Source organism: Streptomyces sp. VTCC 41912 (assembly GCF_045799175.1).
In the GTDB taxonomy this organism is placed as follows: domain Bacteria; phylum Actinomycetota; class Actinomycetes; order Streptomycetales; family Streptomycetaceae; genus Streptomyces; species Streptomyces albulus_C.
On record NZ_JBJMAB010000017.1, the window covers coordinates 1 to 57179 of the forward strand.

49 protein-coding genes and 2 pseudogenes (1 of these 51 running past the window's edge) are annotated in these 57179 nt (G+C 71.1%); 19 read left to right on the forward strand and 32 right to left on the reverse strand.

Translation table 11 applies throughout. The features are described from left to right. Positions 1 to 148: 148 nt before the first annotated feature. The 4 genes from ACJ6WD_RS22895 to ACJ6WD_RS22910 form a co-directional block, all read right to left on the reverse strand. Complete coding sequence (locus ACJ6WD_RS22895; RefSeq protein WP_317623460.1) at positions 149 to 1219, reverse strand: low specificity L-threonine aldolase; 1071 nt, start codon at positions 1217 to 1219, stop codon at positions 149 to 151. Continuing rightward, positions 1216 to 1977 (reverse strand): SDR family NAD(P)-dependent oxidoreductase, encoded by a 762-nt coding sequence (locus ACJ6WD_RS22900; RefSeq protein ID WP_233659801.1) that lies wholly within the window; start codon positions 1975 to 1977, stop codon positions 1216 to 1218. Before ACJ6WD_RS22900 ends, ACJ6WD_RS22895 begins: the two co-directional genes overlap by 4 nt. A gap of 104 nt (positions 1978 to 2081) precedes the next feature. Then, positions 2082 to 3479, reverse strand: a complete 1398-nt coding sequence (locus tag ACJ6WD_RS22905; protein ID WP_233659793.1) for a DUF6421 family protein — start codon at positions 3477 to 3479, stop codon at positions 2082 to 2084. A 207-nt stretch (positions 3480 to 3686) separates the two neighbouring features. Next, entirely contained in the window at positions 3687 to 4847 is a 1161-nt protein-coding gene (locus ACJ6WD_RS22910) for an LLM class flavin-dependent oxidoreductase (RefSeq protein WP_016571551.1), read from the reverse strand. 112 nt (positions 4848 to 4959) lie between these two features. Between ACJ6WD_RS22910 and ACJ6WD_RS22915 the strand changes: the two genes are divergently transcribed. The 5 genes from ACJ6WD_RS22915 to ACJ6WD_RS22935 all read left to right on the forward strand — a co-directional run bounded on the left by ACJ6WD_RS22915 (position 4960) and on the right by ACJ6WD_RS22935 (position 9103). Further along, complete coding sequence (locus ACJ6WD_RS22915) at positions 4960 to 5502, forward strand: PadR family transcriptional regulator (RefSeq protein ID WP_376556761.1); 543 nt, start codon at positions 4960 to 4962, stop codon at positions 5500 to 5502. 163 nt (positions 5503 to 5665) lie between these two features. Beyond that, positions 5666 to 6349, forward strand: coding sequence for a glycerophosphodiester phosphodiesterase family protein (locus tag ACJ6WD_RS22920; protein ID WP_016571549.1), 684 nt, complete (start codon positions 5666 to 5668; stop codon positions 6347 to 6349). A 152-nt stretch (positions 6350 to 6501) separates the two neighbouring features. Further along, a complete protein-coding gene (locus ACJ6WD_RS22925; RefSeq protein WP_331247185.1) occupies positions 6502 to 7383 on the forward strand; it encodes an ABC transporter substrate-binding protein in 882 nt (293 codons plus the stop codon). Positions 7384 to 7400: 17 nt separating this feature from the next. Further along, complete coding sequence (locus ACJ6WD_RS22930) at positions 7401 to 8303, forward strand: amino acid ABC transporter permease (protein WP_407616415.1); 903 nt, start codon at positions 7401 to 7403, stop codon at positions 8301 to 8303. Next, positions 8300 to 9103, forward strand: a complete 804-nt coding sequence (locus tag ACJ6WD_RS22935) for an amino acid ABC transporter ATP-binding protein (RefSeq protein WP_331247187.1) — start codon at positions 8300 to 8302, stop codon at positions 9101 to 9103. Before ACJ6WD_RS22930 ends, ACJ6WD_RS22935 begins: the two co-directional genes overlap by 4 nt. Before the next feature lie 54 nt (positions 9104 to 9157). On the opposite strand, the gene ACJ6WD_RS22940 is transcribed toward ACJ6WD_RS22935, so the two are convergent. Then, on the reverse strand, positions 9158 to 9691 hold the full coding sequence (locus ACJ6WD_RS22940; protein ID WP_376445265.1) for a GNAT family N-acetyltransferase: 534 nt from the start codon (positions 9689 to 9691) through the stop codon (positions 9158 to 9160). A 172-nt stretch (positions 9692 to 9863) separates the two neighbouring features. Between ACJ6WD_RS22940 and ACJ6WD_RS22945 the strand changes: the two genes are divergently transcribed. From ACJ6WD_RS22945 to ACJ6WD_RS22970, 6 genes are all read left to right on the forward strand, one after another. Continuing rightward, complete coding sequence (locus ACJ6WD_RS22945; protein WP_233659788.1) at positions 9864 to 10250, forward strand: VOC family protein; 387 nt, start codon at positions 9864 to 9866, stop codon at positions 10248 to 10250. 151 nt (positions 10251 to 10401) lie between these two features. After that, positions 10402 to 11973 (forward strand): FAD-dependent monooxygenase, encoded by a 1572-nt coding sequence (locus ACJ6WD_RS22950; protein ID WP_407616416.1) that lies wholly within the window; start codon positions 10402 to 10404, stop codon positions 11971 to 11973. A 132-nt stretch (positions 11974 to 12105) separates the two neighbouring features. Beyond that, positions 12106 to 12711, forward strand: coding sequence for a DUF5134 domain-containing protein (locus ACJ6WD_RS22955; protein WP_407616417.1), 606 nt, complete (start codon positions 12106 to 12108; stop codon positions 12709 to 12711). Between the two features lie 118 nt (positions 12712 to 12829). After that, a complete protein-coding gene (locus ACJ6WD_RS22960) occupies positions 12830 to 13765 on the forward strand; it encodes a M56 family metallopeptidase (protein WP_016576210.1) in 936 nt (311 codons plus the stop codon). 23 nt (positions 13766 to 13788) lie between these two features. After that, positions 13789 to 14583, forward strand: a complete 795-nt coding sequence (locus ACJ6WD_RS22965) for an HAD family hydrolase (protein WP_407616418.1) — start codon at positions 13789 to 13791, stop codon at positions 14581 to 14583. Between the two features lie 115 nt (positions 14584 to 14698). After that, positions 14699 to 15475: an SDR family NAD(P)-dependent oxidoreductase gene (locus tag ACJ6WD_RS22970; protein WP_376445254.1), complete on the forward strand. Its 777-nt coding sequence runs from the start codon at positions 14699 to 14701 to the stop codon at positions 15473 to 15475. Positions 15476 to 15533: 58 nt separating this feature from the next. Here the strand turns inward: ACJ6WD_RS22970 and ACJ6WD_RS22975 are convergent, their stop codons facing one another. Together ACJ6WD_RS22975 and ACJ6WD_RS22980 are read right to left on the reverse strand one after the other, a co-directional pair. Beyond that, the gene (locus ACJ6WD_RS22975) at positions 15534 to 16910 is read right to left on the reverse strand and encodes an aspartate aminotransferase family protein (protein WP_233659782.1); all 1377 of its coding nucleotides are present in this window, start codon (positions 16908 to 16910) and stop codon (positions 15534 to 15536) included. A 234-nt stretch (positions 16911 to 17144) separates the two neighbouring features. Then, positions 17145 to 17939, reverse strand: coding sequence for a FadR/GntR family transcriptional regulator (locus ACJ6WD_RS22980; protein ID WP_275465597.1), 795 nt, complete (start codon positions 17937 to 17939; stop codon positions 17145 to 17147). Positions 17940 to 18121: 182 nt separating this feature from the next. On the opposite strand from ACJ6WD_RS22980, the gene ACJ6WD_RS22985 reads away from it, so the two are divergent. Next, positions 18122 to 19519, forward strand: coding sequence for an MFS transporter (locus ACJ6WD_RS22985; RefSeq protein WP_407616419.1), 1398 nt, complete (start codon positions 18122 to 18124; stop codon positions 19517 to 19519). Between the two features lie 73 nt (positions 19520 to 19592). Here ACJ6WD_RS22985 and ACJ6WD_RS22990 read toward each other — a convergent pair whose 3' ends face one another. The 5 genes and pseudogenes from ACJ6WD_RS22990 to ACJ6WD_RS23010 form a co-directional block, all read right to left on the reverse strand. Next, complete coding sequence (locus ACJ6WD_RS22990; protein WP_407616420.1) at positions 19593 to 21248, reverse strand: amidase; 1656 nt, start codon at positions 21246 to 21248, stop codon at positions 19593 to 19595. A 423-nt stretch (positions 21249 to 21671) separates the two neighbouring features. Further along, a complete protein-coding gene (locus ACJ6WD_RS22995) occupies positions 21672 to 22382 on the reverse strand; it encodes a TetR family transcriptional regulator (protein WP_407616442.1) in 711 nt (236 codons plus the stop codon). Between the two features lie 112 nt (positions 22383 to 22494). After that, a pseudogene (locus ACJ6WD_RS23000) lies at positions 22495 to 22938 on the reverse strand (thiol-disulfide oxidoreductase DCC family protein); the annotation flags it as partial. Then, a pseudogene (locus ACJ6WD_RS23005) lies at positions 22935 to 23282 on the reverse strand (hypothetical protein); the annotation flags it as partial. The pseudogenes ACJ6WD_RS23000 and ACJ6WD_RS23005, both read right to left, overlap by 4 nt. A gap of 31 nt (positions 23283 to 23313) precedes the next feature. Then, the gene (locus tag ACJ6WD_RS23010) at positions 23314 to 24177 is read right to left on the reverse strand and encodes a helix-turn-helix transcriptional regulator (RefSeq protein WP_331247195.1); all 864 of its coding nucleotides are present in this window, start codon (positions 24175 to 24177) and stop codon (positions 23314 to 23316) included. A gap of 149 nt (positions 24178 to 24326) precedes the next feature. Here ACJ6WD_RS23010 and ACJ6WD_RS23015 point away from each other — a divergent pair, with 149 nt between their 5' ends. Both ACJ6WD_RS23015 and ACJ6WD_RS23020 read left to right on the forward strand, forming a co-directional pair. Further along, positions 24327 to 25088, forward strand: a complete 762-nt coding sequence (locus ACJ6WD_RS23015; RefSeq protein ID WP_233659778.1) for an SDR family oxidoreductase — start codon at positions 24327 to 24329, stop codon at positions 25086 to 25088. Continuing rightward, positions 25085 to 25447 (forward strand): hypothetical protein, encoded by a 363-nt coding sequence (locus ACJ6WD_RS23020; RefSeq protein WP_233659777.1) that lies wholly within the window; start codon positions 25085 to 25087, stop codon positions 25445 to 25447. Before ACJ6WD_RS23015 ends, ACJ6WD_RS23020 begins: the two co-directional genes overlap by 4 nt. Before the next feature lie 258 nt (positions 25448 to 25705). Here the strand turns inward: ACJ6WD_RS23020 and ACJ6WD_RS23025 are convergent, their stop codons facing one another. Further along, positions 25706 to 26128 (reverse strand): RDD family protein, encoded by a 423-nt coding sequence (locus tag ACJ6WD_RS23025; protein ID WP_233659776.1) that lies wholly within the window; start codon positions 26126 to 26128, stop codon positions 25706 to 25708. A 690-nt stretch (positions 26129 to 26818) separates the two neighbouring features. On the opposite strand from ACJ6WD_RS23025, the gene ACJ6WD_RS23030 reads away from it, so the two are divergent. After that, positions 26819 to 28084, forward strand: coding sequence for an MFS transporter (locus ACJ6WD_RS23030; RefSeq protein WP_407616421.1), 1266 nt, complete (start codon positions 26819 to 26821; stop codon positions 28082 to 28084). A gap of 263 nt (positions 28085 to 28347) precedes the next feature. On the opposite strand, the gene ACJ6WD_RS23035 is transcribed toward ACJ6WD_RS23030, so the two are convergent. After that, positions 28348 to 28908: a hypothetical protein gene (locus ACJ6WD_RS23035; RefSeq protein ID WP_020929683.1), complete on the reverse strand. Its 561-nt coding sequence runs from the start codon at positions 28906 to 28908 to the stop codon at positions 28348 to 28350. A gap of 356 nt (positions 28909 to 29264) precedes the next feature. On the opposite strand from ACJ6WD_RS23035, the gene ACJ6WD_RS23040 reads away from it, so the two are divergent. Continuing rightward, on the forward strand, positions 29265 to 29528 hold the full coding sequence (locus ACJ6WD_RS23040) for a hypothetical protein (protein ID WP_233659774.1): 264 nt from the start codon (positions 29265 to 29267) through the stop codon (positions 29526 to 29528). Positions 29529 to 29763: 235 nt separating this feature from the next. Here the strand turns inward: ACJ6WD_RS23040 and ACJ6WD_RS23045 are convergent, their stop codons facing one another. The 17 genes from ACJ6WD_RS23045 to eno form a co-directional block, all read right to left on the reverse strand. Next, a complete protein-coding gene (locus tag ACJ6WD_RS23045) occupies positions 29764 to 30930 on the reverse strand; it encodes an oxygenase MpaB family protein (RefSeq protein ID WP_331247197.1) in 1167 nt (388 codons plus the stop codon). A 617-nt stretch (positions 30931 to 31547) separates the two neighbouring features. Continuing rightward, a complete protein-coding gene (locus tag ACJ6WD_RS23050) occupies positions 31548 to 32897 on the reverse strand; it encodes an aminotransferase class I/II-fold pyridoxal phosphate-dependent enzyme (RefSeq protein ID WP_407616422.1) in 1350 nt (449 codons plus the stop codon). Positions 32898 to 33333: 436 nt separating this feature from the next. Continuing rightward, positions 33334 to 34113, reverse strand: a complete 780-nt coding sequence (locus ACJ6WD_RS23055) for an HAD family hydrolase (RefSeq protein WP_376556730.1) — start codon at positions 34111 to 34113, stop codon at positions 33334 to 33336. A gap of 72 nt (positions 34114 to 34185) precedes the next feature. Continuing rightward, on the reverse strand, positions 34186 to 34971 hold the full coding sequence (locus tag ACJ6WD_RS23060; RefSeq protein WP_233659770.1) for a fumarylacetoacetate hydrolase family protein: 786 nt from the start codon (positions 34969 to 34971) through the stop codon (positions 34186 to 34188). A gap of 412 nt (positions 34972 to 35383) precedes the next feature. After that, complete coding sequence (locus ACJ6WD_RS23065) at positions 35384 to 36643, reverse strand: ATP-grasp domain-containing protein (protein WP_233659769.1); 1260 nt, start codon at positions 36641 to 36643, stop codon at positions 35384 to 35386. Between the two features lie 178 nt (positions 36644 to 36821). Further along, positions 36822 to 37814 (reverse strand): asparaginase, encoded by a 993-nt coding sequence (locus tag ACJ6WD_RS23070; RefSeq protein WP_407616423.1) that lies wholly within the window; start codon positions 37812 to 37814, stop codon positions 36822 to 36824. A 62-nt stretch (positions 37815 to 37876) separates the two neighbouring features. After that, entirely contained in the window at positions 37877 to 39133 is a 1257-nt protein-coding gene (locus ACJ6WD_RS23075) for an MFS transporter (RefSeq protein WP_233659767.1), read from the reverse strand. 27 nt (positions 39134 to 39160) lie between these two features. Beyond that, positions 39161 to 40414 (reverse strand): ATP-grasp domain-containing protein, encoded by a 1254-nt coding sequence (locus ACJ6WD_RS23080; RefSeq protein ID WP_233659766.1) that lies wholly within the window; start codon positions 40412 to 40414, stop codon positions 39161 to 39163. A gap of 10 nt (positions 40415 to 40424) precedes the next feature. Continuing rightward, the gene (locus ACJ6WD_RS23085) at positions 40425 to 42059 is read right to left on the reverse strand and encodes a thiamine pyrophosphate-dependent enzyme (RefSeq protein ID WP_331247202.1); all 1635 of its coding nucleotides are present in this window, start codon (positions 42057 to 42059) and stop codon (positions 40425 to 40427) included. Further along, entirely contained in the window at positions 42056 to 43264 is a 1209-nt protein-coding gene (locus ACJ6WD_RS23090; RefSeq protein WP_016571750.1) for a pyridoxal-phosphate dependent enzyme, read from the reverse strand. Before ACJ6WD_RS23090 ends, ACJ6WD_RS23085 begins: the two co-directional genes overlap by 4 nt. Continuing rightward, on the reverse strand, positions 43264 to 43674 hold the full coding sequence (locus tag ACJ6WD_RS23095) for a DUF6917 domain-containing protein (RefSeq protein WP_376189392.1): 411 nt from the start codon (positions 43672 to 43674) through the stop codon (positions 43264 to 43266). The genes ACJ6WD_RS23090 and ACJ6WD_RS23095 overlap by 1 nt, the downstream gene beginning before the upstream one ends. 49 nt (positions 43675 to 43723) lie before the next feature. Continuing rightward, positions 43724 to 43870, reverse strand: coding sequence for a hypothetical protein (locus ACJ6WD_RS23100; protein WP_165479636.1), 147 nt, complete (start codon positions 43868 to 43870; stop codon positions 43724 to 43726). A 15-nt stretch (positions 43871 to 43885) separates the two neighbouring features. Next, complete coding sequence (locus tag ACJ6WD_RS23105) at positions 43886 to 45724, reverse strand: carbamoyltransferase (protein WP_331247203.1); 1839 nt, start codon at positions 45722 to 45724, stop codon at positions 43886 to 43888. Beyond that, the gene (locus ACJ6WD_RS23110) at positions 45724 to 47805 is read right to left on the reverse strand and encodes an iron-containing redox enzyme family protein (protein ID WP_331247204.1); all 2082 of its coding nucleotides are present in this window, start codon (positions 47803 to 47805) and stop codon (positions 45724 to 45726) included. Before ACJ6WD_RS23110 ends, ACJ6WD_RS23105 begins: the two co-directional genes overlap by 1 nt. Positions 47806 to 48007: 202 nt before the next feature. Then, positions 48008 to 49003 carry an SGNH/GDSL hydrolase family protein gene (locus ACJ6WD_RS23115; protein ID WP_044373751.1) on the reverse strand — a complete coding sequence of 332 codons (996 nt, stop codon included), beginning with the start codon at positions 49001 to 49003 and terminating at the stop codon, positions 48008 to 48010. A 43-nt stretch (positions 49004 to 49046) separates the two neighbouring features. Then, positions 49047 to 50309 carry an ATP-grasp domain-containing protein gene (locus ACJ6WD_RS23120; protein WP_407616424.1) on the reverse strand — a complete coding sequence of 421 codons (1263 nt, stop codon included), beginning with the start codon at positions 50307 to 50309 and terminating at the stop codon, positions 49047 to 49049. A gap of 49 nt (positions 50310 to 50358) precedes the next feature. Further along, positions 50359 to 51645 (reverse strand): phosphopyruvate hydratase, encoded by a 1287-nt coding sequence (eno, locus tag ACJ6WD_RS23125; protein WP_407616425.1) that lies wholly within the window; start codon positions 51643 to 51645, stop codon positions 50359 to 50361. A 1975-nt stretch (positions 51646 to 53620) separates the two neighbouring features. On the opposite strand from eno, the gene ACJ6WD_RS23130 reads away from it, so the two are divergent. After that, positions 53621 to 53773: a hypothetical protein gene (locus ACJ6WD_RS23130; protein WP_407616426.1), complete on the forward strand. Its 153-nt coding sequence runs from the start codon at positions 53621 to 53623 to the stop codon at positions 53771 to 53773. Positions 53774 to 53777: 4 nt separating this feature from the next. On the opposite strand, the gene ACJ6WD_RS23135 is transcribed toward ACJ6WD_RS23130, so the two are convergent. Next, positions 53778 to 55163, reverse strand: a complete 1386-nt coding sequence (locus ACJ6WD_RS23135; protein ID WP_407616427.1) for a peptidase C39 family protein — start codon at positions 55161 to 55163, stop codon at positions 53778 to 53780. Positions 55164 to 55311: 148 nt separating this feature from the next. Between ACJ6WD_RS23135 and ACJ6WD_RS23140 the strand changes: the two genes are divergently transcribed. Together ACJ6WD_RS23140 and ACJ6WD_RS23145 are read left to right on the forward strand one after the other, a co-directional pair. After that, positions 55312 to 55908 carry a uridine kinase gene (locus ACJ6WD_RS23140; RefSeq protein WP_233659758.1) on the forward strand — a complete coding sequence of 199 codons (597 nt, stop codon included), beginning with the start codon at positions 55312 to 55314 and terminating at the stop codon, positions 55906 to 55908. Between the two features lie 496 nt (positions 55909 to 56404). Next, positions 56405 to 57179, forward strand: the beginning of a protein-coding gene (locus tag ACJ6WD_RS23145; RefSeq protein ID WP_233659757.1) for an AAA family ATPase. Its footprint extends 1127 nt past the window's final position; 775 of the gene's 1902 nt are visible here — the first part of the coding sequence; it begins with the start codon at positions 56405 to 56407; its stop codon lies beyond the right edge, outside the window.

Here is a 57179-nt window from a genome sequence, read left to right on the forward strand (position 1 = left end):
CGCACCCAACAGCCCCGCGCAGCGGACAACGCGCCGCAGGCGCAAACAGCACCCCCACGGCGGGAAAGCCGACAACGCCCGCGCCGCCAGGCGCAAACGCCAACCACCACGGCGGGAAAGCCAAAAACGTGGGAAGCAAAAACGGTGGTCAGCGGCGGATCTCGTCCGCAATCGCTTTCAGGAAGCCGTCGATGTCGTCTTCGGTGGTGTCGAAGGCGCACATCCAGCGGACGACGCCGGCCGGTTCGTCCCAGAAGTAGAAGCGGAAGCGCTTCTGGAGGCGTTCGCTGACGTCGTGCGGGAGGCGGGCGAAGACGGCGTTGGACTGGACGGGGTAGAGGATCTCGATGCCGGGGATCTCGCGGACGCCGGTGGCCAGGCGCTGGGCCATGGCGTTGGCGTGGCGGGCGTTGCGGAGCCAGAGGTCCTTGGCGAGGAGCGCCTCCAGTTGGACGGAGACGAATCGCATCTTGGACGCCAGCTGCATGGAGAGCTTGCGCAGGTGTTTCATGGCGCGGACCGCGTCGGGGTTGAGGACGACCACGGCCTCGCCGAAGACCGCGCCGTTCTTGGTCCCGCCGTACGAGAGGATGTCGACGCCCACTGCGTTGGTGAAGGCCCGCATGGGGACGTCGAGGGTGGCGGCGGCGTTGGCTATCCGGGAGCCGTCGAGGTGGACGAGCATGTTGCGTTCGTGGGCGTGGTCGCAGATGGCGCGGACCTCGTCCGGGGTGTAGACGGTGCCGAGTTCGGTGCTCTGGGTGATCGAGACGACCTGCGGCATGGCGCGGTGCTCGTCGTCCCAGCCCCACGCCTGGCGGTCGATCAGCTCGGGGGTGAGTTTGCCGTCGGGGGTGGCGACGGTGAGCAGTTTGAGGCCGCCGATCCGCTCCGGGGCGCCGCATTCGTCGACGTTGATGTGGGCGGTGTCGGCGGAGATCACCGCGCCCCAGCGGTCGGTGACGGCTTGCAGCGCGACGACGTTGGCGCCGGTGCCGTTGAACACCGGGAACGCCTGGGCCCGCTGCCCGAAGTGGCTGCGGAAGACGCGTTGGAGGTGCTCGGTGTAGTCGTCCTCGCCGTAGGCGACCTGGTGGCCGCCGTTGGCGAGGGCGAGCGCGGCGAGCACTTCCGGGTGGGCGCCGGCGTAGTTGTCGCTGGCGAAGCCGCGGAGCTGCGGGTCGTGGTGCTGCCGGGCGTCGGTCTTCGCCCGGTTCACGGCTTGGGGGTCAGCCACAGACGCTGTCCATTCACTTCCTGGGCGGGCCGGTTCCAGACCCCGGCGATGGCTTCGGCCAGCTCCGTGACGTCGGTGAAGCCCGCGAACTTGGCGTTCGGTCGCTCGGCGCGCATCTGGTCGTTGACGAGCGCCTTGACGACCAGGATGGCAGCCGCGGCGCGCGGTCCGTCCTCGCCCCCGGCCTTGCGGAAGCCGTCCGCCATGGCGAGCGTCCACGCCTCGGCGGCCGCCTTCGACGCGGCGTAGGCGGCGTTGCCGGCGGTGGGCTTGCTGGCGCCGGCCGCGCTGATCAGCAGGTAGCGGCCGTTGCCGCTGCGGTCGAGCGCGTCGTAGAAGGCGAGGGAGGTGTGCTGGACGGTGCGGACCAGGAGCCGGTGGAGGGTGTCCCAGTCCGCGAGGTCGGTCTCGGTGAACGTGGAGCAGCCGCGCCAGCCGCCGACGAGGTGGACGACGCCGTCGACGCGCCCGAACTCCTTCTCCGTGCGGGCGGCCCATTCGCGGGTCTGGTCGAGGTCGAGGAGGTCGACGGTCTCGCCGATGACGGTGGCGCCGCCGTGGGCGTACCGGGCCGCGTCGACGGCCTCCGCCAGGCGTTCGGGGTTGGAGTCCGAGCCGACCACCACCGCGCCGGCCTCGGCCAGCCGCAGCAGGGTGGCCCGGCCGGCGGGGCCGGCCGCTCCGGCCACCGCGATGACCGCACCGTCCAGCGGCCCCTGGCCGCCCGTCGAAGTAACCATCTCCGTCGCCTCCTCGTCCTGCCCCTGGACGGCCGTTGCCCGGGTGTTCTGGTCGTTGCGCACGCTGCGCTGTCCGTTCTGGTCCTGTTCGGTCCGTACGTTCCTCACGCTGCCGCCGGGGTGTCGCTGTGGGCGGTGATGCCCTTGGTCGAGGCGATCACGGAACGGAGCTTCTTGGCGAGCGCCTCGTAGAACATGCTCAGCGGGAACTCGTCGGGAAGCACGTCGTCCACGAGCTTGCGCGGCGGCTGGTCGAGGTTGAGGGCGTCCGGGCCCTTGGCCCAGGCCGAGCCGGGGTGCGGGGCGAGGTAGGTCGAGACGAGGTCGTAGGCGGCGAACCAGTGGACCAGCTTCGGTCGGTCGATGCCGTCGCGGTAGAGCCGTTCGATCTCGCCGCACAGCTGCTGGGTGACCTTGGGCGCCCGCTCCCAGTCGATGTGCAGTGTGTTGTCCGTCCAGCGTACGACGTCGTGCTTGTGGAGGTACGCGAAGAGCAGCTGGCCGCCGAGGCCGTCATAATTGCGCACCCGGTCGCCGGTGACCGGGAAGCGGAACATCCGGTCGAAGATCACCGCGAACTGCACGTCGCGGGCCTGTGCGTACCCCTCGGCCTCCAGCTTCACGGCCTCCTTGAAGGCGGTGAGGTCGCAGCGCAGCTCCTCCAGGCCGTACATCCAGAACGGCTGGCGCTGCTTGATCATGAACGGGTCGAACGGCAGGTCGCCGTGGCTGTGGGTGCGGTCGTGGATCATGTCCCAGAGGACGAACGCCTGCTGGCAGCGCTGCTGGTCGTCGAGCATGGCCGCGACGTCCGCGGGGAGTTCGACGCCGAGGATGTCCACGGCGGCCTCGCTGACCCGGCGGAAGCGGGCGGCCTCGCGGTCGCAGAAGATGCCGCCCCAGCTGAACCGCTCGGGGGCCTGGCGGACCGCGATGGTCTCGGGGAAGAGGACGGCCGAGTTGGTGTCGTAGCCGGCGGTGAAGTCCTCGAAGGTGATCCCGCAGAAGAGCGGGTTGTCGTAGCGGGTGCGCTCCAGGTCGGCGAGCCACTCGGGCCAGACCATGCGCAGGACGACGGCCTCGAAGTTGCGGTTCGGGTTGCCGTTCTGGGTGTACATGGGGAACACGACGAGGTGCTGGAGGCCGTCGGCGCGCTGTTGGGCGGGCTGGAAGGCGAGCAGCGAGTCGAGGAAGTCGGGGACGCCGAAGCCCTGGTCGGCCCAGCGCCGCAGGTCGGCGTCGAGGGCCTGGTGGTAGGCGGCGTTGTGCGGGAGCAGCGGGGCGAGTTCCCGGATGGCGGCTATGGCGCGGTCGACCTCGTGGCGGACGGCCGTGGCGGTGGGCGCACCGTCCGCGGCGAGGTCGATCGAACCGTCCTTGGACTGCCAGGGGCGGATGGCCTCGATGGCGTCCTTCAGCACGGGCCAGGCGGGGTGCGCGACCACGGACTCGTGGGACGGGGTGCCACCCCGGACACCCACAGGCGAAAGAATTTCCGTCATGACTGCCCTCCGGCGGTAGATCGTCCTGTGAGACCACCGTAACCAGCCAAGGATCGCCCATTCAAGTGGGGCTGCTGAAAATTATTCTGCTGACACCCCATGGTCACGACTGTTTTTCCTGTGAGGTACGGATTCGATCTCACTTCCTGGCGCGGGTGGCGCCTGATTCCGCGTTTTCTCCGGCCGACGGCGGGGTAGGCGAGGGGATCACGACCCGTCCGGGCGGGTGACGGACGCGGGGGCGGCACGCCCCTCGGCGAAGTACGGGATGACCTTTTCACCCCATTGGCGGATGGTCTCCAGACAGGCTTCCTGCGGCACCGTGCCCATCTGGATCAGGCACATCACCTCGTCGGCGCCGGCCGCCCGGAGCCGCTCCACGTAGGCGATGGCGTCCTCGGCCGTCCCGTAGGCGTGGTCGGCCCGGAAGGTCGCGGTGGCGTTCGGGCGGACCGGGATGCGCTGCTCGTGGAGGTGGGCGACGACCGTCTCGGCGGCCCGCCGCAGCTCGACGGCCTCGTCCGTGCCCTCCACCACCGCCTCGTCGGGGACCCCGGCGCCGCCGTACCAGTGCGCGATGGCCTGGGCGAAGAAGCGCTGACCGCGCAGGCCGACGGCGCGGGCCCGGTCCCGGTCGGCGAGCACGATGGTGGGGCAGAGCACCGCGAAGTGGTCGTTGATCTGGGTGGAGACCAGCCGGTCGCCGGTGCGGGCCGCCCGTGCGGCGTCGTACGCGGTGCGCAGTTCGGCGACCGCTTCCGGGCCGGCGAAGCCCATGACGAGGGCGCCCACGCCCAGTTCGGCGGCCTGCCGCAGGGTCTCGGTGCGGCTACAGGCAAGGAAGAGCGGCGGGTGCGGCGTCTGGTGCGGCCGGGGCAGGATCGGGTGCGGCGGGATGTCGATCAACTCGCCGTGGTAGGCGAGCTGTTCGCCCTGCCAGGCGCGGCCGATGATGCGCAGCGCCTCCTCCACCTCCCGGGTCGTGCGGTCGCGGTCGACGCCGCACAGCGAGGTCTCCTGTGCGGTGCCGCCACGACCGGCGCCGAGGTCGAGGCGGCCGCCGGAGAGCAGGTCGAGGGTGGCGGCCCGCTCGGCGACCCGGGCCGGGTGGTTGAAGGCGAACGGCATGCAGACCACGCCGTGGCCGACGCGGATCGTCCGGGTGCGGGCGGCGACCCAGGTCAGGAAGACCTCCGGGGCGCTCATGTGCGCGTACCACGTCAGGGAGTGGTGCTCGACCGCCCAGATCCGGTCGAATCCCATCTGCTCGGCGAGGACGGCCTGTTCGACGCAGTCGTGGAACAACTGGTGCTCGCGGGCGACGGTCGGATCGGCGAGCTGGGCCTCGAAGATGATCGAGAACTTCACGGTGCCTCCCGGCTTGTCCTGCGGCCAACTCACTATTTCAATCAGTCATATGACTAATCGTCAGAAGTGGGAAGGGGCGGGGCCGCCGGACCTGCCGGCGACCGCGTGGGCGGTGCTCGGACTGCTCTCGTTCCGCGGTGCACGCACCGGCTACGAGCTGAAGAAGTGGGCCGACGCCTCGTTGCGGTTCTTCTCCTGGTCGCCCGCGATCAGCCAGATCTACGCGGAGCTGCGCCGGTTGGAGCGGATGGGGTTGGCGACGTCGCGGACGTCCGCGCCCCAGGAGCCCCGGGCCGCCCGGCGGTACACGCTCACCGACGCGGGCCGCGCCGCGCTCGCCGCTTGGGCGGACGGCGTCGACGAGCCGGGGCCGCCGGTCCTCAAGCACCCGCTGGTGCTGCGGCTCTGGCTCGGCCACGCCGCCACGCCGGAGACCCTGCGCGCCCTGGTGGAACGCCACCTCGCCCGGACCCGGGACGAACTGGCCGAGGTCCGCGGGGCGCTGCGGCGCGCCGAGCGGGTCCCGCAGTGGGCGTTCCCGCGCGTCGCACTGGCCTGGAGCGAGCGCCGGCACCTCGCGGAGTTGGCGCCGGCCGAGGAGATGTTGGCGGATCTGGCGCGGTTGGCGGCGGCCGGACCGGCCACCGGTGCGTAGCCGGCGGAACACGCGGGCACTCGTACGGGCTAGAGGGCACTTGTCCCTACGGCGCTGCCGCTGTCGGGCGGATTAGGCTGTGGGCCATTTCGGGCAGCAGTGCGCCGGCGGCCGACACGTGCGCGGAGCCGACAGCAACCGAGCCGACAGAAGCGAGGCAGCCTTGTCCTTTCTCACCATCGGGCACCGCGGAATGATGGGTGTGGAGCCGGAGAACACCCTGCGCTCCTTCGAACGGGCCGAACGCGAGGGCGTCGACGTCATCGAACTCGACCTGCACCTGAGCAAGGACGGCGCGCTGGTGGTGATGCACGACCCGGACGTCGACCGGACCACCGACGGCACCGGCCCGATCGCCGAACGCACCCTCGCCGAACTGCGGGAGCTCGACGCCGGGCAGGGCGAGCGGATCCCGGTGTTCGAGGACGTGGTGGACGCGGTGCAGCTGCCGCTCCAGGCGGAGATCAAGGACGTCGCGGCGGCCCGGGCGCTGGCCGAGGTGGTGCGCGCCCGGGACCTGACCGGCCGGGTGGAGGTCATCTCGTTCCACGACGAGGCGCTCGCGGCGGTCCGTGCGCTGCTGCCGGGGGTGCGGACCGGGTTGGTGGGCGAGCGGTACGGCGCCGACGTCGTCGACCGGGCCACGGCGGTAGGCGCGGGACTGGTGTCGCTCTACCTCCCGCGGCTCACCCTGGAGCTCGTCGAGCGGGCGCACGCCGCCCGGTTGAGGGTGCTGGGCTGGACGGTGAACACCCACGACGAACTGCGGCTGGCGCGCGGGCTGAGGCTGGACGGCGTGGTCACCGACCAGCCGGAGATCCGACGGGCGGTGCGCTTCACCGCGTAGCCGGCGGGCGGCGGGCGGGCCGACCGGGCCCGCCACACGGGGGCCGCCCGACGGGAAACGCGCAGTTCACAGCGGCGCAACGGGTTTCCAGCATGTGGACGTTCGGCCCGCTGATCTCGACAGGGCGGCCGGAGCACTGTCACCCTCCCCGCATGTACCTGTCCCCACGCCCCGTGCGTCTCGCCGTCTGCGCCACCACCGTGTTGCTCGTCGCCGCGGTCGGCTGCGCCCCGCAGGACGCCTCCCCCGGCGGCTCGCAGGCCGCCGGACAGGGCAAGCAGAGCTGTGCACCCGGCAAGTTGGCCACCGTGACGCCCGGGAAACTCACCGTCGGCACCGACAAGCCCGCCTACGCACCCTGGTTCGTCGACGACGACCCGGCCAACGGCAAGGGCTACGAATCGGCGGTGACCTACGCCGTGGCCGAGGAACTGGGCTACCGCAAGGACGCGGTGCACTGGCAGACCGTGCCGTTCAACAGCGCCTTCGCGCCCGGTGCGAAGAACTTCGACTTCGACGTGAACCAGGTGTCGATCAGCGACTCCCGCAAGCAGGCGGCGGCCTTCTCCGCCGGCTACTACGACGTGCGGCAGGCGGTGGTGGCGCTCAAGGGCTCCAAGGCGGCCGGCGCCAAGAGCATCGCCGACCTCGCGGACGTCAAGCTCGGCGCGCAGGTCGGCAGCACCAGCCTCGACCTGGTCGACGACACCGTCCGACCCCACCGCACCGCCGCGGTCTTCCAGAAGAACGACCTGGCCAAGTCCGCCCTGAAGAACGGCCAGGTGGACGCGATCGTGGTCGACCTGCCGACCGCCTTCTACATCACCTCCGCCGAACTCAAGGACGCCGTGGTGGTCGGGCAGTTCAGCCAACAGGGCCCGGCCAAGGAGCAGTTCGGGCTGGTGCTGGACAAGGAGAGCAAGCTCACCGGCTGCGTCACGGCGGCGGTGGACGCGCTGCGCCGCAAGGGCACCCTGGCCGCGTTGGAGAAGCGGTGGCTGGCCGACGCGGTCAACGTTCCGGTGCTGAAGTGACCTCCGGGACGGCGAGGATGAAGGGAACGGAGCACGGGGCCGCGCCGGACGCCGCGGTCGGGAGCGCCGACGACGGGTACGTGCCGTCCGCGCGGCGGCGCGAACGGGAGCGGTACAGGCGGGCCCGGGCCCGCCGGGCGACCGCCCTCGCCGCGACGAGCACGCTGGTCACCGGCGCGGTGCTGTACTTCGTGATCACGGCGGCGCCCGGCTGGCCGCGTACCAGGGAGACGTTCTTCAGCGCCGCCTACGCGCGCCTCGCGCTGCCGAAGGTGCTGGACGGGCTGCTGCTCAACCTGCGGTTGTTGGTGGTCTGCGGGGCCGCGGTGCTGGTGTTGGGTTTGCTGCTGGCGGTGGCGCGTACGCTGCGGGGGCCGGTGTTCTTCCCGGTGCGGGCGCTGGCCACCGCCTACACCGACTTCTTCCGCGGGATGCCGCTGATCATCTGTCTGTTGATGGTGGTCTTCGGGGTGCCCGCGCTGCGGCTCCAGGGCGTCACCACCGACCCGGTGGTCCTCGGGGGCGCGGCGCTGGTGCTGACGTACTCGGCGTACGTCGCGGAGGTCTTCCGGGCCGGCATCGAGTCGGTGCACCCCTCGCAGCGGGCCGCGGCCCGCTCGCTGGGGCTCTCCAGCGGGCAGACGCTGCGCTTCGTGGTGCTGCCGCAGGCGGTGCGCCGGGTGGTGCCGCCCCTGCTCAACGACCTGGTGTCGCTCCAGAAGGACACCGGGCTGGTGTCGATCGCCGGCGCGGTGGACGCCGTCTACGCGGCGCAGATCATCGCCAGCAAGGACTTCAACTACACCCCGTACGTGGTGGCCGGGCTGGTCTTCGTGGCGCTGACGATCCCGATGACCCGCCTCACGGACTGGGTCACGGCCCGGATGGACCGCCGGCGCGCCCAGGGAGGGACGGTATGAGCAGGACGGACGACACCCCGGTGGCGTCGCCGGCACCGGCGCCGGCCGGCGGGCCGGTGCTGCGGATGGAGTCGGTGCGCAAGACCTACGGGCGCGGCGGCACCGTCGTGCTGCGGGACGTGGACCTGGAGGTCGCCCCGCACACCGTGACCGCGCTGATCGGGGCCTCCGGGTCCGGCAAGTCCACGCTGCTGCGCTGCGCCAACCTGCTGGAGGAGATCGACGACGGGGCGATCTTCCTGGACGGCGAGGAGATCACCGATCCGCGGGCCGACCCGGACGCGGTGCGCCGCCGGATCGGGGTGGTCTTCCAGGCGTACAACCTCTTCCCGCACATGAGCGTGCTGGACAACATCACGCTGGCGCCGCGCCGGGTGCACGGGGTGCCGCGCGCCGAGGCGCGGGAGCGCGCCCGCGAGCTGCTGGCGCGACTGGGGCTGGAGGGGCGGGCCGACGAGTATCCGGACCGGCTCAGCGGGGGCCAGCAGCAGCGGGTGGCGATCGCCCGGGCGCTGGCCGGGCGGCCGCGGCTGTTGCTGCTCGACGAGATCACCGCGGCGCTCGATCCGGAGCTGGTCGGCGAGGTGCTGCGGGTCGTCCGGGACCTCAAGGAGGACGGGATGACGATGGTCATCGCCACCCACGAGATGGGCTTCGCCCGGGAGGTCGCCGACCAGGTGTGCTTCCTGGAGGACGGGGTCGTCCTGGAGCGCGGCACGCCCGGTCGGGTCTTCGGCGAGCCCGAGCACCCCCGGACCCGGCAGTTCCTCCAGCGGATCATCGAGGCCGGGCGGCTGTGAGGGACCGGGCGGCTGTGCGGGGCCGGGCGGCTGTGCGGGGCGGCCGCCCCGGCGTCAGCCCAGCGGCTTGACCATCAGCTCGAACTCCAGGTCGGCGCGCTGCGGGATGCCGAACCGCTCGTCGCCGTAGGGGAACGGGCTGAACTGGCCGGTGCGCCGGTAGCCCCGGCGCTCGTACCAGGCGATCAGTTCCTCACGCTGGCGGATGACGGTCATCCGCATCTCCCGGGTGCCCCAGGCGGCCAGCGCGGTCCGCTCGGCCTCGGCGATGATGACCTTGCCCAGGCCGCCGCCCTGGAGGTCCGGGCGGACCGCGAACATCCCGAAGTAGGCGTGGTCCTCGCGGTGCTCCAGCTGGCAGCAGGCGATCAGCTCGCCGTCCCGCTCGGCGACCAGCAGCCGGCCCCGGTCGTTGCGCACCACGTCGGCGACGCCGTCCGGGTCCGTCCGCTGGCCCTCCAGGAGGTCCGCCTCCGTCGTCCACCCGGCGCGGCTGGCGTCCCCTCGGTAGGCCGATTCCACCAGGGCGACGAGCGCGGGCACGTCGGCCTCGGTGGCGGAGCGGAAGGTCAGCGCGGTGGTGGTCATGGTGAGCGGGGTCCTCTCGGCCGTACAGGTGGCTGCCCGCGAGGCTAACAAGCGGCGGCGGCCGGCGGCAGGGCCCATGGTCCCGGTGCCCCGCCGCGGGCCGGCCGTCCCGGTGGCCGAGCTGCGCCGTGTCCGCCCGGGCGGGGCGGTCCGGCGGCGTAGGGTCCGTGCCATGGTGCAGGTACTGAGCAGCAGGGTGCTGGTGCGGCCGGCCGATCCGGACCGGTCGCGGACGTTCTACGGCGAGGCGCTGGGACTGGCGGTCTACCGGGAGTTCGGCACGGGGCCGGAGCGCGGCACCGTGTACTTCCTCGGAGGCGGGTTCCTGGAGGTCTCCGGGCGGGCCACGGACGCCCCGACGCCCACCGTCCAGTTGTGGCTCCAGGTGGCCGACGCGGCGCGGGCGCACGAGGAACTGGTGGAGCGCGGGGTGACCGTGCTGCGCCCGCCGGTGCGGGAGCCCTGGGGGCTGATCGAGATGTGGATCGCGGACCCGGACGGGCACCAGATCGTGGTGACCGAGGTCCCCGCCGACCATCCGCTGCGCTACCGGCCCTGAGCCGACGGGCCGGTCCGCGGCGGGTCACGGGCCGGCCGGTTGCGGGGCCGTCCGCGGGCGTCGCCGGGACCGGGCGGCCGTGCGTGCGGTGCAACTCCGGCCTGCACGACGGTAACTGGTGGTGAGGTGCCACGCTCGCTAGCGTCACGCCATGACCACTACGGAATTACCCTCCGTCGGGGAGCACTTCGACGTCGTCGTCGCGGGCGGCGGGCCGGTCGGCCTGGCGCTCGCCGCGGAGTTGCGGCTGCACGGCGTCGCCACCCTCGTCCTGGAACGGGGGCCGCGCGGGGTGGGCGAACCGCGCGTGCTGGCACTGCACGCCCGGACCCTGGAGACGCTGGACCGGCGCGGCCTGCTGGCGGAGTTCACCCGCGCCCAGGAGACCCTGCCGGACCTGGATGCGTGGCGGGGGCAGCTCGACGACCACGGCGCCCGCGGCCACTTCGCCGGGCTGTACCAGCTGGGCCGGCACACCTCGGAGCCGGCCGAGCAGCCCCACGGCCTGACCCTGCCGCACCAGGTCCTCAAGGACCTCCTCGCGGGGCGGGCCGAGGAGCTCGGCGCGGTGGTCCGCCACGACCACGAGGTGGTCGGCCTGGAGCAGGACGCGGACGGCGTCACCGTCCGCGTGCGGACCGCGGACGGCGAGGGCGCGGTCCGCGCGGACTTCCTCGTCGGGTGCGACGGCGGGCGCAGCGTGGTCCGCAAGGACGCCGGGATCGCCTTCCCGGGCACCGGGCCGTCGCTGGTGTCCCGGATGGGGCGCGGCACCGTGGAGGTCCTCGGGGGCGGGGAGCTGCCGGGCGGCTGGCGGCGGAGCGACGGCGGCTGGTTCATGCGGATGGCCGACGGGCGGATATCCGTCATCGAGTGGGACCGGCCGACGGACCAGGAGGACGCGGCGACGGGGGACGAACTGGCGGCGGCCATCGAGCGGGTGACCGGGCAGCGCGTCGCCCTGACCGACGTGGACTTCGTGACCCGCTTCACCGACAGCGCCCGCCAGGCGGGCCGGTACCGGGCGGGCCGGGTGCTGTTGGCCGGGGACGCCGCGCACATCCACTTCCCGGCCGGTGGGCAGGGCGTCAACCTCGGCCTCCAGGACGCCTTCAACCTCGGGTGGAAGCTGGCCGCCGAGTGTCGGGGCTGGGCTCCGGAGGGGCTGTTGGACAGCTATCACGCGGAGCGGCATCCGGTCGCCGCGGAGGTGCTGGACAACACCCGGGCCCAGGTCGCGCTGATGCGGCCGGGACCACAAGTGGACGCGCTGCGGGCGCTGTTCAGCCGGCTGCTGGAGATGGAGGAGGTCAACAAGTACCTCAGCGACGTCATCTACGCCACCGGCATCCGCTACGACATCCTCCCCGCTGCCGGCGGCGGTCCGTCGGGGCCGGGCGGGCACCCGCGGATCGGGACGTTCGCCCGCGACCTGCCGTTGACGACGGCGGACGGGCCGACCCGCCTGGCGGAACTGCTGCGCCCGGGGCGGCCGTTGCTGCTGGGCTTCGACGGTTCCGGCGCGGGCGACGCGCTCGACGCAGCGGCGGGCTGGGCCGACCGCGTCACGATCGTCGCGGCCACCGCCCGGGATCCCCTGGCGGCGGCGCTGCTGGTGCGCCCCGACGGCTATCTGGCCTGGGCGAGCGACGGGCCGGTGACCGGGGAGGGGCTGCGCGCGGCGTTGACCGCGTGGTGCGGGGCGGAGCGGGCGGCGGGCTGACGGGTCCGCCACCGGCCGCCCGACCCGCCGCCGGCGCCCTGCGCTCCCGGATTGCGCCCGTGCGCTCCCGTGTGCCGCGCCGCGGCCGGGCATTCTGCCGGTGCTCACCGTCCCCGGTCCGGGAGGTGTCCCGTGCACACACCGTCGCTGGTCGGCTGGTTGCTGGTGCTGCTGTGCGCCGCCACCGGCGGCTACTGCCTGACGCGGAGCCGCGGCGGCTCCCCGGCGCAGCGGGTGACGGCCCGCTGCGAGGCCCTGATGGCGGTGGGCATGGCGGTGATGGCGCTGCCGGCGTCCGTGGTGCCGCCGCCCGCGTGGTCGCCCTGGGTCTTCACCGCGGTGTTCGGGGCGACGGCGCTGTGGGCGCTGGTGCGGCGCCATCCGCACCATGCGGTGGGCGCCTTGGCGATGGTCTACATGGCGCTCGCCATGGTCGGCATGCCGGACATGGCCGGACACCCTGCGGCGGGGATGAACGGGATGGCTGGGATGGCTGGGATGGCAGGGATGACGCACTCCGCCCCGGCCGGCGTCCCGCTGCTGACCGGGTTGCTGCTCGCCTACTACGCGGTCTACGTGCTCGCCGCCGGGGTCCGGTTGGTGCCGGGGGACGCCGGGGCCGGGCCCCGTGGGGTGGTCGGCGCGGAGCGGGGTGCGTGCGCCGGGCCGCCCGTGGTCCTGCGGGCCTGCCAGGTGGCCATGGGGTTGGGGATGCTCGCCATGCTGCTGGCGCTGTGACGCGGCGGGCGGCCCGGCCGCACCGTCCCGGAGCCGTACACCTGGGGCGGGCGTGGTGTACGTCACTTCCGTCGCAGGACCGTACCAACCGGTAGTCGGCCGCTCATAGGCTGACGCCATGATGGTCCCCCTCACGCTGATGATTCTCGGCGTGCTGGCCGCGGCGATGGCGCCGCGCCTGATGGCCCGTTCGGACTGGCCCGACCGTGAGCCCGTACTGGCCCTGTGGGTGTGGCAGTGCGTGGTGGCCGCCGTCCTGCTGTGCTGCGGCCTGGCCATGTCGCTGAGCGCGGCCGCCGCCTGGGACGCGATCCGCAGCCCGGTCTTCGGCTTCGCCCCGCGGGTGGTCGTCGAGGCGTACGCGCTCAACACCTACGGTCCGTGGGCCGGCGTGCTGGCCATGCTGCTGGCCGGCGGCGGCGCGTGGACGGTGGTGGCGCTGACCCGCGAGGTGCGGGCGGCGCGGGTTCGCCGCCGGCGGCGCCGGGCCGAACTGCGCCGGCGCTCCCCCCTGATGCCGGGCGAGGACCCGCGCGAGGGTCGCCTGGTGGTCCTGGAGGGCGAGCGGCCGGAGGCGTCCTGGCAGCACCACCCCGCGCCGCAACTGGTCATCACCACCGCGGCGTTGCGACGACTGAAGGGCCGCCAGCTCGATGCGCTGATCGCGCACGAGCAGGGCCACCTGCGGGCCCGGCACGACGTCCTGCTGCACTGCGCGTCGGCGCTGGCCGCCGGATTCCCGCAGATCCCGGTCTTCGCGGCGTTCCGCGCCCAGGTCCACCGACTGGTCGAGATGGCCGCCGACGACGTCGCCTCGCGCCGTTTCGGCCGACTGACCATCGCCCTGGCCCTGGTCGAACTCAACGAGGACCGCGGGGTGTTCGGGCCCTGCCCGCCCCAGCTCGCGCAGGTCCCGCAGCGGGTCGACCGGCTGCTCGCCCCGGCGGCCCGGTTCACCCCGGGGCGCCGACTGCGGATGACCGCCTACGCGCTGCTGCTCCCGGCCGTCCCGCTCCTGGTGGCCTTCGGGCCCGGACTCTCCGCACTCACCTGAGCTTCCGCCGCCCGACCGGCACCATGGTCACCATGACCCTCACCAACGGCGCACCCGACGGCACGGTCGGCGGCGCGATCGACGGCGTCCTGTTCGACTTCTCCGGGACGCTGCTGCGCATCGAGCCGGCCGAACGCTGGCTGCGCGCGGCCCTCGCCGCCTTCCACGCCGTGCCCGGCACGGCGCCCTGTCCGCTCACCGACGACGAGATCGCCCGGCTGGCCGGCGCACTGGAACGGGCCGGCGCGCTCCCCGGCGGCGGGTCACCGACCACGGTGCCCGAGGCGCTGCGGCCGCTCTGGGACCTCCGGGACCGCGACGCCCGCAGCCACCGCGCCCTCTACACCGGCCTGGCCCGTCAAGTACCCCTGCCACACGCGGAGTTGTACGTTCCGACGGACACCGCCCCCTCCCTCTACGACGCCCTCTACGAACGCCACCGGCTGCCGGACGCCTGGCTGCCCTACCCCGACGCGGCCGAGGTGCTGGCCGCGCTCCACGACCGCGGCATCCGCGTCGGCCTGCTCAGCAACATCGGCTGGGACCTCCGCCCGGTCCTGCGCGCCCACGGCCTCGACCGCCACCTCAGCGCCTGCGTGCTGTCCTACGAGCACGGCCTGCAGAAGCCGGACCCGCGCCTGTTCACGCTCGCCTGCAAGGAGTTGGCAGTGGCTCCGGCGCGGGTCCTGATGGTCGGCGACGACCGGACGGCCGACGGCGGCGCCACCGCGATCGGCTGCGGCTACTTCCCGGTCGACCACGTCCCCGTCCACCGCCGTCCCGACGGACTGCGGCCGGTGCTGAAGCTGGTCGGCTGAGCGACCGGGCCGGCGGGAAGGGGGTGGCGCGGGGCGGGGCGGTGTGTGATCGTCGGGGAGCTTGGCGACCGCCGCGCCCCGCGGCGCGCACCCCGTCCGCCCAGGAGGCCGCCCCGTGTCCACCCCGTACCTCGACGCGTTGTTCTCGCTCTCCGGTCGTCGGGCCCTGGTGACCGGGGGCAGCTCCGGGATCGGGCGGGCGATCGCCGAGGCGCTGGGGCGCGCCGGGGCCGCCGTCGTCCTGATGGCGCGCCGCCCGGACCCGTTGCGGGAAGCCGTCGAGGAGTTGCGGGCGGCGGGCTGCGCGGCGGACTGGGTGGCCGCCGACCTGGGCGACCGGGCGGCGGTCGGGACCGGCGCCGACGAGGTGGTGCGCCGGTTCGGCGCACCGGACGTCCTGGTCAACGCCGCCGGGGTCAATCCCCGCCCGCCGCTCGACGCGTTGCGCACCGAGGAGTGGGACCGCACGATGGCGGTCAATCTGGACGCCCCGTTCCTGTTGGGCCAGCGCTTCGGTCCCGCGATGGCGGAGCGGGGCTGGGGGCGGATCGTCCACGTCGCGTCCCAGCAGGCGATCCGGGCGTTCGGCAACAGCGGCGCCTACGGGGTGTCCAAGGCGGGCCTGGCCGCGCTGACCCGTTCGCAGGCCGAGGCATGGTCCCGGCACGGCGTGACCGTCAACGCCCTCGCCCCCGGATTCGTGCGCACCCCGCTCAACGCGGCGGTCTTCGCGGATCCGGAGCGCACCGAGGCGATGGCGCGCCGGACGATGACCGGCCGCAACGGCGAACTGGCCGACTTCGCCGGCGCCGCGGTCTTCCTGGCCGGCCCCGGCTCGGCGTACGTGACCGGCCAGACGCTGTTCGTGGACGGCGGCTTCTCGGTGACCTGACGCCGTGGCCGACCGGCGCGGCACCACCCGCCCCCGGGCGGTGCCGCGCCGGTCGGTCTCAACTCCCCTCCCCCACCATGGAGTCGAGGATGCCGGTGACCGTCTCCTCACTGATGTCCGGGTGCAGGAACGCCAGCCGGGCGACGGTCTCGCCCTCCCAGACGCTGGGGGTCACGAAGGCCGTGCCGGCCGCCAACAGCCGCTTGGACCAGGCGTAGTAGTCCTCCGGCCGCCAGCCGGTGCGGCGCACCAGGACCACGGTCAGCTCCGGCTCCCGCAGCAGTTCCAGGCCGTCGGTCGCCCGCACCTGCTCGGCGGTCCGGCGGGCGGTCCGGGCGCCGCGGGCGACGGCGTCGCGGTAGGCGTCGGTGCCGTGGACGGCCAGCGAGAACCACAGCGGCAGCCCGCGCGGGCGGCGGGTGAGGTGGTAGGCGTAGTCGCTGGGGTTCCACTCGCCGGGGGTGTCGCCGTCGGCGCCGTGGATGGCGTCGAGGTAGGAGGCGTCCTGGGTGTGCACCGCGCGGGCCAGGTGCGGCTCCCGGTAGAGCAGGGCGCCGCAGTCGAAGGGCGCGAACATCCACTTGTGCGGGTCCATGACCAGCGAGTCGGCGTGCTCGATGCCGCGGAGCCGGTCGCGGAGTTCGGGGACGAAGAGCGCGGCGCCGCCGTAGGCCGCGTCGACGTGCAGCCACAGCGCGCGGGCCCGGGCCTGCTCGGCGACGCCGGCCAGGTCGTCGACGATCCCGGCGTTGGTGGTGCCGGCGGTGGCGACCACCGCGACCACCGGCGCGCCGCCGTCCCGCTCGGCCGCGTCCAGGGCCGTGCGCAGCGCGTCCCCGGTCAGCCGGTGGTCCTCGGTCGGCACCACCAGCGGTTCCACGCCGATGATCCGCAGCGTGTTGCCGACGGAGGAGTGCACCTGGTCGCTGACGGCGATCCGCACCGGGGCGGCGTCGCCGAGGCCGCGGGTGCGGCGGCCGGTGTCCCGGGCGACGACGAGGGCGGAGAGGTTGCCGGCCGAGCCGCCGCTGACGAAGCAGCCGCCGGCGGCCGCGGGCAGTCCGGCGAGGTCGGCGAGCAGGCGCAGCACCTGGTTCTCCGCGGCCACCGCGCCGGACGCCTCCAGCCAGGACACCCCGTGCAGCGACGACGCGGAGAGGACCATGTCGAAGAGGGCCGCGGCCTTGGTGGGCGCACCGGGGATGAACGCCAGGAAGGCGGGGTGGTCGCAGGAGACGACGGTGGGTTCGAGGTCGTCGGTGTAGGTGCGCAGCACGTCGGCCACCGGGCGCGGGCCGGTGCCTATCGCGTCCTTGAGCGCGGTGGAGAGTGCGCCGACCTCGCCGAGGCGGCCCAGCGGCGGCGGGTCGAGCCGCAGCCGGTGGAGCAGGTGGTCCATGACCTGCTGGGCGAGTTCCTCGTCGTAAGCGTGCACCGGCGTCTCTCCTGTCGCGTAGCGGGATCCCACACTCCGGATCCAATGGATCTCGATCAGATCCATTTACGGGAGCGTAAGTGTCCGCGGCCGGCAGCGTCAATCAGCGATCGCGGCGGCGACGCACGGGCCCCTCCCGGGGACCCCGCCCCACGAGCAGCCCCGACGACCTGGGGCGCGTCCAATGGGGCATGGCCGGGGCCGCGGCGCCTGGCACGGCACCTCGGACACGCCCTAGTCGTGCGCCGCGAACTGGTCCAGGACCGTCAGGAACTGCCGGTGCGCGTCCCGCAGATGGTCCCGCATGGCCGCCTCCGCGGCCGCGCCGTCCCCGGCCAGCACCGCGAACGCGATCGCCTCGTGCTCCTCGCGGAGGGCCAGCCCGAAATCCCGGTCGGTGGGGTAGACCCGGCTCCAGTCCGAGCCCAGCCAGAGCGCGTTGCCGGCGACGAACATCTCGGCCCGCGCCCGGGTCACCGCCTCCGCCAGCACCTCGTTGCCGCCCGCGGACGCCAGTCCGAGGTGGAAGCGGGTGTCGATCCGGTGGTATTCGCCCAGGTCCGTGACCTTGGCATCGAGCAGCGCCAGCAGTTCCCGGCGCGCGGCGCCGCCCCCGCGCTCGGCCGCCAGCCGGGCCGCGTACGGCTCGATGGCCTGCCGGTATTCCATGTAGTCGCGCAGCGACGCCCGGATCCCGGCGGTGACCGCGGCGCGCGCGCTGTCGCCACCGGGCCGGGCCGGGGCGATCCGGGTGCCGCCCGCGCGCCCCAGGGTGGTGTGCACCAGTCCCTCGTCCGCCAGCTCGCGCAGCGCCTGCCGCACGGTGTTGCGCCCCACGCCGAACGCCGCGGCCAACTCCCGCTCCGGCGGCAGCCGGTCGCCCGGGCCGAAGCCGCCGAGCGCGATCCGCTGCCGCAGCGCCTCGGCCACCACCGCCCGCGAGGACTGCTGCCCCGCTCCGTTCAGCCGCTCGCCGTCGCCGCTGCGGGCGGACCCGCCGGAACCCTCGTCATGCACGCCGTCGCTCACACCCCCCAGCCTATTGGACTTCGCGCGGAACCTATTGACAGGCAACCGCCCCCCTCCTACGGTCACCTCATCATTTTTGGATCCCAGGCAAACCCATTGATTGGGCGGCCGGACCGGGTGCACGCCCCGCCGCACCCCGCAGCGGTCCGCCGTTCCGTGGGACCGCCGTGAGGAGCGTCTTCATGAGCACAACCGCAGGTGCCCCGGCGAGCTCCGCCCCGGAGCCGAGCACCAGCGACCCCGGCGCCGACCCCGGCCCCGGCCCCGCACGCCCGTCGAGCCCCTGGAAGATCGCCACCGCCTCGCTGATCGGCACCAGCGTCGAGTGGTACGACTTCGGCATCTACGCCACGGCGTCCGCGCTGGTCTTCCCCGAGCTCTTCTTCCCCGAGATGAACCGCGCCCTGGGCACCCTGATGTCCTTCGCCACGCTGTTCGTCGGCGCGCTGGGCCGCCCGCTCGGCGCGATCGTCTTCGGGCACGTCGGCGACCGGTACGGCCGCAAGAAGGCCCTCGTCTGGTCACTGACCCTGATGGGCGCCGGCACCGTCGGCATCGGCCTGCTCCCCGGCTACCACGCCATGGGGGTGGTGGCCCCGGTCCTGCTGGTGCTGGTCCGGATGACCCAGTCGCTGGCCGTCGGCGGCGAGTGGGGCGGCGCGGTCCTCTTCGCCGTCGAACACGCCCCGCCCCGCCGCAGGGCGTTCTTCGGCTCCTTCCCGCAAGTCGGCGACGGCGTCGGCTACTTCCTCTCCACCGGCGTCTTCGCCGCCGTCGGCCTGCTGGGCCACCGCGCCCTGCTCGACTGGGCCTGGCGGGTCCCCTTCCTGCTCTCCGCCGTGCTGGTCATGGTCGGCCTGCTGATCCGGCGCACGATGGCGGAGTCCCCGGAGTTCGAGGCCGCGCAGGAGGCCGCCGAGGCCGAACGCGACCCGGCCGGCGCCGTCGCGGCCCCCGCCGCCAAGCGCGACACCCCGTTCCTGTCCGTCCTGCGCGACGCCTGGCGGACCTGGCTGCTGGCCTCCGGTGCCTTCCTGATCACCGTCGGCGGCTACTACATCGTGGTCACCTTCATGTCCACCTACGCCGTCGACGACCTGGGGTTCTCCGACTCGCAGGCGGCCGGCGCCGGGACCGCCGCCTCCCTCGTGGTCATCGTCTGCACGCCGCTCGCCGCCCTCGCCGCCGACCGCTTCGGGCTGCGTCGGATCACCCTCATCGGGATCCTGCTCCACGTCGCGGTCGCCTTCCCGATGTTCTGGCTCGCCGAGACCCGTTCCGTCCCGGGCCTCTGGCTCGCCATGTGCCTGCCCATGCTGGCCAGCACCGTCGCCTACGCCGCGATCGGCACGTTGGTGTCCGGATGGTTCACCCCCCGCACCCGCTACACCGGCCTGTCGATGAGCTTCCAGACCGCCGGGCTCGCCGGCACCCTGGCCCCGGCCGCCACCACCTGGCTGTTCACCGCGTCCGGCAACTCCTGGACCCCGGTCGCCCTCGCCTTCGCCGCGATGGCCCTGCTCAGCGCAGTGTGCCTGGTCGCCCAGGGACGGCGGGGCACCCGCGGCGGGGCGGACTGACGCCCGGCACGACGCGACGGAACGGGGCGGTCGGAGCGCGGGAAGTCGCCGCGTCCGCCCGCCCCGCCCGCACTCACCGAGCGGCGCCGCTCCCCGGCCGGTCCCCCGCCGCGGACCCCACCGACGGCAGGTAGCGCGGCGCCCGCCAGGCGTCCAGGCGGTGTTCCACCGCGGCCCCCAGCGACAGGAGCTCGCCGTCCTGGCGGGCGCCGGCCATCAGGAGCAGACCCACGGGGAGTTCGTGCACGAAGCCGGCCGGCACCGACAGCGACGGGTATCCGGCCACGGCCGCGGGCGTGGACGAGGGGATGACGTCGTTGTCGCCCCGCGCGCAGTCGGTCGTCCAGGCGGGCGGGTTGGTCGGCGCGGCGATGGCGTCCAGCCGGTGCGCGGCCATCGTCTCGTCGATGGAGCGCCGCGCGAGGTCCGTCAACTCCGCCCGCTCCGCGCGGTATTGGGGATCGGTGGTGGGCGGGGCGGCGAGCGCCCGTTCGAAGAGTTCCTGGCCGGCGAAGCAGGTGCGTTCGGCCGGGTGGGCGCGGTTGAACGCGATGAGCCCGGCGAGGTCCTGCGGGCCGTCGCGGGTGGGGAGGTAGCCGTCGATGTCCCGGTGGAACTCGCTCAGCAGCGCCGGGAACTCAAGTTCCGCCAGGCGCTTCTGGTACGGCGGCGTCACCTCGACGACCTCGGCGCCCGCGCCGCGCAACCGCTCGGCGGTCCGGGACAGCACGGCGTCCACCTCCGGCCCGAGCGAGGGCAGCCGCCACAGGCCGATCCGCTTGCCGCGCAGACCGTCCGGGCGCAGCAGCCCCGCCGGCAGGCCGCCGGAGCCGTCGGTGCGCACGCCCTGCCCGCCGCTGAGCACCGAGAAGGCGAGCGCGGTGTCGGTCACGTTGCGCGCCATGGGCCCGGCGGTGTCCTGTTCGGCGGAGATCGGGACCACACCGGACTGGCTGACCAGGCCGAGAGTGGGCTTGTGGCCGACCACCCCGTTCATCCCGGCCGGGCACACGATGGAACCGTCCGTCTCCGTCCCGATCGCCACCTGCGCCAACGACGCGGCGAGCGCGGCGGCCGAACCGGCCGAGGAACCGCACGGATTGCGGTCCAGGACGTAGGGGTTGTGGGTCTGGCCGCCCACCGCCGACCACCCCGACGTCGGCTTCTCGGCGCGGAAGTTCGCCCACTCGGAGAGGTTGGTCTTCCCGAGGATCACCGCACCGGCCGCGCGCAGCCGGGTCACCAGGGCGGCGTCGCGGTGCGGCGGACTGCCGGCCAGCGCCAGCGACCCGGCCGTGGTGGGCAGGCCGCGGGTGTCCACGTTGTCCTTGAGCAGGACGGGGATGCCGTCGAGCGGGCCGCGGACGTCGCCGCGCCGGTGCCGGACGTCGCTGGCGGCCGCCTGCCGCAGGGCCGTCGGATCGAGCCGCAGCACGGCGTGGAGGGTGGGGTCGATCGCCGCGATCCGCCGCAGGTAGGCGGCGGTCAGCGCCGACGAGGTCAGGGAACCGTGCGCCATGCGCGCCTGGAGTTCCGGGATGGTCACGGTGTCGAGGTCGACGCCGATGCGCGGGTCGTGGGCGTCGTGGCGGTCGGTGTCGGGGCGGGGCGCCGCCGCCCCGCGGGCTTCCGCGGGGCCCCGACCCGGGTTCGCCGCACCCGCGCACAGGGACCCCACCACCAGGGCACCGATCAGCGTGGCGATGCTCCGCTTCCTCCTGCTCCTCATGGAACCCAGCCGACTACACGCCCGCCCGCCCGCACAAGGGCCTTTCGCGCCGTGCCCGTCGGGTGGGCGGGGGGCGAGGCGTCCGGGCCGGCCGAAGACGGTGCGCAGGACCGCGCGGCAGGCCGGCGGCGCGGCACCGAGTACGACGGCGAGCGGCTCGTGGCCGCCGGTGAACGCGGGCGAACGGGCTTGACGCTGCACCCCGTTGAGACGGCACCGTCCCCGGCGGCGCCCCGTGCGCAACGTCAGCGCCGTGAACGCCCTCAGCACCGTCAGCCCGGTCAGTCCCCCGACCGTCCTGACTGATCGCGTACCGGCCCGGCCGGGAACCGGCCCTCGCCGCCTGCGGTGTGGACCCGTCACGGCACGCCGGGGCGGGCCGCCCGATCCCCCGACGTCCGCCATGGCCGGGTGGCCGCCCGATCACGTCGTCGCCGCGGGTCCCTTCGCCTCCTCGGCCTCCTCGGCCCCCTCGGCCTCCTGCGTGCCCTTCGCCCCCTTGCGGGCGACCGCGGTCTGGGCCATGCCCGGCAGGAAGTCGGTGAACAGTTCGTGCACCTCGTGGACCAGGGGGCGCAGCACCCGGAAGCGGGCCAGCGCCACGCCGCGCGCGGTCAGGCGGGCGCCGCGGCCGGCCAGCCGGCGGCTGCGCTCGCGCTCCGGGGAGCGATCGAAGACCCAGTACAGCACCAGCCCCATCTGCGAGAGCCACATCAGCTCGGGCAGGACCTCGGCGAGTTCCGCCGGCACCTTCGCCTTCGACCCGGCCAGCACCTCGCGGTGCACGTCGATGGCCGCCTGGCGGGCGTGTTCGGACTCGGCGGAGAAGGGGCTGAGCGGGCTTTCCGGGTCCGCGGCGTTCTTGAAGAACTGGGCCGCGAACTCGTGGTACGGCGTGGCGATGTCCAGCCACGCCCGCAGCACCCCGGCCAGCCGCTCCTCCAGGCCCGTCTCCCGGTCCAGCACCTCGCGGACCGCCGCCTGGTGCTCCTGGGCGATCCGGTCGTAGAAGCCCTGGATCAGGTGCTCCTTGCCCGCGAAGTAGTAGTACGCGTTCCCGACGGAGACCCCGGCCTCCTTGGCGATGGCCCGCATCGTGGTCTTGTCGTAGCCCCGCTCCTGGAACAGCCGCATCGCCGTCTCCAGGATCAGGGTGCGGGTCTGCTCGCTCTTGGTGGGTGGGGGCTGGTTCTGTGCTGGCACGGGGAGAGCCTAATCGGGCACCGCGCAGCCACCGCGGCAGCCCCGCGCGGCGGACGACCTGCATGCGGGCCCGTCCCCCGGACCGGGCACCACCGGGTCGACGGGGTGCGGACGGCGGTGCGCGTCCCGGTACCGCGCCGCGGGCCAGACGCTGCCCGGCGCGGGTGCCGAGCCGGTGGGCCAACGGCCGGTACTTCCGGAGCGCCCACAGGCACACCACCCAGGCGGCGGCGCCCCGGTACACCTGGCCGCCGTCCGCCACCACCGTGATCTCCTCCAGGGTGCTGGCGTGGTCCAGCTCCGGCAACCGCTGCCGCGCCTGCTCGGTTCCGGCCGGCACCAGGTCCAGCGGCACCAACTGCCGCTGCCGCACCAGCCAGTCGCGCACGAACGCGCAGAGCGGACAGCGCGCGTCGTACAGGACGGTGAGCCGGCCGACCGGGGCGCCCGCGGCACCCCGGTCCCCGGATACGGAGTGCGCCGTCATGCCTGCGCCGGACCGTAACCCGCGGGCCGGGTGTACGCCTGCGGCGGCACCGGCGGGTTCTGCTCACGGTCCATCAGCCCGCGCCGGCGGAACTTGTTGAGCGCGAAGACGTTGCCGAGGTGCATCAGTCCGAGCACCAGCAGCACGACCCCGAGCCTCTTCGGCAGCGCCTCGAAGACCTGTCGCGCGGTGGCGAGGGTGGCGTCGTCCTGGAGGTACAGCGTGACGAACCCGAGGTTGACGAGGTAGAAGCCGACCACGAGCAGGTGGTTGACGGCGTCCGTCAACTTCTCGTTCCCGCGCGGGACGTCGGCGAGGAAGACCCGGCCGTACCGGCGTACCGAGGACCGCGCCGCACCAGGGCCCGCGCCCCGTTCAGAGAGCCGGCGTCGCCGCCCAACTGGCCAGGAGTTGCAGGCGCTCCGCCGTCCGCGAACCCGGCTCCGCCGTGTAGACCACCAACAGCTGACCCGCCTCCCCCGGCACGGCCAACGTCTCGTACGGCAGCTCCAGTTCGCCCACCACGGGATGGTGAAGGCGCTTGACGCCGTAGCTCTTCTCCCTGACCTGGTGGTCCGCCCACAGCCGGCGGAAATCCTCGCTTCGCAACGACAACTCGCCGACGAGCGTCGTCAGTTGGACGTCGTGCGGGTGCTGTCCCGCGTCCAGTCGCAGATGGGCGACCGTCTCCGCGGCGACCGCCGCCCAGTCGGGGTACAGCTCACGGGCCCGGGGGTCGAGGAACACCTGCCGCGGCATGTTGCGGTCCTCGGGCGCCATCCGCGAGAAGCCCACCACGGCGTCGCCCAGGTCGTTCCACGCGAGCACGTCCATCCGGCGGCCGAGCACGAACGCCGGCGCCCTGTCGACGGTGTCCAGGAGCAGGCGCAGGCCGGGACGGACCTGCTGGGGCGCGGCGCCGCCGGCGGGCGCACGGCGGGCGGCGGCGCGCCCGGCGGCGGGCCTCGCCACCCGCCGCAGGTACTCCTGCTCGGTGTCGTCGAGCCGCAGCACCCGCCCGACGGCGTCGAGGACGGCGTCCGAGACGGAGGGGCCGCGGCCCTGTTCGAGACGGATGTAGTAGTCGACGCTGACGCCCGCGAGTTGGGCGACCTCCTCCCGGCGCAGGCCCGGCACCCGCCGCCGGCCGTGCCCCGGCAACCCGACCTCCTCGGGCTGGATGCGAGCGCGCCGCGAGCGCAGGAAGTCGCCGAGTTCCCGGCCTATGGGTGTGTCCATGCCGCCGATCCTAGGCTCCGGCGCGCCGTCGATCCTGGTACTGCCGGACCCAGGAAAACGGCCACCCTGGGTAAGCCCGGCCACCGGGCCCAGAGTGGGTGACGTCGCCGGGAGACGCCCGGCCACGCCACCCAGCACCAGGAGTTCCCATGTCGTACACCACCCTCGCCGGTCGCACCGCCGTCATCACCGGAGCCGCCAGCGGCATGGGCGAGGCCACCGCGCGGACGCTCGCCGCGCACGGCGTGCGGGTGGCGCTGCTCGCCCGCCGGGCCGACCGGCTGACCGCACTGGCCACCCGGATCGAAGCGGACGGCGGGCAGGCCCTCGCGGTCCCCGCCGACGTCACCGACGCGGCCTCCGTGGACGCGGCGGCGGAGCGGATCCACACCGCGTACGGGGCGGTCGACCTGGTCGTCAACGCGGCCGGCGTGATGCTGCCCAACCCCGTCACCGACGGCCGCGCCGACGAGTGGCAGCGCATGCTCGACACGAACGTCGCCGGCGCCCTGCGCGTCATCCGCGCCTTCACCCCGGACCTGATCGCGGCGGCCGCGGCGGGTCGGACCGCGGACCTCGTGAACCTCTCGTCCATCGGCGCCCACATCGCCTTCCCCCACTACGCGGTCTACGGCGCGACGAAGGCCGCACTCACGTACCTCTCCCAGTCCCTGCGCACCGAGTTGGGCCCCCGCGACGTGCGCGTCACCAACATCGAGCCCGGCCTGACCGACACCGAACTGGGCGGCCACATCGACAACGCCGAACTCGCCACCCAACTGGACGGCATGTTCGACGCCCTGATCGGCCTCTCCCCCGACGACGTCGCAGACCTGATCGCCTACGCCACGAGCCGCGCCCGCCACGTCAACCTGCGCCAGGCCGTCGTACTGCCGACGCGACAGGCATGACCCGTCCGACGATACGGGCGGCCGACATCGACACGGACCGGCAGGAACGGCCGGGCCGCCCCGCGTTGCCCCCACCCACCCCAGTGGGGTTCGCCGGCACGAGCGCGGTCTACGCGCGACGGGCTTCCGTCCGCATGCCGCTGACCAGCAAGCAGGCGCTCCTCGCGCTGGCGTTCGGACTGGCCCTGGTGGCGGCGTTCCGCCTGCTGTCGGGCGCCGCGGAGGCCGGGGGCGTGCCCGCACCGCACGCGGTGGTCTCCGCAGTGCTGTGCCTGGCGGGCGCGGTCGTCACAGACAGGTGGCGGGCCGTCGCCGTGGCCCGGGCACAGGACAAGAAGGCGGAGGCCACAGCGCGCTGATGGATGAAGACTTCAACGAGTTCCTGGACGGCCACGGCAGATGACGTCCGCGCTCTGAGGACAACCGGACCTCTTCGGGGCGTTGTTCTGCTACCGCTTGAAGCTGGCCTCCGGTGCGGCGCAGGTCGGCTCCGTCCCGTCCGGGCGGACAGGCGGAGCCACCCGGTGCCGACGGGACTGGTCCGGCATCGGCCGATGCACCGAGATGGCCTTCATGGGCCGACGCACCTCAGACCGGGCTGTACCGGGGCCGGCGCGTCATCGCCAGCGGCGTTTGACAACCGCGGTGTTGGCGGCCTTGTCGTGCATGCACTGTCGAAAGGGCTCGTTCCAGATGCACGACAACACGTTGATCAGGCCCAGAATCGGCACCATGCCGATCCCGAGATAGGCCAGCCACCGGCCCAGGGCGCGACCGAAGCCGAGCTTGTCACCGGTTTCGACGCGCACGACGCGCAGACCGCAGATGGCCTTGCCGATGGTGCCGCCCATCGCCATCGTCAGCGGTTCGAAGAAGAGTCCGACGAGCAGCGTCCAGGCGAAGAGGCCGAGAACCACGGGCACCCCTCGGTCGTCACCGGACTTGAGCGTGCTGTACATCCAGATGTTCGCGGGTACCCAGGCGCCGGCGATCAACACGACGATGATGAGGTAGTCGATGAAGCGGGCGAGCAGACGCATGCCTGGAACCGCGAGCGCCTGCGGGGGTGGGCCCTGTGGCCTGCCCATCTGCGGATGCATGAGCTGCGGCGGCGCCCCGTAAGGCGGCACTGGGGACTGCGGCGGATAAGGCTGAGGCGGGACGCCCTGCGGTTGACCGTACTGCGGTTGCGCGGGACCGAAGCCGGGGCCGGGCTGGTTGGAGGGCGGTGGCGACTGAAAGCTACTCACAGAAGGTGATCCAAACCGATGCCGCGGCACAACGACAACCCGGGGATGCACGAACAGGGCCATACCACCCACCAGTTGCCCTACACGGAACGAACGGAACGAGAGGACGGTCAGCCGTCGCTGCGGTCCCGGTCCTTTCGACGCTCCAGGCCGTTGACCACGAGATGAGCCAGGGCGATCAGCAACGTGACCAACAGGGCTGACAGGGCTGGCAGCAAGGGATGTTGAACGCAGACCACAGGGCGGGAACACCACCGGCACCGCCCAGGCAAGTGGTCCAGTCCCCTCGCTGACCTGACCGACGACCTTCCCAACCCACGAGCCGCCGTCGCCCAAACCGCCCACAACCAGCTTTCGGCAGCAACGCCGAGCTGCGAGCGGCGGGTCAAGGGACGCCCCAGACCATGCGGAGGTCCCCGGAAGGCTCACTGCTAGCCTGCTTCGCATGATGGGGAAGGGTCCAAGGAGCGGGCATCCGGCTTGATAGCACCCAACGGTCCGCAACGCGCCCTCATCAGCTCCAGCTTCGTCAGTCGGGTGGGCAACGGGCTGTTCAACACCGCTTCGGTGCTCTACTTCACGCTGGTGGTGCACCTGCCCGCCGCAGAGGTCGGCGTCGGCCTCACCATCGCCGGGCTGACCGGACTGCTGGCCGGGATCCCGGCAGGCAATCTGGCCGACCGGTACGGACCGCGCACGGTCTGGTTGACGACCCTCGCGCTGCAGGCCGCGACGATGGCCGCGTTCGTCTTCATCCACAGCTGGGGCACGTTCACCCTCCTCGCCACCCTGGACCGACTGGCGGCAACGGCGAGCGGCGCCGCGGGCGGTGCGCTCATCGCCCGCGCCGGCGGTGAACGCCCGGCCGCGTTCAGGGCGAAACTCCGCACGTTCGTCAACCTCGGCGTGGTCCTGGGCACCCTCGGCGCCGCCTTCGCCGTCTCGATCGGCACCCGCCCCGCGTACACCGCGCTCATCCTCGCCAACGCCGCCAGCTTCGCCTGCGCCGGCCTGATCGCCCTGATCGGTGTCCCGAACTACCCGCCCCTGCCCAAGCCCGAGGAGCACCACGGCTGGGCCGTCCTGACCGACCGGCCGTTCGTGTCCTTCGTCGCGCTCTACGGCGCCATGGGCCTGCAATACCAGGCGGTCTCCCTGCTGTTGCCGATCTGGCTCTCCGCGCACACCGACGCGCCCCGCTGGACCGTGGCGGCGGTCTACGCGGTCAACAGCGGGGTCTGCGTGCTGCTCCAAAGCAGGATCGGCTCGCGGGTGGAGACACCGCGCCAGGGCGGCCGGGCGTTCCGCCTCGCCGGGCTGCTCTTCTTGGTCAGCTGCCCATTGATGGCCCTGACCGCAGACGTTCCGGCCTGGATCGCGCCGGGGCTCGCCATCCTCGCCATCTGCGTGCACAGTCTCGGAGAGGTGTGGGAGTCGTCGGCCGGCTTCGCGCTCGGATTCGGCCTCGCCCCCGACCACGCCCAGGGGCAGTACCAGGGACTCTTCGGCATCGGCTTCGACGCCGGACAGGCACTGGCCCCGGTGATCCTCACCGCGGAGGTCCTGGAACTCGGACACGCGGGCTGGCTGCTGCTCGGCGCGTTCTTCGCGGCTCTGGGAGCGGCCGGCCCACTGGTGGCCGCGTGGGCGGAGCGAACCCGGCCCACCAGCCAGGACCCGGCCTCCGCTACGCCTGGCCGGTCAGGCGAAACCCCGCTGCTCGACGCCGACCAGGGTCCGTCATGAGGAACACGAGCGCATCGACCTCGGCAACCCCAGTGCGCCGCAGCATCAGCCAGTGCAGCCCGTGCCCGCCCGAACGTCGACAATGCCTCGCGGACAGAGCGGGCGGAAGCGGTGTGTCCGCGGCCCGAGGAAAGGCGTCCACCAACCGGTGGGATATGCAGGTGCACGGCCTGCCGAGCGCTCCATGAAAGGGGTCCCTTCCTCAGCGAGGAAGGGACCCCTTTCAGCACGTCAGGCTGGCAACCGCCGCTGCACGCGGGCTCTCACTTGGTGCACATGGCGTAGGCCTTGGCCCGGCCTCCGTCCATGCGGACGGCCCAGGTGTTCGCCTTCCAGGAGGAGGGGGCGTTGGCGTTGACGGCGTCGGCGATGGCGCCGTTGCCGGTGTGGACGGGCTGTGAGTCGTATCCGCCGCCGGCCAGCGTGGTGCCCTCCGGACACGTGGCGTACACGGTCTCGGCGGGGCCCGACCAGTCGGAGGTGACGACGACGGGCGCCTGGTGGGAGTCCTTGCTGCACATGGCATACGCGTTGGCGGTGCCGTCGTCCATGCGCACGGCCCAGGTGTTGGGCTTCGACGCGGAGGGGGCGTTGGCGTTGACCGCGTCGGCGTTCGCCCCGTTGCCGAGGTGCACCGGCTTGGAGTCGTAGCCACCGCCCACCAACGTGGTGCCTGCCGGGCAGGTCGCGTAGGCGGTCTGCGCCCGCCCGGACCAGCCCGAGGTGACGATCACCGGCGCGTCAGCCGCAGCGGTCGCGCCCACTCCCGGTGCGGCGAGCAGTGAACCGACAGAAGTGACCGCGGCGGCGGACGCAAGCGTCACACAACGCATGAATCGGCGAGACATCGGAAGCCCTTCCTTCACAAGGAACCAGCGAACTCCCCTTGTCTATAAGGAGTTTGAGGACTCCGAGCCGATATCCAACCATCTACCCCAAAAGGGTGAACCAAGCCCTCGCTCACAGGCGGCTCCGCGCCCCACGACCTGCGACACCGACACTCTCGAACTCACTGACAGGGCCGGTCCCGAAGGTCACGCCGCCAACCTCTTCGTCCGTGACATCGGCGGTCAGCCGGCAGAAGTAGCCGCGGCTCCGAACGCCGGCCGTTCGTCGCATCTCCGACCGTCCACAGCGTGTCCGCGTCCGCGACGACTCCCCGCGCGGCAGGATCCCCCCCATGTCGTACTCCTACGACCCACCCGAGCCGTCCCTCGACAACCTCATGGCCGACGCCCTCGACGAGCTGGAGGAACAGGCCGGTGGCAACCCCGTTCTCGCCGCCGCCGAGTTCCTGCACCGGGCGTTGGTGCTGCACGACCAGCGTCACCAGATCGGCGCGGACGGCCAGGAGGTGGTGCTGAGGATGCCGACCCAGACCACGCTGGCGCTGGCGCTGCTGCTGAAGGATGCGTGGCGGGAGGGGCAGGCGCGTCCGGACTGACCTGCGCGCGGTTCCTGTCCAGGCCTGGCAGGACGAGCTGACCGGGTGCTGGCAGGCTGCGCAGCCGGACGGGCCACCGCGTCCGCGCCGGTCCCCGAGCCGTCCGCGGCCGCCGTGGCGTACGCCACGGCGGCGTCGGTGGTCGCCTGTGTGGGCTCACGATGCTGCTACAGACATGCCGAGAAGGAGACTTGATCGGCTTTGCCGTCGCGCCCGGTGCGGCTCGGCCGCGTTGTCAGCGGTCGTCGTGCAGGTCCTGGTGCATCTGGGGCTGGTCGTCCTTGTCGTGGGTGAGGGCGTAGAGCTCCACCTGGTTGAACGCCTTCGACGCCACGCCGAGGATCTCGTCGTACGGATTGACGCCGACGACCTTCTTCGCGCCGCCGCCGCCGAGCCCGCCGACCGTGCTGCTGAAGAGGTCGTGCATGGCGGCGGCGGGCTTGGCCACCAGGTCCACGGCGCTCTTCGGGATCCCGGCCATGTCCGCGTACCTGTCCGTGAAGGCCGCGCGGACCATGGCGAGGAACGGCTCGTAGAACGGCGGCGGGACCATCTGTTCCCGGTGGAACTTCAAGGCCTGCTGCGTCATGGCAGTGCAGTCCTCACTCGCCCGCCACTCGTTCTCCCGCTCGGCGCTCCAGATCCGGTCGACGAGGTCGACGTCCTTGGGGATCAGCCACTTCTCGGGAGTACCGAGGTAGTGGTTGATGTAGTGCCAGGCCGCCACGAACCCCTGCGCGTCCTCCTTGGCCACGTGGACGCCGAGGTTCTTCATCGCCTGGAGGATCTGCACGCTGAAGACGCAGATGGCGCCGGTGACGTACTTCTGCGAGACCGGCTCGCCCCACCTCGCGTAGTCCCACTGCCCGCTCTTCTTGTGCAACTGGCGGACGGAGGCGTGGACCAGCCGCACCTTGGTGACGGTCGCCGCCAGGGTGCCGTTGCGCAGGGCGTCCTTGTCGCCCATGCCGATGAACAGACGCGAGGACTGCGACAGCCGTCGGCCCGGACCGTCCGCACCGCCCAGCCGCCCGGTCGAACGCAGGGTGAAGGCTCCGGTCGGGGACAGGTACGTGCCGATCAGCCCGACGGTGCCCTGCAACATGGAGGCCACCCCGTGGTGGTGGGCGAAGAAGCCCTCCGCCGCCTCGACATCGGCCCCGCCCCAGCCCGGCGGCTCCTCGGAGGCGTCATGCAGGAACTGCGCCAGCCGCTCGGGAAGGCCGGAAAGCTCGTCCATGGGCATGTGCGGCTTGAGCGTCCCGATGGTGCGGAAGAGACCGTTGACACCGTCGACTTCGCGGTTGTCGATGAGGTCGGACACCAGCGCGTCCGCGGCCGGATCACCCTCCTGGTTCGCGGCCTCCAGCTCGGCGTGCACCGTCTCCGCAGTCAAAGCCACAGCGTTGCTCCTCTTCCTTCGTGGTCACTGGGTGTTTCACGGCAGGCCAAAGCGCCCGGCGCCGACCCGGTGGGCGACGACACGGCCGACAGGAGACCCGCCGCGCCCCACCGCGGAATCCTCCCCGATACCCTGCGTGGTGCTGTGGTCACGAAAGAGTGAGGCAGGCGCATGCAGGGGCGCAACGAGGGCGCACGGCGAGCAACGCGTCAGCGCGCGTGGCACGAAGCAGAGGGCGTTTCATGACGCCCAGTCAGGTCCCGGTGGACCATGGCGACCCCAGGAGAGCCACTCCGGCGATCACTGGAGCTGTCACGGACTCAGAAGCCAGTGCCATTGGAGCGGCGGCCGGAATGTGGCGGCTGGTCCGGGTACTGCTTCGGTTTGACAAGCAGCGCCGACTGGGCCGCTGACCGCGGGACTTCTCCTCACGACCGGTGGCCTGCCGAGGCGGGGATCGTGAGGAGAAGACTGGTGCCGGATCGGGGGGGGAAGACCACGATCACCCCCGGCCCAGGCGGTGCACGGCCGTGCGATGCGACGAGACCTTGAGTGGTGCTCCCGCTGCGCTGCATCGAACGCAACGGGTCCGGAGGCATCCGAAGCACCCCCTCTCATCAGGCTGGACGGGTGGCGCTCAGGTCCGTACGGAGAACGGCGGCTATGTCCGCGGCCAGCCCCGGGATCTCGTCGAGCCCCAGCGTCGAAACGGTGAGACGAAGGCCCGAGCGGGAACCCAAGCAGAAGCGAGAACCGGGCGCGACCGCCCACCCGCGCCTCAACAGCCCCACCACCGCCGGGGTTTCGTCCGGTACCGGAATCCACACGTTGAAGCCGCTGCGGCCATACGCCTGGACTCCCCGCTCGGCCAGGGCAAGGATCAGTGCCCTCCGACGCTCTCCATAGAATCCGGCCACCCGCTTGCGGTCCACCGCCTCGCTGTTCCACAGCTGCGCGACGGCCCGCTGGAGCACGTGACTCACCCAGCCAGCCCCGAGGCGCTGCCTGCCCCGGACCCGGTCCACGGTGTCAGCGTCGCCCGTCAGCACCGCCAACCGCATGTCAGGCCCGAAGGCTTTGGTCACCGACCGGATCACCGTCCAGTGCTCGGTCACTGGTCGCCCGACAGCAGCGCAGAGCGAGTGGTACGGCACGTCAGCGATCGCGTGGCCGAAGTCGTCCTCGATCACCAGCACATCGGGACGAAGCCGCAGCACCTCCCGCAGCTCAGCCGCCCGGTGCGACCCTAACGCCGCCCCTGTGGGGTTCTGCGCACGTGACGTAACGACGAGGGCGACGGCTCCGGCCGCCAGCGCGCGCTCGACATCGTCGAGACGGGGCCCGTCGTCGTCGACCTCGACGCCCACGGCGTTCAGCCCCAACGCAGGCAGGAGGTCCAGCAGGCTGGTCCACCCCGGATCCTCCACAGCCACCAGATCGCCGGGGCGTAGCCGAGCTTGCAGGACGCGTTCGATGGCGTCGAGCGCACCGGATGTGACGGCGATCTGCCCCGGCGGCACACCGTCTGCGCGGAACTCTCGCCGGGCAAGATCCATCAACTGTTCGTCCGCGGACGCCCTTCCGTAGAGAACAGGGTCACGGTCCTGCTCGGCAGCCGCATGCCGCAGTGCCTCGGCCAGCGAGGGCAACTGCTCCGTCGAGGGGTTCCCGTGCGACAGGTCATGTGCATCGCCGGGAACATCGAGCCGGACCTGATGGCGTGCCGTATGGGCCGGCCGCGGCAGCACACGGCTGCCGCGGCGGCCGCCGGTCTCGATGACGCCTCGTTCGCGCAGGAGGCGGTACGCGGAGGCAACCGTATTGGGGTTGACCCCGAGTTCCGCGGCCAGGTCCCTAAGGGGAGGGAGAGCACTCCCCGGAGCAAGTGCACCGGCCGTCACAGCCTTTTCCACGCTGCTCACGATCTCGACGGCCCGCCGACCCCGAATGCGGTATTTCTCTGACATGATGAACATTCTGCACGATCGAGCCCCGCGCGGCAGCAGCTCACGGGGTCGTAGACAGAAAGACTTCTCGCTCCGACACGACTGGAGTTCATCAAATACGCAGTCGGCAGACCCTTGGTGGACCCCGTACAGGGATGGCGTTGCAGGGGCTCAGATGCGGAGCCGGCCTGCCCGTATATCCTGCCCGAGCTGATTACCCTTGCCGCCGATAACCTCGCGCCCGGAGTCTCACGCCACCACGGTTAATTCGCTCCCTCACAGGCAAAGATTTCACAGCGAATTCCCGTGTGTTCGAATCGCGTGGTATCGAAAAACATTCCTGCGAAATCGCCCTATTTTGCCATGCCGGTTTCCCGCGGTCGGTCGGCGCCCCGCGTCGGCCATCAGGGCGCGGGAGCAGTCAACGCCGCCTGCCTGTGTACGTACGGGGCAAGGTTCAGTGCGTGAGGGCGGCCAGGCTCGTGACGACCGCGATGCCTGCGGGGGCGGGTGCTCCGTCGGGGGTCTCCCTGCGGAGCCAGACCGCCGTCAGACCGGCACGTTGCGCACCGATGGCGTCGTTGTCGAGGCTGTCGCCGATGTGCACCGTCCGCTCGGGCGGGGTGCCGAGTCGGTCACAGGCCAGGAAGAAGGACTCCGGGGAGGGTTTCGCCAGACCTGACTCACCCGAGACGGTGATCGCGTCAAGCCACGGACTCAGGCCCAACCCTGCGATGCGGCGCCGCTGTTGGCGCCCGTCGGAGTTGGAGAGGACCCCCACCCGGTATCCGGCGGCGCGCACGCGCCGAACGAAGGGAAGGACGTCGGGGTAGAGCCGAAGCCGGGATTCCACGGCCTGTTTGCGTCGCGCGTCAAGCTCGTCGAGACCGGCGGTGCCGGGAACGGGGCGGCCGAGCAGGGTGAGCATCTCGGCGAGACGGTTCCGCTCAAGGGCCTGGTAGCTCAGCTGTCCGGAGGTGAATTGCGGATACCAGTGGTCGGTCAGCGCCATCCACGTCGTGAAATCGGCCTCCGGGCCCAGCACTTCGGCCAGCGCGGCGGGACTCGCCCCGCTGAAGTCGACGAGAGTGTCATCCATGTCCAGCAGAACCCCGGCGGGTCCGGCTGTCCGATCGGGCAGCCGGACCGCGCCGGAGCGCGCGGCCGATCTGGGCGTGGTGTGTACGGCGGCGGACGAGGGCGAGCCGGCAGTGCGCCCTTCTCGTTCAGTGCGCAACGGGCACGAGCGTGGATGCGGTCAAGGATCCTGTCTTTCGCTGGAGTTGGCCGGTGCGGTGTGTCCAGAGGGTCAGTGGGGTGATGCCACGACCGGGTTGCTGAGGGTCCCCACGGACTCGATGTGTACCTCGATTTCGTCACCGACGTTCAGCGCGCCCGCGCCGACCGGCGTGCCGGTCAGCAGAACATCGCCGGGGACGAGGGTCATCACGGCCGTGACCCGCTCGATCAGCCCTGCGATGTCCAGCAGCATCTGGGAGGTGCGGCCCTGCTGGACCACCGTCCCGTTGCGCCGGGCTGTGATCGCGAGGTCTCGGGCGTCGATGCCTGTCACGATCCACGGGCCGAGCGGACAGGATGTGTCGAAGCCCTTGGCGCGCGTCCACTGGCCGTCACTGCGCTGTGCGTCGCGGGCCGTGACGTCGTTGGCGCAGGTGTAACCGAGGACGTAGGACAGGGCCTCGTCCCGCGACACCTGGCGGCAGGTACGACCGATGACCACGGCGAGTTCGGCCTCGAAGGCGATCTCGTCGGAGAACGCCGGCCGGACGATGGGCAGTCCGTCGGCGAGCAGCGCGCTGTGGGGCTTGAGGAACAACGGTGCCTCGCCGGAGCCCGTCTCCGTTCCCGCGTAGTTGCGGCCGATACCCACGATCTTCGCGGTGGCCGGGACGGGCGGCAGCAGCGTCACCTCATGGGCGCCGAGGAGGCGGCCGGTGGACGGACACGCGTCCCAAGAGGGACGGGCACTGTCGAACGGGTCGGTCGACAGCAGGACGTACGCGGTGCCCTGTGGGCCTTCGACGACGCTCGCGTACTGCTCAGCGCCCGCGGTGAGAACTCGGGCCAGTCGCATGGCGGCTTCCTTCGGTGGGGAGTGGGGTGGTCGATGCATCGAACGCGGGGTGAGCGCTCCGCTCGTACGTCCTTGCGGAGACGGGACCGGGAGCAGGCCGGTGCGCCGTGGGACCTCTCCGGGGCCTCGATCTGGCTGCCACGTGCCGTGCGTCGCGTGGCGAGACGTTCGGTGCGCCGGTGGGCACGGAGCGGGCCCTTCGAGCGGCCCGGAGGATGCCGCGCCGGCCGACGTCCCTGGCCGTGCGTCATCACCGCGTCATCGGATCGGTCCCGTCGTCCGTCGGCACGCGGCCTGCTCGGCGCCGATCATGTCGCCGGAAGCGGGGAGCAGGTCGCGGGGGTGGCCGCCGGCCGCCGCCGGGTACCGCAGTGCCCGGAACCACAGCAGCGGCCCAGCGGTGGCCGGCCGTTCACTGAGCCGCCACGTCGATCCGCAGCATGGCACGCAGTTCGTTGAAGCGGGCGTCGAGGCTCGCGGGGTCGTCGGCGGTGAAGAGCACGTGGCCGTGCGCCTGCCCGACGTGCGAGGACTCCTGGACGGTGTCACCCACGCTCTTGTACACCTCGACCTCGACGACACCCTCGGTCGCGCGGGCCTCCTCCACACCGTGGATGGCGGTGATCACGCCGGCCTTCTCGGCGAAGAAACCGAAGAAGGCGGTCGGCCGGGCGGCGCCGGTCCCCTTCAGCTGGGGCTCGCGGTTCAGCGCGACGTCCAGGATGGCGTCCACCATGTCGACGCCGGTGCTGGTGAGCACCGAGGTGTAGACCTGGAGGCCGCCGAGCCGTGCGGCGGTCTCCAGGATGACCGGCTCGCCGTTCGCGGGGATGCGGAACTCGGTGTGCGTGACGGCGGTGCGGATGCCCAGCGCCTCGTGCGCATGGGCCGTCAACTCCACGATCCGGTCCTGGATCTCAGGGGAGAGCTGGGAGGGCGTGCGGAAGAAGACCTCTTGGAAGAAGGGGCCCTGCATCGGCAGCGGCTTGTCGTGGATGGCCACGACCTGGGTCTCTCCGTCACGCACGACGGACTCGACGCTGACCTCGCTGCCCTCGACATAGCCTTCCAACAGCAGTGCCGCGCCGTACTTCGCACGGTCCGCCTGGTGCAGTGGGTCGTAGTCGAAGCCGTCCCAGGCCCCGCCCCGGATCATGTCGAAGTGCTCATCGAGTTCGGCCGCGCTGTTGACGCGGCGCACATACATGCTGCCGCCGCCGATCAGCGGCTTCATCACGAGCGGATAGCCGATGTCCGAACCCAGCTGGCGGGCCTCGTCCAGGGTGTGCGCGAGGCCGAAGCCCGGGCCGGGGACGGAGCCGTGCCGGGCGAACGCGGTACGCATCTCGAACTTGTTGCGGGCGATGTGCGCGGTCTGTTCGGAGATGAACGGCAGATCGAGCGCGGCGGCGACCGCCGCGGCGGCGGGCACGCTGTGCTCGACGAAGGACACGACCGCTTCGATCGGCTCGCTCTCCGAGGCCGCCAGCTCCCGGGCCGCGGCCACCGTCTCCGCGATGCTGCTGGTCTCCGCATCCACCACGCGGTCGACGAACTCCGGCTCCCACGTGGGGCCGTTGACGATCAGCAGCAGCCGCTCACCATGCTGTCGGGCACGGGCGAAGTGCGGCTTGCGGTTGGGAGTGCTGGTGTGCAGGATCAGGACGCTCATGGCAGGTCGGTTCCTCTTTCGGAGTGAGCGGGAAAGCGGGGGCGGGCACAGTGGGCGACACGGTGCGTCGGACGGACACAGGACATCAGAACCGGCCGCGGGCCGGCGAATCGCACCCGGGACGTCTCGACGGACAGCGGTGCCGGACAGCTGTCCGTCGTCCGGTGGTGGTGCGCCCTTACAGCAGCGTGCGCAGGTAGGCGACCGGTCGGCCGCCACCCCACAGCTGCGGCGAGAGCAGCTCCTCCACGGTGCTGCTGGCCGATTCGGGCACCGACAGCCCGCCGAACTCGGTGAACGCCCGCAGCGCCACCGGCATCGAGGCGCGGCTCGCGCCGTCGTCGATCTTCACCGCCACCGCCCCGGCTCGCGGCGCGGCCAGCAGGTGCAGGCCCTCGGCCCCCAACTTCACCAGCAGGCCCGGGACGGCCGTCATCGCCCGAGCGTCGATCTGGTCGGTGCCCTCGACCAACTGCGGGTGGGCGCGCATGGCGTCGGCGACCGCCCGCTCCTGGGTGCCCTCGGGGGCCTCGACCAGACGAGCCATCGCGCGCGCCAGGCCGGTCAGGCTCACGGCGAAGATCGGCACGCCGCACCCGTCGATGCCGGTCGCGGTGACCGGCTCGCCCGACAGCTCCTCGACCACGGACGCGGCCAGCTTCTGCAGCGGGTGGTCGAGTTCCCGGTAGGTCTCGGTGTCCCAGCCGTTGGCCGCACACGCCGCGAGCATCGCCGCGTGCTTGCCCGAGCAGGCCATGTACACCTGCCGCGCCTCGGCTCCGGCGGCGATCAGCGCCCGCTGGGCGGCCGGGTCGCCGGGGAGGTCCGCCGGGCACTGGAGCGCGTCCTGGTTGAGCCCCGCGCCCGACAGGATCGCCTCGACCTGCGCCACGTGGATCGGCTCGCCCCGGTGGCTGGCCGCGGCGACCGCGAGTTCGGCGGCGCTGCCTGGCTTCCACCCCGCGCGCAGCATCGCGACGGCGAGCACCGGCTTGACGGCCGAGCGCGGGAAGACCGGGGAAGCCGCGTCACCGACCGACTTCACCAGTACGCCCGAGGGATCGACGACCGCGACGGAACCGCGGTGGAAACTCTCGACGAAACCGGAACGGACGAGCTCGGCGACGTTGTCCCCGCCACGGTATGCGGCGGCGGAGGGGTTGGGGCTCACTCGGGACACTCCTTGCGAATCGGTGTGATGGCTACGTGGAAACCAGACGGATCAGCTGGCCGTCAGGCCGCGCTGGAAGAATTGTCCGAGGGAACCCCCGGTGCTTTCGGGGCGGCCGGCTCTCGGTAGATGTGCCGGGTGCGCTCGGCCCAGCGCACGGCCGCCGGCTGGGCAAGTCCCGCCACCAGAAAGAGCAGACCCACGATGTACCAGCCCGGTTTCCCCAGTCCGATGCACAGGGAAGTGAGCAGGGCAGGACCGAAGGATTCGGCCAGACCGAGCCCGATCCCGAACACACCGAGATACTGCCCCTGAGAGTGGCTCGGCGCCAGCTCGAAGGAAATCTCGAATCCGCCGGCGGCCTGCCACAATTCGCCGACGCTGTGCACGACGGTGGCGACGACCAGCATGATGACGGCAAACCACGTGGGAACCCCGGCGGACCAGGCAATGGCCACGCACGAGATGAGGAAGGCCACCCCGGACCGGCGCAGGGTGAGTCCTGCCGCCCGGGGGCTGTCGATGCTTTTGCTGGCGCGCACCTGAAAGAGCACGACGATGGCGGTATTGGCGATGACGATGGCCGATATGAGCCAGCGCGGTGCGGATGTCTGACTGACCAGCCACAGCGGAATGGCCACCGTCAGCACCCGGTACTGGATCGACAGAATGCCGTCCAGCAGCGACAGCGCGATGTAAGGGCGGTCCCTCAGGGCCAGCCAGCGCGGTCCTTCCGCCGGAACTTCCGGCGGGACCGGCGGCAGGCAGAGCATGATCGCGGCGGAGGCCAGGAGCAGCACCGCGTTGCCGGCGACGATGAGGAGGTAGGCGCTGCGCGTGTCGGCCTGCGCGGCCCATCCCGCCACCGCGGCCCCCACGGAGATCCCGACATTGGTGACGGATTGGATGTAGGCGCGGAACTCCTGCGGTCGCTTGCCTCCGTAGCGGCGAATGAGCGGGCCGCGCGCGATGAGGCCCGCCCCCTGAGCGGCGGCGGCCAGACTCGCCACCACCAGGAACGGCCAGAAGCTGCTCACCAGGCAGAAGCCCGCCGTCGCGAGGCCGCCGAGCACCAGGCTCGCCACATAGATGCCCCGGGCCCCGCGACGGTCGGCCAGATATCCAGCAAAGATCCCGATAGCCACCGATATGAAACCAGCGACGCTGAGCCCGATACCCACCTGTTTAACGGGAAGGTGTGCCGATCTCGTGAAATACAGCACACCGGAGGTGAGGAATATTCCTTTTCCGATGGTGCCGACCAGCGTCGCAAGTGCCAGTACGCGACGTGGCCTGGTGTCGGGAAGCAGTGGAGACATAGGTGATTACGCAATCTTGCATATTAGTTATCGAACATGGAACTGGAGGGTCTGGTTGATGTTCCGCTGCTTCTCGAGAATGTCCTCACGGGAGTCCCCCGTGAAGATCACGTGCCCGTGCGCCTGCCAGACCCGCGGCGGCACGTCGACCTGCTCGCCGAGCTGGCGGTAGATCATGACCTCCGAGACGCTGTCACTGGCTTCCAGGCTTTCGACTCCGTCGACGGCGACGAGTTCACCGGGCTCCTCCGCGAAATGCAGCGAGAAGCCGACGTGCCGGAACTTCTCGCTGTCCACGACGACATCGGCGTCCGCGCCCAGCGAGACCTTGGTGAGGACCTCGACCATGTCGACGCCGGTCGACAGCAGCACACTCTGGTACACCGGGCCGCCGCCCAGGCGTGCACCGGTCTCCAGGATGTAGGGCTCGCCTGCCGGCGAGACCCGGAACTCGGTGTGCGTGGCGCCCTGGGTGATGCCGAGCCCCTCGTGCGCCAGTGTCGTGAACTTCTTCACCTTCTCCAGCGTCTCGCCCGTCAGCACGGTCGGCGTCGCGTAGAACGTCTCCTCGAAGAACGGGCCGTCCATCGGCGCCGGCTTGTCGTGAACGGCGACGACGGTCGTCTCGCCATTCTGCACATAGCTCTCGACGCTGATCTCATCACCGACGAGGAACTCTTCGAGGAGAATCCCTTCCGAGTACCGCGCCTTGAGGAAGAACAGCGGGTCGTAGTCGAACCCGGCCCAGGCGCCCTGCCGGATCTCCTCGAAATGCTCGGCCAGTTCCTCCGGGCTGTCGACGCGGCGGACGAACATGCTGCCGCCCCCGATGATGGGCTTCATGACCAGGGGGTACTTGATGGTCCGGGCGGCCTCCTGCGCCTCCTCCACCGAGGACGCGAGCGCGAAGCGCGGCTGCGAGATACCCACGGTCTCGAAGGCGCTGCGCATGCTCAGCTTGTCGCGGCTCTTCGCGGCCGTCTCAGGAGAGATGTACGGAAGGCCGAGTTCCGCGGCGACCGCGGCAGCGGCCGGCACGCTGTGCTCGACGAACGCGATCACGCCCGCTATGGGCTCGGACTCTTCCTTCGCGATCTCCACACACCGGGCGACGGTGGCCTGGAGGTTACCGGTGGGCGCGGCGTAGACCGCATCGACGTATTCGAGCTCCCAGCTGGGCTCCTCCACGACGACAATCGCCCGGTGGCCCAGCGCGTGAGCGGTCTCCGCGGCCTTGGCGAGGTGCTTGCGGCGACTCGCGTTGCGGGTGTGCAGGATCATCAGGGTCATTTCAGTGCACCTTTCGAATTGCAATTGCCATGTCCGGCGAGACCTCGTCGACCGACGTGTCCAGCACGAGGACGGCCGGGCCCGGTCGGGAGAAGAAGGACGCGATCTCCGACGCGTCGCGGGCCGGGTCGTCGCAGGCCATCACGGGCAGGCCGATCGCCGCACAGATGGTGGGCCAGTCGATCCGGCGGAAATCCCGGCTGACAGCGGCGGCTCCGTGACGGTGGATGGCGTGTTGGTCGATCAGATTGAGCCGTCCGTTGTCGAGGACGGTGATCTTCACGTTGAGACCGAGGCGCTCGATGGTCTCCAACTCGCCGATGGCCATGGTGAGTCCGCCGTCGCCGACGAGGGTCCACACCGTCGCGTCGGGGCGTGCGACGGCCGCGCCGACGGACGCGGGGATCGCGTAGCCGAGGCTTCCGGTCCCGCGCGGGGTGATGAGTCGCTGCGGCGGCGCCAGGCGCAGCAGCGCGCCGAACCAGCCGCTCGCGACGCTGGCCTCGCCGACGCAGACGTCCCGGTCGGACAGCTCCGCGTTGACCGTCGCCACCAGGGAGGCGGTGCCGGTCTTCGACCAGTCGCCGGCGGTGGCGGTCGACGGACGGGGACCGCCGTAGGACCACTCTCCCAGCTCGCCGGTGAGCAGCTTGAGGCCGCCGGCGATGTCCTCGCGCAGCAGGCAGCCGCGCGCCGGGTCGGCGTCCTCGATCGTCGGGTCGTCGTCGATCCGGACGAGGAACTGGTCGGGCGACGGCCACGCGTACTGGTTGGTCGACTTGTCGCCCATCTTGGAGCCCGCGTAGAGCACGACCTCGCAGCCGCTGATGTACGCGTTCGCGGGCGTGTCGCCCTTCGACCCGACCACCCGGGGAAGGTCGCTGCCGACCTCGGAGAGGACGCCCTTGCCGTTGAGCGTGGTGAACACCGGGATGCCGAACCGGTCGACGAACTCCCGCAGTGCCTCGGCGGCGCCCGCCGCGTGGCAGCCGCCACCGGCGATCAGGGCGACGCTCGCTCCCCTCCTGACCGCTTCTGCGGCCCGCGCGACCGCGCCGCCGACCGTGGCGTCCGTGTCCGTGGGCGCCGTCGCGCCTGCCGCGGCGGACGGCGCATCGAGCAGCGCCGGGTCCGCCTCGGCCTCCAGGACGTCGGGGGCGATCTCCACGACGACCGGACCGCGGCGGGGCCGCTCCGCGAGGGCGAGCGCGGCGTCGATGACGCCCAACGCCCCCCGCTGCTCACGGACCACGTAGACGTGCTTCGCGACGCTGTCGAAGAGCCGCGCGTGCTCGACCTGTCCCGTCGCCCACGGCCTCGGGGTGCTCTTGCTGGGCCCCGAGGTGATCAGCACCAGCGGCGTGCCGCTGTTGTACGCCTCCAGGAGGGCCGGGGTGGCGTAGGGAGAGCCGATGCCCCCCGGGGCGTCGCAGACCGCGACGCCCCCGCTGATCCGGGCGTACGCCTCGGCCGCGTAGGCCGCTCCCCGGGGGCACCGGCCGACGACGTGGGTGAGCTCGTCGCTTCGTTGGAAGGCGGCGTACAGCGAGAGCGAGGTCTCGCCGGGGTAGCCGAAGACCTGGGAGACGCCGTGCTGCGCCAGCCTGCGGGCGATTTCGTCCGCGACCGTGGTCATGAGGCCACGGCCAGGATGTTCGTCGGCGTGGGCAGCATGGGTCGCTCCGCACCGGTGAGGATGACGAGCAGGTCGCTGTCCTCCTTGAGGGAGCCTTCCTGCGCCATCCGCATCGCGCCCGCGAGGCACGCGGCGGCCGCGTAGCAGGCGTCGAAGCCGAGCGACTTCAGCAGCCCCTTGGCCATGTGCATGTCGTGCGTCCGGGCGGCCACCAGGGCGCCGCCCGTGTTGAGGGCCATCGCGCGCAGGTAGGGGTAGGTGTTCGTCGGGTCGCCCCGCTGGATGGCGTGGGCCAGTCCCTCGGGGTTCTCGACGATGTCCTCCTGCGCGATCGCGGCGCGGCCCGCGTTCCACGCGCTGACCATGGGAGCGCAGCTGTCCTCCTGCACGCCGACGAAGGACGGCGTGCTCTCCAGGAGGCCGAGGCGGTTCATCTCCACGGCGCCCTTGTAGCCGCCGAGCAGACCCATGCCGCTGCTGATGGCCTGGAAGACGTGGGTCGGGGCCGACGGCATCTGCTGGTAGGCCTCGATGTAGGACATCTTGAGGCCCTCGCGGCGGGCGTAGTTGAAGAAGCCGCCCTCCCAGAAGTACCCGTTGTCCTCGGCGAACTTCTGGGCTATCGCGCCCGCGCCGACGAAGCTGCCGGCGACGGCGTGCGTGTCGATCTGGGGGTGGTCCGCGTAGTTCAGGCGGTACGCGAACTGCTCGCCCACGAAGATGTGGAGCTTGAAGCCGCGGACCAGGCTCATCGAGTTCGCGTAGGCCATGGAGCTGTTGCCCGTGGAGGCCATCACGAACTCGCGGACGCCGAGGCCCTTGAAGCGGCTCAGGGAGGCCGACGCGATGCGGTCCTTGGTCGAGCGCGTGGGGTTGCGCGTCTCGTCCTTGATGTACACCGAGCGGACGCCGAGGAGGCGGGCCAGCGCGGGCACGTCGGTGCAGGGAGTGTTGCCCTCGCCCAGCCAGGTGATGTGGTCCTCTTCGGCGACGGGCAGGACGTCCTTGTAGCGCCGCAGCGGGTTGGGGTTCGAGTCGAACGCCCCGAACTCCACCCGGTCGAGCGGGTACAGGACGTCGATCGCGCCCTTGCAGGAGGGGCATCGGTGCGCCCTGTCGTCCGTCTCCTTCTCGCAGTCGAGACAGAGGAAGACGGGACGGTCGGCGGGTGTGCGGTTCGCGTAGAGCTTCTGGTAGTCAAACATCAGGATCCCCCGGAATCCTTGTCTTCTCGCGGGCACGTGGTGACGGCCGTTCCGGCCTTCAGTCCGAGTGCGTGGCCGTTTCGGAAGTCCGCGCCCTCGACGAGGATGTTGTAGTGGTTCGGCATGTGGGTTTCGTCGAAGCCGCTGATGGTGCCGAGCGTGCGCCCCTCGCAGACCAGGACGTCGCCGACCGCGAGGACGCCCGACGTCTCGAAGGTGGCGAATCCGTAGTACTCGACGTGGTCGACGGGGTAACGGGGGCCGGGTCCCACGTTGATGAACTCGTGCACCTCACCCGCGCGAATGCACCGGGTCTGCCAGGCCGACGGCTCGATGGCGCGGTCGTGTCGCGTGTGGTCCATCACTGCGGCCCAACGCAGACGTAACGGTTCTCTACTGGTAAACATCATTCCCTGCTTCTCGGAAAGTTCTGTCGGAAAATTCCGTGAGTGAGCGCCGTCAGCGCGGGTTCGCCGCGTACGGCAGGTCCCAGGCCGAGGAACCCTGGTGGAAGCGCGGACCGAAACGGCTCGATCCCCGCAGCCGCCGGTACAGCGAGATCGGAACGAACACCGCGACGAACACCGCGGATGCTGCAAAACGCATGGAGACCATTCCTTGTCAGTCGAGCGGGATCTCGTCGCGCCAGTCGACGGATTCGGCGAACGGCGGCTGGTCGTCCTTGTGCAGGAGGTGGCTGCCGAGGACGAGCACGTCCATCCCGGTGCGCATGAAGCAGCGGTAGGCGTCCTCGGGGGTGTGCACGATGGGCTCGCCGCGCACGTTGAACGACGTGTTCACCAGGACAGGGCAGCCGGTCGCCGCCTTGAAGGCGCTCAGGAGCCGGGCGTACGGGGCGTTGTCGCGCTCGGTGACGGTCTGCACCCTGGCAGAGAGGTCCACGTGCGTGATGGCGGGCAGCTCCGAACGCGCCTCGTTGATGCTGCCCAGGCCGCGGCTTGGCCCGCCGGGCTTCCGCGATGCCTCGGTCTTGATCCGGTCTGCGACCTCGGCGACCACCAGCATGTACGGGCTGTCGCCGACCAGACCGAAGTAGTCCTTGGCGTCCGCGGCGAGGACGGCCGGCGCGAACGGCCGGAACGACTCACGGAACTTGATCTTGAGGTTCATGCGCTTCTGCATGGACTGGTCGCGCGGGTCGCCGATGATCGACCGGGCGCCCAGGGCGCGCGGGCCGAACTCCATGCGCCCCTGGAACCAGCCCACCACGGCGCCCTCGGCCAGGTGGCCGGCCACCTCGTCGTACAGCTTGTCCTGCGGGAACGTGGTGAAGACGTAGCCGTTCTCCTGCAGGAACCTCTCGACCTCGCCGTCGGAGAAGCTCGGCCCGAGCAGCGCGCCGGACATGCCGTCGCCACCGTCGGCCAGGTGCGGCCGACCGTGCGCCGGGACCGAGTGGTCGAGTGCGGCGCCCAGCGCGCAGCCCGCGTCGCCGGCCGCCGGCTGGATCCACAGGTCGTCGACGATGCCGGAGCGGCTGAGCACGCCGTTGGCGACGCAGTTCAGGGCGACGCCGCCGGCCATGACGAGCGCGCGTTCGCCGGTCTGCTCGACCGCCGCCCGCGCCAGGCCCAGCACGATCTCCTCGGTGACCACCTGCACGGAGGCCGCCAAATCGCAGTGCCGCTGCTCCAGTTCGCTCTCCGCGTCCCGGATCGGCGCGCCGAACAGCTCCTCGAAGGCGCGCCCGACCATGCGGCTGCCCTGGTGGAACTCGAAGTACTTCATGTTCAGCGTGAACGAGCCGTCGGGCCGGATGTTCACCAGCTCCCGGCGGATGACGTCCGCGTACCGCGGCTCGCCGTAGGGCGCCAGGCCCATCAGCTTGTACTCGCCGGAGTCGACCTTGAAGCCGCAGTAGTAGGTGAACGCCGAGTACAGCATTCCCACCGAGTGCGGATAGGAGACCGAGTTGACCAGTTCCAGGGAGTTGCCGCGGCCGTGCCAGATCGTGGTCGTCTGCCATTCGCCGACGCCGTCGATCGTGAGCACCGCCGCGTTCTCGAACGGCGAGGGGAAGAACGCCGATGCGGCGTGCGAGCGGTGGTGCTGCGAGGCGACCGCCCGCGGCGCCGCGCCACGCCCCATCGCCACGAGCTCGGCGTCCACGCGCTTCAGCACGTCGCGCTTCCAGCGCCGCCATTCCGGCAGGACGGCCGAGAACGGCCTCAGACCGCGCGGGCCGGCGCTGGCGAACGAGGACAGCACCCGCCCGTACTTCAGCGCCGGGTCCTCGTAGTAGACGACGGCGTCGAGCTCCGCCAGGGATATCCCTGCGTGGTCCAGGCAGTACGCGATCGCGTCCGACGGGAACCCGGAATCGTGCCGGACCCTGCTGAAACGCTCCTGCTGCGCTGCTGCGACGACGACGCCGTCGCGGACCAACGCGGCCGCGCTGTCGTGATAGTAGGCCGAAATTCCCAGCGTATACATGGACATCAGGACACCTCCACCGGTGCGTGGTGGAACAGCGACCCGCCTTGCGATCGAGGTTTCCACGGAGTTGTCAGGAATCGGTCGCCGATCCGGTCGGCGATGGTGGACGACGGCAGCGGGGCGAGCGACTCGTAGCCGATGCGGATCCGCTCCCATTCGGCGGCGGACTCCGCCGGGGTCGACAGCTTCGACACCGTGCGCATGTGGGTGTCGATGGCGTCGGCGGCCCAGGCGGAGTGGCCGGTGGACACGTTGTCGATCGTGTTGTGCAGATCGACGAAGTGCGTGGAGAAGCCGTAGTGCTTCAGGAAGCGCCGGGCGGTGCGGTAGCTGCCGCCGACGCCGGAGAGTTCCATCGCCAGGTTCATGCCGAGGATCTCCGACATGAAGGTGTGCGGCAGCTTGCCCAGGCACAGCCAGTAGACCGGCCGCTCCAGCGACTCCTCCCGGAACCGGGTGTCGTAGGCGAACTCCCGGCTGCCGGTGGGCGCGAGATCGATGCCCATCTCCCGCAGCACGTCACGGTAGATCTTGGGGTGGTTGAGCTCGATGTCACCGTTGCCCAGCTCGTCCCAGTACGTCTCGAACAGCGGGAAGCCGTACCGGGAGGTGGCGAGCCCCGCGTCGGTGAAGCCCTGCAGCCACGAACCGTCGATCAGCGTCAGCGGCGCCAGTTGCAGGGTCTCGTCGATGACCTGCTCGCGGGTCGGCAGGTCGCCGGACCTGCCGGTCTCGAACTCGACACCGTGCTTGTCGTGCATGTCCAGCAGCCAGGGACGCAGTCCGGCGGACGTCCACCGCTCGGGCAGCGAACGGTCCGTGCGGCCCAGCGACCGCTTCGCCCGGGCCAGCCAGCGGTTCACGTACCGGAGGGCGAAGTCGCGGGTGCCCGGGGCCAGCACGCGCCCCTGGAGCACGAAGTACGCCTCGCGGATGTCGGCCGGCACCACGCCCTCCTCGGCCGTCCGGTCCAGGAGGCCCGGAGCCAGCGCGCCCGGGACCCGCGCGGCCGACGGCGGCACGGGCTCCGGCTCGGAGTCGGCCAGCGAGTCGATCCACTTCGAGATCACCTCGACGTCGTCGGCCGAGAAGACCCGGAACATCGGGCCCTTCGGGCCGATCAGGCCGTTGACCAGCGAGCTGCGCTCGGCGTTGCCCGGCTTGACCATGCGGGTCGCGGCCAGCTCCGTCAGCAGCGGCCCCGGGTCGGTCTTCGCCTGCTTCAGCAGCTCGGAGAGCGTCTCTCCGCCGCCCATCCGGAAGTTCTGGTGGTAGACGGCGCCTTCCCGGGCCCGCTCCCGAATGAGTTGTTCCATCGCACGCTGCGGGTGCAGCGCGGCGCGGGCCTCGTCGAGCAGCAGCTCGTTCCATGACCGCAGGGCGTCGAGCATCCAGGCCGCGCCGAACGCGACCTGGCGGCGCGCGGCCTCGTCAGTCGCGCAGAACCTCTCGGCCACGCCACGCGAGACGTCCAGGGGCGCCGCGATGTCGGTGGCCCCGGTGGACCGCGCCAGGTCCAGGCGCGCCCACTCGGCCGGGGCGCCCTCGCCCGCGCGAAGCGCCTCCCAGCAGGGGAGCATGCCGACGGAGCGCAGCACCACATCGATCCCGGCGATCAGCGGCGCGAACGCGTCGCTGCGCCGGCTGACCGCGAACAAGGCCGCGGGCAGCGCGAACATGTGGTCCCGGACCGACCGCTCGGCGGCCAGTTCGTCGGCGTCCACGGCCAGTTCGGGACGGCCGTACTGCGTCGCGAGGACCTTGAACGCGTCGTAGCGCGACGAGCGGGGCCCGCCGACGCCGATGTCGTCGGCGAAGAGGGCCAGGATCGTGAGGTGGACCTCGTCCTCGAAGACCCCGGGCGCGCTCATGCCCTGGAGCCAGGCCCCGAGCGTCGAGGCGAAGGGCCCGGACTGGCGGAGCAGCGCGTGCGCCAGGGTCTCCGATGCCTCGGTGCGGTCGGCGGAGTCAGTCAACTCCCGGTAGGCGCTGCCCTGTTCGTTCCGCCACGAGGAAGCCTCGTCGAGCGTGACGGACAGGTGCGGAGGGTCGGTCTCGGGATCGACAGACGCGACCTCGGCCATGAGTGTCTGGATTGCGGTGGTGCCCAGAAATAACTCTGGGTCGACACACCGGCGGTACGTCTCACGCCACATTGGATGCTCTCTTGCTGTACTCGACCGGCCTCAGAACATCGGGTAAATGGACGCGTCCGGCTTCTTGGACTTCTTCCGGCCGAAAATTCGGGCTATCAAGGATTTGATGAACGACATGCGGGGCTCCAGGTTAGATGTTTTCCAGGACCTTACTGGCGACGAAATCATGACCATGGTCCGTCAGATGGATCCGATCGATGAACAGCCACTGGTCCTGCTGGGCGGACTCGGCCAGGACGGGGCTGAAGTTGACGAAGTCGATGCCCATCTCCTTCGCACCCTGCTCCAGCATCGCCGCGTAATCGATATTCACCTGGCGGCTCAGAATATCGCCGTACATCGCGGCGAAACCGCCGTGCTGCTCAAGCTCGTCGAAGATGAGTTCCTCTTCCCGACTGCCCTTGTCGCGCACCCAGCCCGACAGCGGCTGAAGAATGTAGGTGATCTTCGCGTCCCACGTGGAGGCCAGGGCCTTCCAGCCGCTCAGGTGCCGCAGCGTGAGGTCGGCGGCGTAGGCGAGCTGCTCGTCGATGCTCGGCGCGGCCGGCGCGGGCGCTTCCTTCTGCCGCCGCAGCAGGCCGCGCATCGAGGACTTCGTCTTCGCGTGCTGCGCGAAGATGTCCTGGTACGTCGTGTACTGGAAGAAGGTGCCGTGGTCCTCCTCCCGCATCTGCGGCATGCGGGCCAGGCTCAGGTTGTTGAACCCGGAGAACAGCACGATCTCGTCCACCTTCGGCAGCAGGTGGCGGTAGAGCGTGAGCAGGAGGAGTTCCTGTGTCGAGTTGAAGCTGCGGCCACCGAAGTTGAGCCAGGTGCCAGGTCTGTCGTCGTGGGCGTTCAGCCGCGAGGGAAGCGTCCAGGCATCGGAGCTGGCACCGATACCGAAGACGGTGGAACTGCCGGCCAGGAGCCGTACCGAATCGGCGTCTCCCTGGTCGGCCACCGAATAGTTGCGGCCGCCGTCCGTAGCGTACCGGAAACCGATCGAGTCGGTGTTCACCACGTCCGAACGATGCGATTGCGGGTGGAAGAAGAGGAGATGCGGGAGCCAGCGGATCTCGCCCTTGCTCGTGAATTTCTCCTCATAGCCCGCAAGATACGGTGCCAGTTCGTTCCTGATTTTCACTGATAACTCCTCAGGCGATACGCCCCGAACCTTGTCGAGAACATTATTCGATCTCGATCCTGACGGACTTCACAAGCTCGTCGAAGGTCTCGACGAGTCCGTCGTCACTGTCGGCGGTGAAGATCACATGGCCGTGCGACTGCCAGACGCGCGGCGGAACATCGACAGCGTCCCCCACCTTCCGGTAGAGCGAGAGCTCCTGCACACGGGGATTGCGGCCGGCTTCCTCCACCCCGCTGATCCCGCTGATCCGACCGGCCTTCTCCGCGAAGAACAGGTAGAAACCAGCAGGCGTGGGTTGAGGTTTGGGAGTGAGATCAGGTGTCCGGCCGGACGCCACATCGAGTACCGCCGCCACCATGTCGACCCCGGTGCTCAGCAGAACCGACTGGTAGACCGGCCCGCCGCCGAGTCGCGCCGCCGTCTCCAGGATCTTCGGCGTGCCGTCGCTCTGGATCCGGAACTCCGTGTGAACGGCGCCTGTCTCGATGCCGACGGCCCGGTGCGAGGCGGCGGTTGACTCGATGATCCGCTCCTGCACCTCCGCCGGCAGCCGGCTGGGCGTCGTGTAGTGCACGTCGACGAAGTAGGGGCCCTCCATGGGGGCGGGCTTGTCATGGATGGCGACCACGTGGGCCCGACCATCGACGACGATCGACTCGACGCTGACCTCCGCGCCCGGTAAGTACTCCTCTAGCAAGATGGCCGAGTTGTACGTTTCCACCATCCACGCGTACAGCGGGTTGTGCGCGATTCCGGACCAGGCGCCACGCTGCACCACCGGAAAGTGCTCGGTGAGTTCGGCGACGCTGTCCACTCGCCGGAAGTAGCCGGTGTCGTTGTCGATGAGCGGCTTGAGTACCAGAGGGAAGCCGATGCGGGCGGCCTGCGTCACGGCCTCGTCGAGCGTCCGGGCCAGTCCGTAGACCGGCTGCGGCACGTTGCCCGAGGCGAAGGACTCGCGCATGGCGTACTTGTCGCGCACCTTGCGCGCCACCTGTTCGCCGACGAAGGGAAGTCCCAGGTCGGCAGCGACCGCAGCGGCGGCAGGCACACTGTGCCCGACGAACGCCGCGACGGCCCGAATGGGTTCCGGCTCGGACGCCGCTAACGCGCGCGCCGCAGCGACCGTGGCCTCGATGTCCGAGGTGTCCACCGACACCGCGACGTCGGCGAACTCCTTCTCCCAGGTTAAATCCTTCACCAAGAGAAGAAGCCGGTCCCCGTTCTTCTTCGCGTACTCTGCGGCTTTCGCCAAGTGACCGCGACGGCTGGCGTTGGATTTGTGGAGTACGAGAATGCTCATGCCCTGCATCTCTTTCCGTGCACGACGACCCCGGCCGTGGCTACCGGGCTCAGCTGATGCTGCCGTTGAAGAACTTCGCTCCGCCGTAGACCGACTCGGATCCCAACTCTTCCTCGATCCGGATCAGTTGGTTGTACTTGGCCGTCCGGTCGGCGCGCGACAGCGAACCGGTCTTGATCTGACCGCAGTTGAGGGCGACCGCGAGGTCGGCGATGGTCGTGTCCTCGGTCTCGCCCGAGCGGTGCGACATCACGACGGAGTAGCCGGCACGGAAGGCCGTGTTCGCGGTGTCCAGCATTTCGGTCAGGGTGCCGATCTGGTTCACCTTGACCAGGATCGAGTTCGCGATGTCCCGGTCGATACCGTCCTGGAGCAAGCGGACATTGGTGCAGAAGACGTCGTCGCCGACCAACTGGCAGGTGGAGCCGATGGCGTCGGTGAGGTACTTCCAGCCCTCGAAGTCGTCCTGGGCCATGCCGTCTTCGATCGACACGATCGGGAATCGGGACGTCAGGTCGGCGAGGTAGTCGGCGTGCTCGGTCACCGACCGGACGCGGTTCTCGCCCGCGTAGTGGTAGACCCCGTCGCGGTAGAACTCGGAGGAAGCCGGGTCCAGCAGCAGCGCCACGTCGTGACCGGGCCGGAAACCGGCCTTTTCGATGGATTTGACGATGAATTCGAGCGCCTCGTCCGCCGTGGCCAGATCGGGTGCGAATCCGCCCTCATCACCGACGTTGGTGTTGTGGCCCGAAGCCCGGAGGAGGTCTCGCAGGGTATGGAAGACCTCTGAGCCGATACGGACCGCCTCGGCCATCGAGGTCGCACCCACCGGCGCGACCATGAATTCCTGGAAATCCAGCGCATTATCGGCGTGGGCACCGCCATTGATGATATTGATCATCGGGGTGGGAAGAACATGCGCGAAAGTGCCGCCGACATAACGGTACAGAGGCATCTTGTGCGACGCTGCCGCGGCCTTGGCGATCGCGAGTGAAACGCCCAGCGTCGCGTTGGCGCCGAGGCGTCCCTTGTTCTCCGTCCCGTCGAGCTCGACCATCAGTCGGTCGACGGCGGACTGCGCGTCAGCCGGGAGCCCACGCACCGCCTGCGCGATTTCTCCGTTCACTGCGGCAACCGCGCGCGTGACGCCCTTTCCCCGGAAACGGGCGGGGTCGGAGTCGCGGAGTTCGACCGCTTCCCGGGTGCCAGTCGAGGCGCCGGAGGGCACCGCGGCCCTGCCCAGGGAGCCGTCGGCCAGGCGAACGTCGACCTCGACAGTGGGGTTTCCACGGCTATCGACGATTTCGCGCGCTAACACGCCAGTAATATCAGACATTCCACTCCTACGCTGCGTCTCACATTTTCATGCTGGGTGAGTCACTACATAGCATTGCTGCCGCGGCGCGCCAAAGGGCACGCTGCGCTGCAAAGCCGCTCGGTTGGCATCGAGCAGGACGCTATTTACCTGGGAAGAAACTACGGAACTACGCCGTAGCGACCATCAACCGACCGGATTGCTTCTCACCGAGTCGCATCTGCCTGTTGCGCAAAGAATCCGCCAAGAGAGTCCGTCGACCATACGGTCTGCGCCGTGGACAACAGATCTCCGTGCCCCGATAGATTCACGAAGAATTTTGGTGAATCGCGAACACCATCCGGTTGGACGACTTCCGGCACCTCCAACACGCGCCCGCAACGAAACTCAGGCAACTGCATGGGAGACGAATGCGCCCTTCCACATTGAAGGGACTGCTCCTATTCCCCCGCGCTACGGCTCCAGGTGGCCGCGCGGTTGCAATCTAACCACACGCCCCCCTGAGCAAGACAGTGCGTGCGGGGTTTCCTTCCTGACGCATCGCAAGGTGAAGAGTGAAGATGACCTTGACAACCACGGAGATGGCAACCCTCCCCACGGACGCCTACCCAACTCACTCAACTCCGTTGAGAACGCGCCGTGTGCGCGCCGGTAGACGGCCTGGTTGCGCCGGTGTGCAGAGCGTCGACGCTCACGACCGCCTCGGCCACACCCACCCCTCCAGGACGGTGCCCGCGCTCGTCTCCCGTACGCGGGCGATCCACGAGATCAACGCGTCAGCCAGGGCAGCACCGTCGATGCCGCGCCAGGCGCGGCCCGGCGTGGTATCGGCCGGCGCACGCCACACCGCCCGCGGATCGAGGTCGAGTTGCTCCAGGACCTCGCGGTCCGCACTGCGGATCCACCGCGAGCCCGAACGACGACGCCGCGATCGCCGGACGGTTCACCGCGAACGACCTGCTGCCCTTTCCCGCCCGCCACCTGGTCAAACTCTCGTGCGCCGCCGGGTGCACCGCCCCGGCTGACCCCTCGCGAACTGCACGTCATCCGGCTCCTTCGAGCACCGGCGGGACCCGTGAGGAGGATCGCAACGACCAGCAGCGACAGCGGGCCGATCTTGGTTCCGGTGCGGTGGCTCCGGCTGGAGCGAGTGGGAGCAGTGCCTCGGCCTGGGCGCGGCGGAGTTGGAGGCGGCCCGGCCGAGACGAGCGCCGGCGAGCCGGCTCGGCTTCGGCCGTGGCGTGGGGCTCGGTGCCGGGCATCCGCGTGGTGAGGCGGACGCAACCTCAGGGCGCGAGCCCGAGTTGAGTTGCCACGCAGCCAAATCCTCGACCCCGGCGCACATTTGGCACGGCCGGAATTTCGAGCGACCACGGCAACCCGGCGGAAGACCCGTCGGAATGCCCGGATGAATGGCTACGGACTTGGCAACGGTTCCGAAAAGGGGGGCTAATGAACTCGAAAAGCGCTGGGTTGTCCACCACCGCCAGCCGGGCGGACACAGCGCCCGGCAACGTGAGAAGCCGTTCGACCGCAAGAAGGACGCGGCGGACCTCGCCACCGAAATCGAGAACGACCAGCGCGAGAAAGCCTTCATCGCCGACCGCCGGGAAGGTCTCGCCGGGTACGCCACAAGGGCAGCGTCGACAACTCCCGTTCAGGAGTGCGGAGAAGCCCGCAGCACAACACGCTGCGCCTGCGCCGCCAGAGGGTCCGGTATCGGGGAAGGGGCGGCGTCGACGCGGCACGCTACGCCCCCTCCCGAAGCGCCGGAAGGAAGGGGAATGGCGCGATGTGCCGCCGCCCGAATTCTTCGCCGCCTATGCCGACCGCTTCCCCGTTCTCGGTCAGCAAGGCGGCATGACCCGTCCCGGGCTCGTCCGCAATTCACGGGACCGTGCCATCGAGCGGCTGGGGCTCCGCGATGACACGCCGCTCGACCTCCGCCGTAAATGGGCGACCGTGACCCTGACGCGGGGGGGCTGCCATTCATGAGGTGTCCCGTCGGCTCGGACACCGGTCCATCAGGATCACGGTCGCCCGGTACGGCCATCTCGCCCAGGACGACCGCGAGCGCTGCCGCCAGGTCGTGACGACGGCCTTCCAGGGCTACCTCCCGGAGGGGCTGGCGGTCGGCTTGGCGGCATGAGCCGTTACCGAATCCCGAGCTCGCGCAGGACGCGGCGCTGGGTCGGTGTCGAGTTGACGGGGAAGTAGAGGTAACAGACACCCCCGGAACCGCTCTTGACCTGGCCTTTTTCGTCGTGGCGCTTCGTCCTCAACCAGATGTTCTCGAATTGGCGGCGCTGGTAGACGCGGCGGACGGCGGGGTCGTCGGGGGAGGCCGGGTCGTTGGCGATGACGTCGCCGGTGGGGGTGAAGCCGATGACGGTCATCAGGTGTCCGGCGGTGCCGTAGCCGGCGCCGTCGAGTTCGGTCTTGAGGAAGGACTGGGAGGTGATGACGGGGAGGCCGGCGTGGACGAGGCGTTCGACGTCGGTGAGGGAGGAGAGGCGGGTGACGACGGCCTGGAGGTCGCGGTAGGTGGCCGCGTAGGCCGCGTTGAAGGGCCAGTTGCCGCAGCCTTCGTACTGGTAGTCGAAGGTGTAGCGGGCGGCGTGGCAGACCTGGGGGTCGGCGTAGGAGGGGTCGACCCAGGAGAGCTGCTGCGGGGTGGGGCGGCGGCCCCAGTGCTCGATGATCATCTCGGAGGAGGTGGGGCTGCACCACGCCTCTCCCCCGTTGTCGTACTGCGGGTACTGGCCCTTGTGGATCTCCTGCGAGTAGCGCGGGACCCGGAGTTCGCGGCCGACGAGGCCGGGGGCGGAGGCCGGCACCTCGAAGCGGTCGGGGAGGTCGGAGGCCATCGCACCGAGGCGCCAGACGGTGGGGGTGTCGGTGCTGCCGGGTCGGCGGTACAGGGTGACGCGGAGTTGGTAGGCGGCCAGCCGGAGACCGCTCGACGGGTCGTCGACGGCGAAGGTGTCGGTGGAGACGGCGCTCCGGCCGTCCTTCTGGCCGTCGACGGAGGTGCGCCGGATGTCGTTCTCGCCGTCGCCGGCGGTCCAGCGGCCCATGACGTACCAGGGGGTGCGGCCGCCGTCGGAGTAGGTGCCGCCCAGCTCGACGGCGATCCAGGTGCCGGCGGGGGTGTGCGCGTTCCAGGAGGCGACGGCCTCGGTGGCGGGGACCGGCAGGCGGTGCGCCGGGCTGGTCCAGGTGGCGTACTCCCAGGTGGCGGTCTTGTTGGTGTGCGGGTCGCGGTAGACGGTGGTGCCGGCGGGGCGGGCGAGGGCGATGCCGGGGCGGGCGGCGGCCACGACGCGGGTGCCGTGGGCGGTGCCCTGGCGCCAGTCGGCGGCGGTGGTCCAGGCGTGGTAGTCCACGGGGCTCTTCGTTCGGGCGGTGGGGGCGGGAACCGACGGGACGGGGCGGCGGGCGGGTGCGCCGGCGGCCGCGGCCAGGGACGGGGCGGCGGCGCCCGCGGCTGCGGCGAGCACGGCGGCCAGGACGGTGCGCCGGGGCGCGGAGCTGGTCATGTGGGGTCCCCCAGTCGGTGCGGACGGATCGCGGTGCGGGGTGGTGCGGATGGGCTCAACTATTGCCGTTGCGGACGGGCTTAGGAAGGCGGTCCGACGCGCGTCGCGCCACGAATATTGGTGTGGACCACTGGCGTACGCTGGTGGGATGACCCCGACCCCGGACCCGGTACTGACCTCGCTGGCCGCCCGGCTGCGCACCCTGCCGCCGTCGTGCGGCCCGGTGCGGCTGATCGCCGTGGACGGGCACGCGGGATCCGGCAAGAGCACCTTCGCCGGGCGGTTGGCGGCGGCGCTGGGCGGTGCCCCGGTGGTGCACACCGACGACCTCGCGACCCACGAGGAGCTGTTCGCCTGGAGCGGCCGGTTCCGGGAGCAGGTGCTGGCGCCGCTGTCGCGGGGCGAGCCGGCGCGCTACGAGGTCTACGACTGGGTGCGGCGGGAGTTCGACGCGGTGCGGGAGTTGCCGCCGGAGCCGGTGGTGCTCGTCGAGGGCGTGGGCACCGGGCGGCGCGCGCTGCGCCCGTACATCGCGTGCCTGCTGTGGATGGAACTGACGCGCGAACAGGCATGGGAACGCGGCCAACTCCGCGACGGTCCGGGGCTCTCCACGTTCTGGGATGGCTGGATTCCGGCGGAGCGCGCGCACTTTGCGGCGGATCCGTCCCGATCGCACGCCGATCTCCTGGTACGCCAGGGGCAGATGGGTTACGAGGTGCTTGTGGGACCGGCCGACGCGCCGTGAGCGGGCCCGGATTTCACCCTGCGTAGCCGACCATGGCTGACACGCCGACGGGCACTGACCGGGACCCGCCGAGTGCGCCAACTCGGCTTGACCTAGGGGGCGTACAGGACTTACGTTCTCAATGTGCGGTTCAACGGACCGCCTGCAGACGCGAAGCCCCCGGTTGTTCCCCCGTGATCGGGGGCTTCGTCCTGTGTGGAACACCGGCCGCGGCGCTCGCCGGGCGGCAATTTCCTCACCCTGGGTCACCGTTCTCTTCGCGCCGGTGCGCCCCCTCGTCCGCCCCTGCTTCCACCTCGTGCGGCCCTCTACGACCTGCACCGACAGCGCAGGTACGATGCGAGTCTGTGCCACCGCAGGACCCGGACCCGGGTGCGTGGCAGGGCAACTCCCGCCCGCCGCACGCCGGTTCGGCCAGGACCGAGCAGGCCCTGGACCCACGGCCCGGCACACGTCCGGTGGTACACCACGGGGGGACGTTTTGTGGGGGGACGGGATGGAAGTCGGCGCTCAGGGTTCGCCCGCCCCGGCCGAACTCGCTTGGTTGCGCGCGGTCGACGCCTACACCATGGGGGCCTACCCCCAGGCCGAGGAGGAGTTCCGGTCCGCGGTGCGACTCGATCCGTCGATGGCCGACGCCTGGCTCGGACTGCACGCGCTGCGCGCGGACACCACCATGGCGCTGCTGCGGATGCACCAGCACCGGGACCGCTTCGGCGAGCAGCGCGCCCGGCACCGGCGCTCCCTCAACTCGTGGTACTGGCTGGGCTGGTGGGTCCAGCCGGTGCTGGAGACCGGCCGTGACCTGCTGCTGGCGCACGCCTCGCACTGGCTCGACGGCCGCCACGTCGCCGAGCTGGACCAGGCGCTGGCCGGCTGCCCCCCGGTGGAGACCGACCCCCAGGTCCGGTTCCTGCACGCCTGCCGCGCCTATCTCGTCAAGGACTGGGACCAGCTCGTCCGGCACACCGAACCGCTGCTCGGCGATCCGGTGCTGGGCATCGAGGCGGGGCTGTTCGGCGGGATGGCACGGGTCCGGCTGGAGATGTACGGCCAGGCCGAACCGCTGCTGGCCGCGGCGCTGATGCGCTGCCGCAGCGAGCAGCCGCAGCGCAAGGAGTTGCGGTACTGGCTCGCCCGCGCCTACGAGGGCACCGGGCGCAGTGCCGCCGCGCTCCCCCTCTACCGCGCGGTGCACCGGGTCGATCCGACGTTCATGGACACCGCGGCCCGGCTGGCGGCCATCGCGGAGGCGGACGGGCTGGACGAGG

Excerpts from the sequence above, each read along its gene's own strand:
- ACJ6WD_RS22965 (WP_407616418.1), top strand. The coding sequence starts at position 13,789 with ATGGTCACCATGACCCTCACCAACGGCGCACCCGACGGCACGGTCGGC.
- ACJ6WD_RS22950 (WP_407616416.1), top strand. The coding sequence starts at position 10,402 with ATGACCACTACGGAATTACCCTCCGTCGGGGAGCACTTCGACGTCGTC.
- eno (WP_407616425.1), bottom strand. The coding sequence starts at position 51,645 with ATGTCTGATATTACTGGCGTGTTAGCGCGCGAAATCGTCGATAGCCGT.
- ACJ6WD_RS23120 (WP_407616424.1), bottom strand. The coding sequence starts at position 50,309 with ATGAGCATTCTCGTACTCCACAAATCCAACGCCAGCCGTCGCGGTCAC.
- ACJ6WD_RS23025 (WP_233659776.1), bottom strand. The coding sequence starts at position 26,128 with ATGCGTCTGCTCGCCCGCTTCATCGACTACCTCATCATCGTCGTGTTG.
- ACJ6WD_RS22905 (WP_233659793.1), bottom strand. The coding sequence starts at position 3,479 with ATGACGGAAATTCTTTCGCCTGTGGGTGTCCGGGGTGGCACCCCGTCC.
- ACJ6WD_RS23085 (WP_331247202.1), bottom strand. The coding sequence starts at position 42,059 with ATGACCACGGTCGCGGACGAAATCGCCCGCAGGCTGGCGCAGCACGGC.
- ACJ6WD_RS23080 (WP_233659766.1), bottom strand. The coding sequence starts at position 40,414 with ATGATCCTGCACACCCGCAACGCGAGTCGCCGCAAGCACCTCGCCAAG.
- ACJ6WD_RS22995 (WP_407616442.1), bottom strand. The coding sequence starts at position 22,382 with ATGCGGCTGTTCCAGGAGCGGGGCTACGACAAGACCACGATGCGGGCC.
- ACJ6WD_RS23100 (WP_165479636.1), bottom strand. The coding sequence starts at position 43,870 with ATGCGTTTTGCAGCATCCGCGGTGTTCGTCGCGGTGTTCGTTCCGATC.
- ACJ6WD_RS23135 (WP_407616427.1), bottom strand. The coding sequence starts at position 55,163 with ATGACCAGCTCCGCGCCCCGGCGCACCGTCCTGGCCGCCGTGCTCGCC.
- ACJ6WD_RS22960 (WP_016576210.1), top strand. The coding sequence starts at position 12,830 with ATGATGGTCCCCCTCACGCTGATGATTCTCGGCGTGCTGGCCGCGGCG.
- ACJ6WD_RS23075 (WP_233659767.1), bottom strand. The coding sequence starts at position 39,133 with ATGTCTCCACTGCTTCCCGACACCAGGCCACGTCGCGTACTGGCACTT.
- ACJ6WD_RS23015 (WP_233659778.1), top strand. The coding sequence starts at position 24,327 with ATGTCGTACACCACCCTCGCCGGTCGCACCGCCGTCATCACCGGAGCC.
- ACJ6WD_RS22990 (WP_407616420.1), bottom strand. The coding sequence starts at position 21,248 with ATGAGGAGCAGGAGGAAGCGGAGCATCGCCACGCTGATCGGTGCCCTG.
- ACJ6WD_RS23060 (WP_233659770.1), bottom strand. The coding sequence starts at position 34,971 with ATGCGACTGGCCCGAGTTCTCACCGCGGGCGCTGAGCAGTACGCGAGC.
- ACJ6WD_RS23020 (WP_233659777.1), top strand. The coding sequence starts at position 25,085 with ATGACCCGTCCGACGATACGGGCGGCCGACATCGACACGGACCGGCAG.
- ACJ6WD_RS23010 (WP_331247195.1), bottom strand. The coding sequence starts at position 24,177 with ATGGACACACCCATAGGCCGGGAACTCGGCGACTTCCTGCGCTCGCGG.
- ACJ6WD_RS22985 (WP_407616419.1), top strand. The coding sequence starts at position 18,122 with ATGAGCACAACCGCAGGTGCCCCGGCGAGCTCCGCCCCGGAGCCGAGC.
- ACJ6WD_RS23065 (WP_233659769.1), bottom strand. The coding sequence starts at position 36,643 with ATGAGCGTCCTGATCCTGCACACCAGCACTCCCAACCGCAAGCCGCAC.
- ACJ6WD_RS23040 (WP_233659774.1), top strand. The coding sequence starts at position 29,265 with ATGTCGTACTCCTACGACCCACCCGAGCCGTCCCTCGACAACCTCATG.
- ACJ6WD_RS22930 (WP_407616415.1), top strand. The coding sequence starts at position 7,401 with ATGAAGGGAACGGAGCACGGGGCCGCGCCGGACGCCGCGGTCGGGAGC.
- ACJ6WD_RS22945 (WP_233659788.1), top strand. The coding sequence starts at position 9,864 with ATGGTGCAGGTACTGAGCAGCAGGGTGCTGGTGCGGCCGGCCGATCCG.
- ACJ6WD_RS23140 (WP_233659758.1), top strand. The coding sequence starts at position 55,312 with ATGACCCCGACCCCGGACCCGGTACTGACCTCGCTGGCCGCCCGGCTG.
- ACJ6WD_RS22900 (WP_233659801.1), bottom strand. The coding sequence starts at position 1,977 with ATGGTTACTTCGACGGGCGGCCAGGGGCCGCTGGACGGTGCGGTCATC.
- ACJ6WD_RS23105 (WP_331247203.1), bottom strand. The coding sequence starts at position 45,724 with ATGTCCATGTATACGCTGGGAATTTCGGCCTACTATCACGACAGCGCG.
- ACJ6WD_RS22935 (WP_331247187.1), top strand. The coding sequence starts at position 8,300 with ATGAGCAGGACGGACGACACCCCGGTGGCGTCGCCGGCACCGGCGCCG.
- ACJ6WD_RS23095 (WP_376189392.1), bottom strand. The coding sequence starts at position 43,674 with ATGATGTTTACCAGTAGAGAACCGTTACGTCTGCGTTGGGCCGCAGTG.
- ACJ6WD_RS23050 (WP_407616422.1), bottom strand. The coding sequence starts at position 32,897 with ATGTCAGAGAAATACCGCATTCGGGGTCGGCGGGCCGTCGAGATCGTG.
- ACJ6WD_RS23110 (WP_331247204.1), bottom strand. The coding sequence starts at position 47,805 with ATGGCCGAGGTCGCGTCTGTCGATCCCGAGACCGACCCTCCGCACCTG.
- ACJ6WD_RS22925 (WP_331247185.1), top strand. The coding sequence starts at position 6,502 with ATGTACCTGTCCCCACGCCCCGTGCGTCTCGCCGTCTGCGCCACCACC.
- ACJ6WD_RS22940 (WP_376445265.1), bottom strand. The coding sequence starts at position 9,691 with ATGACCACCACCGCGCTGACCTTCCGCTCCGCCACCGAGGCCGACGTG.
- ACJ6WD_RS23090 (WP_016571750.1), bottom strand. The coding sequence starts at position 43,264 with ATGTTTGACTACCAGAAGCTCTACGCGAACCGCACACCCGCCGACCGT.